The sequence below is a fragment of the Massilia sp. Root351 genome, from assembly GCF_001425045.1.
Lineage (GTDB): Bacteria > Pseudomonadota > Gammaproteobacteria > Burkholderiales > Burkholderiaceae_D > Rugamonas.
Window position 1 is genome coordinate 57,672 of record NZ_LMDJ01000023.1, and the last position, 56,523, is coordinate 114,194.

The 56,523-nt window shown below is 68.5% G+C and carries 45 protein-coding genes and 2 pseudogenes (2 of these 47 running past the window's edge); 27 read left to right on the top strand and 20 right to left on the bottom strand.

Annotated features, from left to right (window positions below; translation table 11 throughout):
* Nucleotides 1-2,091: the 5' portion of a pectate lyase gene (gene pelA, locus ASD15_RS31810; protein WP_157200994.1), read on the bottom strand. 549 nt of this gene lie to the left of the window's left edge; the window shows 2,091 of its 2,640 coding nt (coding positions 1-2,091); the start codon lies at nt 2,089-2,091; the stop codon falls past the left edge of the window.
* Nucleotides 2,092-2,248: 157 nt separating this feature from the next.
* On the opposite strand from pelA, the gene ASD15_RS17500 reads away from it, so the two are divergent.
* A complete protein-coding gene (locus tag ASD15_RS17500; protein WP_200953986.1) occupies nt 2,249-4,633 on the top strand; it encodes a hypothetical protein in 2,385 nt (794 codons plus the stop codon).
* Here the strand turns inward: ASD15_RS17500 and ASD15_RS17505 are convergent.
* The 5 genes from ASD15_RS17505 to ASD15_RS17525 all read right to left on the bottom strand — a co-directional run bounded on the left by ASD15_RS17505 (nt 4,625) and on the right by ASD15_RS17525 (nt 13,819).
* Nucleotides 4,625-6,418, bottom strand: coding sequence for a glycoside hydrolase family 28 protein (locus ASD15_RS17505; protein ID WP_057156275.1), 1,794 nt, complete (start codon nt 6,416-6,418; stop codon nt 4,625-4,627). The two genes, ASD15_RS17500 and ASD15_RS17505, sit on opposite strands and share 9 nt — an antisense overlap.
* A 6-nt stretch (nt 6,419-6,424) precedes the next feature.
* Nucleotides 6,425-10,372 carry a TonB-dependent receptor gene (locus tag ASD15_RS17510; protein WP_229418244.1) on the bottom strand — a complete coding sequence of 1,316 codons (3,948 nt, stop codon included), beginning with the start codon at nt 10,370-10,372 and terminating at the stop codon, nt 6,425-6,427.
* Between the two features lie 123 nt (nt 10,373-10,495).
* Complete coding sequence (locus tag ASD15_RS17515; protein ID WP_057156277.1) at nt 10,496-11,443, bottom strand: FecR domain-containing protein; 948 nt, start codon at nt 11,441-11,443, stop codon at nt 10,496-10,498.
* On the bottom strand, nt 11,430-12,038 hold the full coding sequence (locus ASD15_RS17520) for an RNA polymerase sigma factor (protein WP_229418245.1): 609 nt from the start codon (nt 12,036-12,038) through the stop codon (nt 11,430-11,432). The genes ASD15_RS17515 and ASD15_RS17520 overlap by 14 nt, the downstream gene beginning before the upstream one ends.
* Before the next feature lie 176 nt (nt 12,039-12,214).
* Nucleotides 12,215-13,819 carry an FAD-dependent oxidoreductase gene (locus tag ASD15_RS17525; RefSeq protein ID WP_057156278.1) on the bottom strand — a complete coding sequence of 535 codons (1,605 nt, stop codon included), beginning with the start codon at nt 13,817-13,819 and terminating at the stop codon, nt 12,215-12,217.
* 275 nt (nt 13,820-14,094) lie between these two features.
* On the opposite strand from ASD15_RS17525, the gene ASD15_RS17530 reads away from it, so the two are divergent.
* The 14 genes from ASD15_RS17530 (at nt 14,095) to ASD15_RS17595 (ending at nt 29,611) form a co-directional block, all read left to right on the top strand.
* The gene (locus tag ASD15_RS17530; RefSeq protein ID WP_057156279.1) at nt 14,095-15,918 is read left to right on the top strand and encodes a DUF1302 domain-containing protein; all 1,824 of its coding nucleotides are present in this window, start codon (nt 14,095-14,097) and stop codon (nt 15,916-15,918) included.
* Between the two features lie 20 nt (nt 15,919-15,938).
* The gene (locus ASD15_RS17535; RefSeq protein ID WP_057156280.1) at nt 15,939-17,303 is read left to right on the top strand and encodes a DUF1329 domain-containing protein; all 1,365 of its coding nucleotides are present in this window, start codon (nt 15,939-15,941) and stop codon (nt 17,301-17,303) included.
* A 76-nt stretch (nt 17,304-17,379) separates the two neighbouring features.
* A complete protein-coding gene (locus ASD15_RS17540; protein WP_057156281.1) occupies nt 17,380-18,360 on the top strand; it encodes a YCF48-related protein in 981 nt (326 codons plus the stop codon).
* A gap of 57 nt (nt 18,361-18,417) precedes the next feature.
* Complete coding sequence (locus ASD15_RS17545) at nt 18,418-20,805, top strand: RND family transporter (protein WP_200953987.1); 2,388 nt, start codon at nt 18,418-18,420, stop codon at nt 20,803-20,805.
* A complete protein-coding gene (locus ASD15_RS17550; RefSeq protein WP_057156282.1) occupies nt 20,805-21,023 on the top strand; it encodes a recombinase family protein in 219 nt (72 codons plus the stop codon). The genes ASD15_RS17545 and ASD15_RS17550 overlap by 1 nt, the downstream gene beginning before the upstream one ends.
* A gap of 21 nt (nt 21,024-21,044) precedes the next feature.
* Nucleotides 21,045-22,679 (top strand): 3-(methylthio)propionyl-CoA ligase, encoded by a 1,635-nt coding sequence (locus ASD15_RS17555; protein ID WP_057156734.1) that lies wholly within the window; start codon nt 21,045-21,047, stop codon nt 22,677-22,679.
* Between the two features lie 10 nt (nt 22,680-22,689).
* Nucleotides 22,690-23,256: an alpha/beta hydrolase gene (locus tag ASD15_RS17560; protein WP_057156283.1), complete on the top strand. Its 567-nt coding sequence runs from the start codon at nt 22,690-22,692 to the stop codon at nt 23,254-23,256.
* A 103-nt stretch (nt 23,257-23,359) separates the two neighbouring features.
* A complete protein-coding gene (locus ASD15_RS17565) occupies nt 23,360-24,340 on the top strand; it encodes a quinone oxidoreductase (protein WP_057156284.1) in 981 nt (326 codons plus the stop codon).
* Between the two features lie 9 nt (nt 24,341-24,349).
* Nucleotides 24,350-25,198, top strand: coding sequence for a TauD/TfdA family dioxygenase (locus ASD15_RS17570; RefSeq protein WP_057156285.1), 849 nt, complete (start codon nt 24,350-24,352; stop codon nt 25,196-25,198).
* 27 nt (nt 25,199-25,225) lie between these two features.
* On the top strand, nt 25,226-26,278 hold the full coding sequence (locus tag ASD15_RS17575; protein ID WP_057156286.1) for a 3-keto-5-aminohexanoate cleavage protein: 1,053 nt from the start codon (nt 25,226-25,228) through the stop codon (nt 26,276-26,278).
* A gap of 11 nt (nt 26,279-26,289) precedes the next feature.
* On the top strand, nt 26,290-27,564 hold the full coding sequence (locus tag ASD15_RS17580; protein WP_057156287.1) for an MFS transporter: 1,275 nt from the start codon (nt 26,290-26,292) through the stop codon (nt 27,562-27,564).
* Nucleotides 27,561-28,220 carry a DsbA family protein gene (locus ASD15_RS17585; RefSeq protein WP_057156288.1) on the top strand — a complete coding sequence of 220 codons (660 nt, stop codon included), beginning with the start codon at nt 27,561-27,563 and terminating at the stop codon, nt 28,218-28,220. Before ASD15_RS17580 ends, ASD15_RS17585 begins: the two co-directional genes overlap by 4 nt.
* Complete coding sequence (locus ASD15_RS17590; RefSeq protein WP_057156289.1) at nt 28,217-28,540, top strand: Rieske 2Fe-2S domain-containing protein; 324 nt, start codon at nt 28,217-28,219, stop codon at nt 28,538-28,540. The genes ASD15_RS17585 and ASD15_RS17590 overlap by 4 nt, the downstream gene beginning before the upstream one ends.
* A 39-nt stretch (nt 28,541-28,579) precedes the next feature.
* Nucleotides 28,580-29,611: a YeiH family protein gene (locus tag ASD15_RS17595; RefSeq protein WP_307188284.1), complete on the top strand. Its 1,032-nt coding sequence runs from the start codon at nt 28,580-28,582 to the stop codon at nt 29,609-29,611.
* A gap of 27 nt (nt 29,612-29,638) precedes the next feature.
* On the opposite strand, the gene ASD15_RS33840 is transcribed toward ASD15_RS17595, so the two are convergent.
* Together ASD15_RS33840 and ASD15_RS33845 are read right to left on the bottom strand one after the other, a co-directional pair.
* Nucleotides 29,639-30,022 (bottom strand): helix-turn-helix transcriptional regulator, encoded by a 384-nt coding sequence (locus tag ASD15_RS33840; protein ID WP_373888191.1) that lies wholly within the window; start codon nt 30,020-30,022, stop codon nt 29,639-29,641.
* 33 nt (nt 30,023-30,055) lie between these two features.
* Nucleotides 30,056-30,652: pseudogene (locus ASD15_RS33845) on the bottom strand (AraC family transcriptional regulator); the annotation flags it as partial.
* A gap of 176 nt (nt 30,653-30,828) precedes the next feature.
* On the opposite strand from ASD15_RS33845, the gene ASD15_RS17605 reads away from it, so the two are divergent.
* The 5 genes from ASD15_RS17605 to lnt all read left to right on the top strand — a co-directional run bounded on the left by ASD15_RS17605 (nt 30,829) and on the right by lnt (nt 38,333).
* Nucleotides 30,829-31,599, top strand: a complete 771-nt coding sequence (locus ASD15_RS17605; protein WP_057156291.1) for a ThuA domain-containing protein — start codon at nt 30,829-30,831, stop codon at nt 31,597-31,599.
* Between the two features lie 257 nt (nt 31,600-31,856).
* On the top strand, nt 31,857-33,950 hold the full coding sequence (locus tag ASD15_RS17610; protein WP_162249915.1) for a bifunctional diguanylate cyclase/phosphodiesterase: 2,094 nt from the start codon (nt 31,857-31,859) through the stop codon (nt 33,948-33,950).
* Between the two features lie 209 nt (nt 33,951-34,159).
* Nucleotides 34,160-35,236, top strand: coding sequence for a hypothetical protein (locus ASD15_RS17615; protein ID WP_057156293.1), 1,077 nt, complete (start codon nt 34,160-34,162; stop codon nt 35,234-35,236).
* An 8-nt stretch (nt 35,237-35,244) separates the two neighbouring features.
* Nucleotides 35,245-35,865, top strand: a complete 621-nt coding sequence (locus ASD15_RS17620) for a hypothetical protein (protein ID WP_057156294.1) — start codon at nt 35,245-35,247, stop codon at nt 35,863-35,865.
* Between the two features lie 5 nt (nt 35,866-35,870).
* Nucleotides 35,871-38,333 (top strand): apolipoprotein N-acyltransferase, encoded by a 2,463-nt coding sequence (lnt, locus tag ASD15_RS17625; RefSeq protein WP_057156295.1) that lies wholly within the window; start codon nt 35,871-35,873, stop codon nt 38,331-38,333.
* On the opposite strand, the gene ASD15_RS17630 is transcribed toward lnt, so the two are convergent.
* From ASD15_RS17630 to ASD15_RS17650, 5 genes are all read right to left on the bottom strand, one after another.
* Entirely contained in the window at nt 38,321-38,941 is a 621-nt protein-coding gene (locus ASD15_RS17630) for an NF038129 family PEP-CTERM protein (protein WP_057156296.1), read from the bottom strand. The genes lnt and ASD15_RS17630 overlap by 13 nt on opposite strands.
* Before the next feature lie 10 nt (nt 38,942-38,951).
* The gene (locus ASD15_RS17635; RefSeq protein ID WP_057156297.1) at nt 38,952-42,032 is read right to left on the bottom strand and encodes a putative Ig domain-containing protein; all 3,081 of its coding nucleotides are present in this window, start codon (nt 42,030-42,032) and stop codon (nt 38,952-38,954) included.
* A gap of 232 nt (nt 42,033-42,264) precedes the next feature.
* Nucleotides 42,265-42,738, bottom strand: coding sequence for a response regulator (locus ASD15_RS17640; RefSeq protein WP_057156298.1), 474 nt, complete (start codon nt 42,736-42,738; stop codon nt 42,265-42,267).
* A gap of 3 nt (nt 42,739-42,741) precedes the next feature.
* Entirely contained in the window at nt 42,742-44,634 is a 1,893-nt protein-coding gene (locus ASD15_RS17645; RefSeq protein ID WP_057156299.1) for an ATP-binding protein, read from the bottom strand.
* On the bottom strand, nt 44,634-45,419 hold the full coding sequence (locus ASD15_RS17650) for a LuxR C-terminal-related transcriptional regulator (protein WP_229418246.1): 786 nt from the start codon (nt 45,417-45,419) through the stop codon (nt 44,634-44,636). Before ASD15_RS17650 ends, ASD15_RS17645 begins: the two co-directional genes overlap by 1 nt.
* Before the next feature lie 130 nt (nt 45,420-45,549).
* On the opposite strand from ASD15_RS17650, the gene ASD15_RS17655 reads away from it, so the two are divergent.
* Nucleotides 45,550-46,005, top strand: a complete 456-nt coding sequence (locus tag ASD15_RS17655; protein ID WP_057156300.1) for an SgcJ/EcaC family oxidoreductase — start codon at nt 45,550-45,552, stop codon at nt 46,003-46,005.
* Here ASD15_RS17655 and ASD15_RS32410 read toward each other — a convergent pair.
* On the bottom strand, nt 46,002-46,148 hold the full coding sequence (locus tag ASD15_RS32410) for a hypothetical protein (protein WP_157200996.1): 147 nt from the start codon (nt 46,146-46,148) through the stop codon (nt 46,002-46,004). The genes ASD15_RS17655 and ASD15_RS32410 overlap by 4 nt on opposite strands.
* Nucleotides 46,145-46,723, bottom strand: a pseudogene (locus tag ASD15_RS17660) (hypothetical protein); the annotation flags it as partial. The gene ASD15_RS32410 and the pseudogene ASD15_RS17660, both read right to left, overlap by 4 nt.
* A gap of 182 nt (nt 46,724-46,905) precedes the next feature.
* Between ASD15_RS17660 and ASD15_RS17665 the strand changes: the two are divergent.
* On the top strand, nt 46,906-47,343 hold the full coding sequence (locus tag ASD15_RS17665; protein WP_057156302.1) for a universal stress protein: 438 nt from the start codon (nt 46,906-46,908) through the stop codon (nt 47,341-47,343).
* A gap of 16 nt (nt 47,344-47,359) precedes the next feature.
* Here ASD15_RS17665 and ASD15_RS17670 read toward each other — a convergent pair whose 3' ends face one another.
* From ASD15_RS17670 to ASD15_RS17685, 4 genes are all read right to left on the bottom strand, one after another.
* On the bottom strand, nt 47,360-48,943 hold the full coding sequence (locus tag ASD15_RS17670; protein ID WP_057156303.1) for a murein L,D-transpeptidase: 1,584 nt from the start codon (nt 48,941-48,943) through the stop codon (nt 47,360-47,362).
* 71 nt (nt 48,944-49,014) lie between these two features.
* On the bottom strand, nt 49,015-49,428 hold the full coding sequence (locus tag ASD15_RS17675; RefSeq protein ID WP_157200998.1) for a universal stress protein: 414 nt from the start codon (nt 49,426-49,428) through the stop codon (nt 49,015-49,017).
* 158 nt (nt 49,429-49,586) lie between these two features.
* Entirely contained in the window at nt 49,587-50,369 is a 783-nt protein-coding gene (locus ASD15_RS17680; protein WP_157200999.1) for a Crp/Fnr family transcriptional regulator, read from the bottom strand.
* Nucleotides 50,370-50,449: 80 nt separating this feature from the next.
* Nucleotides 50,450-51,199: a Crp/Fnr family transcriptional regulator gene (locus tag ASD15_RS17685; protein ID WP_057156306.1), complete on the bottom strand. Its 750-nt coding sequence runs from the start codon at nt 51,197-51,199 to the stop codon at nt 50,450-50,452.
* 262 nt (nt 51,200-51,461) lie between these two features.
* On the opposite strand from ASD15_RS17685, the gene ASD15_RS17690 reads away from it, so the two are divergent.
* The 3 genes from ASD15_RS17690 to ASD15_RS17700 are packed head-to-tail and all read left to right on the top strand — an operon-like array spanning nt 51,462 to nt 53,345.
* On the top strand, nt 51,462-51,914 hold the full coding sequence (locus ASD15_RS17690; RefSeq protein WP_057156307.1) for an Hsp20/alpha crystallin family protein: 453 nt from the start codon (nt 51,462-51,464) through the stop codon (nt 51,912-51,914).
* A 10-nt stretch (nt 51,915-51,924) separates the two neighbouring features.
* Nucleotides 51,925-52,974, top strand: coding sequence for a zinc-dependent alcohol dehydrogenase family protein (locus ASD15_RS17695; RefSeq protein ID WP_057156308.1), 1,050 nt, complete (start codon nt 51,925-51,927; stop codon nt 52,972-52,974).
* Nucleotides 52,971-53,345, top strand: a complete 375-nt coding sequence (locus ASD15_RS17700) for a nitroreductase family protein (RefSeq protein WP_157201000.1) — start codon at nt 52,971-52,973, stop codon at nt 53,343-53,345. The genes ASD15_RS17695 and ASD15_RS17700 overlap by 4 nt, the downstream gene beginning before the upstream one ends.
* A 33-nt stretch (nt 53,346-53,378) precedes the next feature.
* Here ASD15_RS17700 and ASD15_RS17705 read toward each other — a convergent pair whose 3' ends face one another.
* Nucleotides 53,379-55,205 carry an alpha/beta hydrolase gene (locus tag ASD15_RS17705; RefSeq protein WP_057156737.1) on the bottom strand — a complete coding sequence of 609 codons (1,827 nt, stop codon included), beginning with the start codon at nt 55,203-55,205 and terminating at the stop codon, nt 53,379-53,381.
* A gap of 197 nt (nt 55,206-55,402) precedes the next feature.
* Between ASD15_RS17705 and ASD15_RS17710 the strand changes: the two genes are divergently transcribed.
* Both ASD15_RS17710 and ASD15_RS17715 read left to right on the top strand, forming a co-directional pair.
* The gene (locus ASD15_RS17710; RefSeq protein WP_057156310.1) at nt 55,403-56,050 is read left to right on the top strand and encodes a BON domain-containing protein; all 648 of its coding nucleotides are present in this window, start codon (nt 55,403-55,405) and stop codon (nt 56,048-56,050) included.
* Nucleotides 56,051-56,086: 36 nt separating this feature from the next.
* On the top strand, nt 56,087-56,523 hold the 5' portion of the coding sequence (locus tag ASD15_RS17715) for a universal stress protein (protein WP_057156311.1). It continues 1 nt past the right edge of the window; the window shows 437 of its 438 coding nt (coding positions 1-437); the start codon lies at nt 56,087-56,089; the stop codon is cut by the window's right edge — 2 of its three bases fall inside, at nt 56,522-56,523.

Below are 56,523 nucleotides of genomic sequence, written 5' to 3' on the forward strand. Positions count from 1 at the left end.
ATATGCCGAGCGCACGGTGGAGTTGCGGATGACGACGTTCTCGGTGGGCCGGTTCACGCGCAGGCCGTCGGCGTCGCGCCCGGCCTTCAGGCACAGCGCGTCGTCATTGGCGTCGATGTCGGCGTTCTCCACCAGCACCGTGTGCGAGGAGTCGATGTCCACGCCGTCGGTGGACGGGCCCTTGCCGTCAATATTGTTGCGCACGGTGATGCCGGAGACTTTCACGTCGTGCGAGTACACTACCTGCACGGTCCAGAAGCCCGAACGCATCAGCTGCAGGGGCGCGCCCTGGGGGCCGTTGCCCAGTTCAACGCGGCTGGAATTGTAGATCTGGATCAGGCGCGGACGCTGCGCATCGTAATCGGCGGCCCAGCGCAGGCCGCGCGCCTCGTAGTCGTAGCGGATCGACTGGAAGCGGTCCCAGAACACCTTGCCGTTGCCGTCGATCGCGCCTTCGCCATAGATCTTCACGTCGGTTTGCTGGTAGACGTTGAGCAGCGCCGATGGCCATGCCAGCTCGATGCCGGCGATGCGGGTCGGCATCACCGGATAGGCCTTGATGCCCTGCGCGCCGGCCAGCTTCACGCCCTTGTCCAGCCGCAGCGCCATGCCGGATTTCAGGAACAGCGAGCCGGTCAGGTAGGTGCCCGGCTTGAGCACCAGCGTGGCCTTGCGCGCCGCCGCGGCGTCGATGGCCTTTTGCAGGGCCGCCGTGTCGTTGCTCACGCCGTCGCCCCTGGCGCCAAATGTTTCGGCGCGTACGATCGCACCGGACAGGCCGCGCGGCGCGGCGATGGCGATATCGGAGGCCGCCTTCGCGTGGACGTCGATGGCCTTCTGCGGCGCCGAGTTGTACCAGGAATAGCCGTTGCGCCGGCCCTTGGAGATATTGTTTACGTCATCCTGGATCGATTTGTCCCAGTCGCCGAAGATCGGCTTGCCGGTCCGGATGTCGTAGTTGCGCGACCAGATCGGGCCCGCGCCCGGCTTGTCCACCAGTTTGCGGCCTTCCTCGTCGCTCACCTTGGTAAAGGCCTTGCCGTAGATGGCGTGCGCCTTCAGCCAGGCGATGCCGGCATCGACCGCAGCCTTGATCTCCGGGGTCTGCTGCGGCTGGCGCATCAGGAACAGCAGCACTTCGCTGCTTTCCGCGCTGGCCAGCGAGCGCATTTCGTAATTGCGGGCCGAAATCGGCCGCAACGTAATGGCGTCCACCTGCTGTGGCCAGACGGTCTTCTTGCCGTCGACTACAACTTGCGCGTCGAGTATGGGCCTGATTGCGCGGGCGCTGGCGGCGCCGGCCTGTTCGCGCAGATCCTTGGCCACGAAGGCAAAATCGGCATGGCCCTCGGCGATATCCTCCAGGATCATGGCCGCTTCGGCCACCGCGTTGTCGTTGAAGGTGATGCCGTCGTGGAAGCCGCCTTCCAGCGGGAAGTTCTGCGGCCAGCCGCCGTTGGGATACTGCGCCATCAGCAGGTAGTTGATGGCCTTGGCGATGCTGGCGCGGTAGGCGTCGCCGTCCTTGCCGGGCAACTGCGCCTGGACCCGGCCCAGGAAGCGCATCTCGGTGGTGGTGGCGCCGTTGTCCAGCGTACCCACGAAGGTCCAGAAGCGGTCGCGCGGTGCGTCGAAACTGCCGGTGTCGAGCTGCATGGTTTCCGCGTCGTTGGCGAAACGCTGGCCGCGCAGGCGCGGCGGCTTGGTGCGGTCCTGGTTCTTGCTCCAGCCGCCGGAAGGCGTCTGGAAGCTGACGATGGTGTCGGCAATGGCGCGGGCTTCGGTGGACCCGTACCAGGCGGCTTCCTTGGTCAGCGGCATCTTGCCGCTGCCTGCCACCGGCGGCGGCGGCGGGGTCTGGCCCGGCTGGAGTTCGGCGGCCAGGCTGTCGCGGTCGAACCGTTCCTGCTTTTGCGAGCGGGCGATGTAGTCGGCCCATACGGCGCGCTGCGCGGCGGGCAGCTCGGCTAGCCGCGCCAGGCCCACTTCGGGGGCCGGGGTGTTGGCGCCGACCACCGCGCTGAACGCCGGTGCGGCGAGCGCAAGGCACATGGCGCCAATGACGCCTGCCCTGTTGTCAAATCTCATCATGTCTCCTTCTTGTTTTGCCGGGCGCATGCTGCCCCGTTACTACTTAAGACTAGCGAACGCGAAGCTTCCTCAAGCAAAACCGCAAACACGCAAAAACATGATTAATTGCGCCGGGCGGGCCTATACAACTTCACTTTCGGTGGTGCCGTATGGTTGAATGACCAGCCCCGAATCGATCATCAAGGCTAGCCACATGCGTCCGATTTCCCTTTCCCGCCGCCGTCTCATGCTCACCGCCGCAGCGGCAGGCGCAGCGCTGGCCCTGCCGGCCGGCGCCGGCGCTGCGGGCCGCCGCGATGATCGGGGGGAGGGCACCGGGCGCATGGGGCGAGTCGAACCCATTGATCGCCAAGCGCTGGTCGGCAGGCACAACCCGGTTCTGACCGGCGTTGACCCGTCCGCGCCGCTCATGCTGGGCAACGGCAGTATCGGTTTCACGGCGGACATCACCGGCCTGCAGACCTTCACCGAGCCATACAGCAAGATCGCGCCGCTGCTGACGCAGGCGCAGTGGGCCTGGCACAGCTTCCCCAACCCGGAGGGCTACACCGTCCGCGACACGCAGGTCGAGATCGAGGTGCGCGGCCGTACGCGCCGCTATGGCTACATCAAGGACTGGGCCGACGCCGCCAAGAACCCGGCGGTGGCATGGATCAGGGAGAATCCGCACCGTTTCTCGCTGGGCCGCGTGGCGCTGGACCTGCGCGCGAAGGACGGTTCGCCGGCGCGCTTCGCCGATATCCGCGATGCGCGCCAGGAGCTGGACATGTGGCGGGGAACGCTGACCAGCCGCTTCGTCTACGACGGTGAAGCGGTCACCGTCGTCACCCGCGTGCTGCCCGGGCAGGACACCGTGATGGCCGATGTGCGTTCCGCGCTGATAGGGCAGGGCCGCCTGGGCGTCGCCGTGCGCTTTCCGGGCGTGTCCAGGAATCTCAATCCGGATCCTTCGGACTGGGCGAATCCAGCCTCCCACACCACAACCGAGCTGCCGCGCGTGGCCGGCGAGGTGCGCCTGCGGCGCCGCATCGACGGCACCGCCTACCACGTCGCCATCGCCGCACCGGGTTCCGGCATCGAAAAGACGGACATCCATGCTTACCGGGTCGGCGCGAAAGGGAACACGCTGGCGGTCATGGTGCAGTTCTCGCCGGAGGCCGGCGCCGCCATGCCCAGCCCAAGGGCGGCGGCGGGGTGGACCACGCGCCACTGGATCAACTACTGGGTTCAAGGCGGCATGGTCGATTTCTCCGGCTCGGCCGATCCGCGCGCGGTGGAGCTGGAGCGCCGCGTAATCCTGTCGCAATACCTGATGAAGGTGAACGCCGCCGGCAGTTTCGCGCCGCAGGAAGAGGGCTTGTTCTCCAACAGCTGGAACGGCAAGTCGCACTTGGAGATGCATCCCTGGCATGCGGCGCACTTTGCACTGTGGGGCAGGCCGCAGCTGCTGGAGAAGAGCCTGGGCTGGTACGTCGGTTTCCTGCCGAAGGCGAAGGCGCGCGCCACGGAACAAGGCCTGCAGGGCGCCTGGTGGCCCAAGATGATAGGCCCGGATGGCGTGGACAGCCCATCGAAGGTATCGCCCTTCATCATGTGGCAGCAGCCGCACCCCATCTACATGAGCGAGTTGCTGTACCGGGCAGGCGGCGCCGGAGAAGGCGGCAAGCGGGTGCTGCAAGCCTACGCCGCGCTGGTGGAGGAAAGCGCTGCGCTGCTGGCGTCCTACGCGCATCTGGATGAGCAAAGCGGCAAGATGCGCCTCGGTCCGCCCGTCATCCCGGTGCAGGAGAACTTCCCGCCGCTGGCAACGTTTGATCCGACGTTCGAACTGGCCTACTACCGTTGGGGCATCGAAACCGCCCAGGCCTGGCGCGAGCGTGCCGGCAAGGCCCGCCGGGACGACTGGGATGCGGTGCTGGCCAAGTGGCCGGAGCTGCCGCAAACGGACGGCCTTTACCTGCCTGTGCGCTCCGAGCCCGGCTTCTGGGAAAAGGCAGCCGGCGCCTGCAAGTCGAATGCGCTGGAAGAGGCATGCCAGAACCGCGACCACATGTCCTTCCTGATGCCGCTGGGCTGGTTGCCCGGCCGCGATGTGGACAAGGCCACCATGCGCCGCACCTTTGACCGCATGAAGCGCGACTGGGATCTGCGCCAGACCTGGGGCTGGGACTACCCGATGATGGCAATGACCGCCGCGCGCCTCGGCGCGCCGGAAGAAGCCATCAATTGGCTATTCTTCGAGGCGAAGAACAACCAGTTCGGCAAGAGCGGCATGACGCCGCGGGTACACCTGGACGCGCATGCCGCCGCCTTCGTGCCGACCGCCACCGGCGCCGGCGCCGAAGCCGATCCGCAGGCAGGGGCCGGACCGGATGGCCCGGGCTACCAGCGCGCCGCGGAGGCCTACTTCCCTTCCAACGGCGGACTGCTGCTGGCGGTTGCGCTGATGGCCGGCGGCTGGGACGGGCAGGCCGGCCCCGCCCCCGGCTTCCCCCAAAACGGCTGGAAGGTCAGGGCCGAAGGCATACTGCCGTCACTTTGACAGGGTTTCGTTGACGGTCTTGCCGTTGATCGTCACGTTCGTCAGGACCACGTTCTGCGCATGGTGCAAAAATACCGGCTGGCCGGCGTGGCGCACCGTTCCAAAGTCGCAGTTGGTGAAGGAAATGTTCGTCACCGGCAGGATCGCGCTCCCCGCCTGTCCGTTGAAACTGGATGCGACCGGGCCGAGTATCACGACTGCCTGGTAGCACGAATAGTCGCCATCGGCCATCTTCACCGTTCCGGCACGCAGGTTCGAAATGTGCACCTCCGACACGCTGGGCGGCCGGATGCGCACGGCATCGTCGCCGGCCGCGTAGTTGCAGTCGATGGTGACGATGGCGCCGCCGCCCGTCGCCAGCCCCTTGAGCGGGTTGGTCGGGTCCTGTTTGCCGCGCCGGTCGCGCGCGTCCACGCCGTTCGGCAGCTGCACATCCCGCACATACAAATGGCGCAGGAAGCCGCCCCGGTTCATATTGGTCTTGAGCCGTATCGCCGTGCCCAGCGGATCGCTGGCCCAGTGCGCGTTGCGGAACTCGATGTTCTGCGCGTACACGTATTCGATCCCGGCAGCCATCTCGCTGCCCAGTGTCACGCCGCCGTGGCCGCTGTTCATGATGCAGTTCTGGATCACCACGTTGCGCGTGGGGCCGAACTGCGTATCCCGGTTCTTGCCGGACTTGATGGCGATGCAGTCGTCGCCCGTGTTGAAAGTGCAGCCGTCCACCAGCACGGTGTCGCACGACTCGGGGTCGAAACCATCGTTGTTCGGTCCCTTGCTCTGCATGTTCACCCTGCTGATGCGGAGGTAGCGGCAGTTCACCGGATGGTGCAGCCAGAACGGCGAAGCGACCGCCTGATAGCCTTCCATCACCACGTCGCTGCAGCCGATGAACTCCACCAGGCAGGGCCGCAAGTGGTGGCCGATACCGAACGTTCGCCGCGCCAGCGGCACCCCGGCCTCGGACAGCGCCGGCAGGTAGCGGGTGTCGCCGTTCCAGCGCGGGTGCTCGCCCTGGATCAGCCTGCGCTGCTCGGCGCTCAGTCCCGGCGCCACTGCCTCCAGCGGTAAATTGAGCGGGTTGACGGTGGCGGCGGACACCTCTTCGCCCTTGCGGTCGACCCAGCCCCACCACGAGCCGCCGCCGGACTCGAACGGTACGCCGGCCTGGCCGTTGAGCACACTGGTCCAGTCGGCGCCGGTCAGTGCAATGTTGTGCTGGTTGTAGGCGTACACCAGCGGCGAATAGTTCAGCACGTCGTTGCCCTGCCAGCGCGAGATCACCAGTTTGCCGCGCTCGCCGCAGTCGATGTCGCCGTACTTGGCGTAGTCGAGCGGATTGGCGCTGAAGTACACCTGCGCGCCGGAAGCGAGGTGCACGTGCACGTTCGAACGCAGCACGATGGGTCCCTTGCAGTACCAGTTCCCGGCCGGGATCAGCACGCGGCCGCCGCCCTTCCGGTGGCAGGCCGCGATGGCGGCCGCGATGGCCGGGTAGCAGTCGGGCGATCCCGGCGCCGGGGTCTGCACGTCCCACTGTTCCTTGCGCCAGGTGGACTTGGCCGCCACCAGCTGGCTGGACCTGGCGCCGTAGGCTGTGATGGGAAAGTCCTGCTTGCGGAAGTCCAGGGGCCTGGCGCAGCGCGCGGCGATATCGGCCGCGCGCTGCCATGGATCGGTGCCGGCGCGCGCCCGCGAGAAAGGGGCGGCGGCGCCGGCGCTGGCCGCCAGGGCGCTGGCTTTGCGCAGGAACAGGCGGCGGTGCGGATGGGTGGCTTGGCTCATGGCGGCTCACATGGTGCGGAAAGTGGCGCCAACCATGATGCGGCGCCCGGAGTAGTTCAGGTCCAGCAGGTTGGGCGTGCCGTCCGCGAACGGGGCGTACTGGCCCTGGCTGTTGGAGGTGGTGTTATTGGTCAGGTTGCGGCCTTCGATGAAGAATTCCACGTTCGGCCGCCAACGGTAGGACAGCTTGGCGTCGATGTAGCGGGTGGCGTCCTTGAAGTTCGGCGAGCCAGGGTTGTAAGGGAAGCCCACCCGCACCGGCGCCGCGTTCGGGTAGTTGTTTACGCCCGCCGCGTTGCACGAGGCGATGCAGGTGAAGGAAGCCGCCACCGCTTGCACGGCCACGCGGGCTGCCAGCTTGCCGTCGTCGTACCAGAGCGCCCAGTTGTAGGTGTACCTGGACTCGCGCGCCGGCGGCAACGGCGTGCCGGTCAGCAGGTCGACGATGTTCTCATTGCTGGCCTTGGAACGCTGCTTGCTGTAGTTGGCGTCCATGCCGGTATAGCGCAGCAGTGAAGGCAGGAAGGTAAAGGCGGTCTTGGTGGTCAGTTCCAGGCCGGTGCGGCTGGTGGCCGCGCCGTTCATCCAGGTGGAATAGTCGAACAGCACGTCGGCCAGCGGTATGCCGGTGGCCGGGTCGACCATGTCGGTGCCGGCGAACAGCGGCACCTGCGATACGCCTTGCGGAATTGCCGGGCCCACCTTGCCGCGCTGCCTGAACACGGATGCGCTGAACATGGTGTCGCGGTTCGGATAGTACTCCAGCGCGAAGTCCTGGTTCAGGTTTTGCTGCGCCTTCAGCAGCGGGTTGCCGATGGTGCCGGAGCAGCGCTGGAACACTTCGTTCTCGTCCTCGCGGCGTTCGTCGAAGGTGCAGGTACCCGACGGCAGCAGGCGCGATACAGGCGGGCGCGCCACGGTCTTGGCGACGTTGTAGCGCGCCACCAGCTTGTCCGGCACCATCCACAGGGCCAGGTTCAGGCTGGGCAGCACGTCGTTGGAGGTGGCGTCGGTGCGCGTGGCTTGCGAAACCCGGGTGGTGACGGTGCCGCCGGGTGCGTCGCGGTTGAACGGGTCGTAGGTGGGCGTCTTGGTGATGGCGACAAAGGTCATCATGCCGGTGCCTTCGACCTGGGTGCGCACGTAGCGTACGCCGGCGTTGCCTTCCAGTTCCCAGCCGAAGGGCAGGGCGCGGTTGGTAAAAGGCACGCGGTCCACGCTGAAGTCGCCCATCAGGTAGAACGCGGAAGTACGCTCCTTGAGCTGCGCGTAGGGCTGGTCGTAGACCTGGCCGTCGCTGGCCTTGCAGCGCTTGACGCAGTCGAAGTTGGCGTTCGGGATGCCGGTCAGCGCGAACACCTTTTCCACGTCGATCTGGGTCCAGTTGTCCATCAGGCCTTCCGGGCGGTCCTTGGCGCCGTGGAAGAACTGGGTGGGCGTTGCCTGCAGCACCATGGTTTGCTTGAGCAGGTCGAGGAACTGCGGCATGGTCATGACGGCCGAGCTGTCGAAGGCCTGGCGCGTGTTGTCCTTCATGATCAGGCCGTACTGGCACTTGTTGCCGCCCGGAGCGAGGGAGCCGGGCGTGTCCTGGCAGCCGTACAGCGTGCTGCGCAGGGTGGGCGAGGGCAGCACCAGCGGCGCCTTGTAGCCGGGCTGGCCGAAGGTGCCCACCGGATCACGCAGGATGTAGCCGCCGTTGTTGATGGTCCAGCTGTCGCTGCCGGTGTCGCGCAGGTTGAAGCCGGACTTCACGCGCTTGAGGAAGGGCACCGACTCCGGTATCGCGTAGCTGACATCGAGCTTGGCCGTGCGCTCACCGCTTTCGCGGATCTGCGGCTCCCACGTGACGTTGGGCGACGAGGTCACGGCCTGCTGCTGCGCCGCCGTGTAGGCCGGGATCGGCTTCGAATTGTAGGGGCCGGGGTTGACCGCCGAGCTGGCGCCGTTCGGATACAGCTGGGCGAAGCGGTCGAAGCTCTGCTCCTTGACCGGGTCCACGCCGGGGAAGGTGTAGCCCCACAAGCCGTTCGACAGCAGCTTGGCGGTGGCCGGGCCGTAGTAGTCGATGAAGGACAGGCGCTTGGCGCCGCGCCGGAAGTCCGAACCCGCATCGCCCACGAAGAACTCTGCGGTCAGCCCGCCGCGCTTGAACGTGCCGCCCAGCTGCAGGTATTTGGCGGTGGTCAGGCCGATGTCGTGCAGCTGGTCGGTGCGGGCCGCGCCGGCCAGGAAGGTGTACTGCGTCACGTGGTGGGCTGCATCGACCGTGACCGAGCCGGGCACCGTGTTCGGCTGGCCGTTGGCCATGGCCAGGTTGCCCAGGCTGTAGGCCAGCTGGTTGATGTCGTTGTGGCGCTTGTTGTAGCTGCCTTTCGCGTACACGGTGAGCTCGTCGTTCACCTTGAAGTCGGCCCGCAGGTCGAGGTTCTTGCGGCGGTCGATCTCGCGCTTGACCAGGTAACGCGGGCCCGACGGCGTGTAGTCGTTCCACTGGTTCAGGCAGGTAGTCAGCTCGTTGTTGCGCTGGTTCTGCGCGGCGGTGCGGGCGGCCGACGCAATGGTGTTCAGCTGGGCGGCGCTCAGTGCCGGGAACGCCGCGGCGCAGTCGGCCTTGGTGCGGGCCGCGGCGGAACGGGTGACGATGTCGATCGGGCTGCCCGAGTTGAAGAAGCCGCCGCCGACCAGCGGCGATTGCAGCAGCGGATTGGTGGCCACGGTGTCGGCCGTGTTGACCGTGCCGGGCTGGAAGGTGAAGGTCTTCTCCGGCGAGTTGTCGAAGTCGTGCAGGCGGAAGTAGCCCTGGTTGCCGTTGCCCGCCGCCTGCGCCGAGTGCCCTTCGTTGAGCAGCGTGGTGGTGGACGCGTTGAGCAGCAGGCCGAGGCGGCCATCCAGGAACTTGTCGGCCAGGATCAGGTTCGCGTCCGGCTCCCACTTCTTGTTCAGCGAATGCTGGGTGGCGCCCAGGCGCAGCGAGGCGTAGGGCTTCTTGAAATCCAGGCCGGTGCGGGTCTTGATGATGATGCTGCCGCCCAACGCGCCTTCCGTCATATCGGCGGTGGAGCCCTTCACCACGTCCACGCTCTTGATCAGGTCGGCCGACAGCTGGCGGAATTCGACCGCGCGGCCGTCGCCGCCGCCGTTCATGTCGGAGCCGCCGGCCGACTGCACGCCCTGGCCGTCCAGCTCCACCCGCGTCAGTTCCGGGCCGTTGCCGCGCACCGCCACGCTCACCCCTTCGCCGAACTCGCCGCGGTCGAGCGCGATGCCGGCCATGCGCGAGATGGCCTCGCCGATGTTGCGGTCCGGGAGCGAGCCCACGTCTTCGGCCACGATGGAGTCGGTGGCGGTGGCGGCGTTCTTCTTGCGCTCGATGCTTGACTGCTGCGATGCCCGCGTGCCCACCACCAGCACCTGCTTGACCTCGTCCTTGGCCGCGCCGGCGGCGGCCGGCGGAAGCTTTGCGGGGTCTGCTGCGGCCTGGGCCTGCGCGTCCGTCAGCGGTGCGCCCATCATCAGCACGGCGGCCGATACGGCGACGCAGGTGGCCTTGCGCTGGCTGGGGGGAGTGTTTTTCGTCATGGTCTGGTCCGATATTTTCGAGTCGCTGGTTAGGTTTCCAGGTGACGCAGGCGAGCGCCTGAGTATCACCACGGTGCCGCTGGAGCCAACCCTGCCTACCAGATCGGTGCACATCAACAGCCTGTCCACCGCCTCGGAAATACCAAACGCGCCCGCCAGTGCGTTGGTGCTCACGCCTTCCAGGATATCGGCCGACGTCAAGATGTTGATGCCGGCCTGCCGCGCGAATTCCGGAATGGAGTCCGTCGCAACGCCGGCCGGAATATTGAACGGCCGGGCCGATTCCTGCGCAGCGGAACTGCCCGCATGAGCTGCCAGACTGACGGCCAGCATGACGCCGGCCGCATTAGCGCAATGGTGCATAGAGAACATGCACATCTCCTCTTTCTGATTGGCGGAACTATGCTGCTCCGTTAATACTAAAGACTGCCGGCGCAGGCGGCTTCCTCAAGCTGCCTGGATGGAAAACCTAAACACTCAGAAATATGATCGGACCTAGCGCGAGCCGGCGTTGTCGGCCTGCCCGATGAGTATCGTGTCCGCAGTGATGGTGATGGGCACGGCCAGCACGGTGCTGACGTCCTTGGCGAACAGCTCCGGCGCGTCCAGCTTGTACTGGCCGAACAGGCGCTTGCCGGCCAGCGCCGCGTCGACGATGACGATGGTCTTCGGGCTGTAGCGGTTGAAGTCGGCGACGGCGTCGCCCAGGGTCTGGTTCTTCAGTATCAAATTGCCCTCTCGCCAGGCCAGTTTCCGGTTCACTTCGGAAGGCTGGCGGGTTATGGAAATGGCGCTGGCCTGCGGCTCGAGAAAAGCGCGTTCCCCAGCCGCCAGCAGGCGCCGTTGCGCGGTGCGGTCCTTGCTCCATACTTCCACCGTGCCTTCCGTCACCAGCACTTCGGTGCCGCGCGCAAAGCGCCGCACGGCGAAAGCGGTGCCGACGGCGCGCACGCGCGCGTCCCCGGCTTCGACGATGAAAGGCTTGGTCTTGTCCTTGGCCACTTCAAACCACGCTTCGCCCTGTTGCAGGTTGATCTTGCGCCGGGTCCGCGTGAACTCCACCTCGATGCGGCTGCTGCCGTTGATGGTGGCAATCGACTTGTCCTGCAGCGGCACTTTGCGGAATTCGCCTTTCGCCGTGGTCAATACGGTGTCTTGCCGGACAGCCGAAAAGCTCAGCGTGCCGACCGCCGCGACCAGGCAGGCCGCAAGCGCAACGCGCTGGAGCAGGCCGCGCCGGGTGCTGGCCGGTTCGGCGGCAAGCGGTTGCGGCGCCGTTGCGAGATTGATCGCGTTGCAGATCGCCATGGCCCGTACATACGCGCCCTGATGCCGCGTATCGGCCGCGTACCACGCGTCGAACTGTGCGCTCTCGGCGTCGCTCAGGCCGCGCGCCATTTTGCGCGCTACCCACTCGAAGGCTTGGTTATCAATCGTTGACATTGCTTTTGACGTTGTTTTCCCTGGCTGCCCGCTTTCTTGCGACGAATCTGGCGTCTCCGGTTTCCTGATGCACGCCATGCCTGGCAATCATTTCCGACATCAAGCGCATACCCTTCATCATTTCGTGTTCCACCACGCCGTCGGTCAGTCCCAGCGTTTCCGCCGTCTCCTGCTGCGACAGGCCGTGTATCCTGCGCGCCCGGAACACGTTCTTGCAGCGGTCCGGCATGTTGGCCACCAGGCCGATTACCCATTTCAGCTCCGAACGCGCGAACACCACGCGCTCGGGGGAGGGCGCGGTGTCGGCAATATCCAGGTCTTCCAGGTTGGCGATGGTCTCTATCTGCACCACCGAGTCGCGCTTGATGCGGTCGAGGACGATGTTCTTGGCGGCCCGGAACACGAACGGCTTGGGGTCGCGCACATGGTCCAGGCTGGCCATCGACAGTATCCGGTAGCAGGTTTCCTGCACCACGTCGTCGATCTCGGCGGGTCCCGTGCACACGCGGCGCAGCATCCTGCGCAATTCGGCCTCGTGAGGCAGGAAATGTATTGTCAGCCAGTCAACTACTTCGGTGTGCATAAGCTCGCTCATTCGTGCCCCCCTATTGCTTAAGACGAGCACGCAAGCTTACTCCTCAACAATTCTTGATTGACCCTCCATTCAATCAACCGGATGAGCGTTTCACGATCCGGCTCGGCACGCGCTGGATCGGTCCGCCACACCGGGCCATGGCGCACCCGGCGTGGCGCGCGCAGCGATGGCGGCGCCTATTTGCGCAGGGTGCCGGAAGCGATGCCGCTGGCGGCGCCGGCGGCTGCGCGCACCGCCGCATCGTCAATCGCCGGCAGCTGCGCGGCCTTTAGCGGCGTGTTGGCCGGACCATGCAGCACCGCGCCGTCGGTGGCGAAGCGCGAGGCGTGGCAGGGGCAATCCCAGGAGCGCTCCACCGAATTCCAGTGCACCTGGCAGCCGAGATGGGTGCACCTCGCCGACACCGCATGCAGGCCGCCTTCGTCATCGCGGTAAACCGCCAGCTTGGCCGCGCCGTCGCGCACGATGGCGCCTTGTCCGGGCGGAATCTCGGCGGCCGATTCGACCTCGCCCCCTTTCATCCAGTCGGCGTACTGGGACACGGTGTTGGCCTGTTCCCTGGCGAATTCGCCCAGTCCGTGCGTGGCCTTGCGGGCCGGATCGTACAGCGCGATCCAGGGATTCGCGCGCCGCATCACCATGTCGCGGATGATCATGGCACCGATAGCCGTGTGCGTCATGCCGTTGCCCGAATCGCCGGTGATGATGTAGACGCTGTCGCTGTCGAGCGGGTTGCGGCCGAGGAAGGCCAGGCCGTCCGCCGGCTCCATCACTTCGCCGGACCAGCGGTATTCCACCGACAGCGCCATCGGGAAGCGGGAGCGCGTCCATTGTTCGAGCTCGGCGAAGCAGTGTTCGGGATGCCAGTCCTGGCCGACCTTGTGGTCCGCACCGCCGACCAGCAGCAGCTCGTGGCTGGGCCGGTGCCACAGGCTGTGCAGGCGGATGTAGTGGTAGGGGCTTCCGGTGTCCCACAGCAAGATGCGCGGCACGCTGCCCGCCGGCACCAGGGCGCCGATCACGTAGCTGCGGTAGCCGGCTTGCTTGGTGTGCATCACCACCCGGTTGTTGAACGGCGTGTTGGTCGCCACCACCACCACGCCGGCCAGGATGCGGCCATGCGGCGTGCTGATGCGCTGGCCGTGGTCGGTCTGTTCGACCTGCAAGGCGGGCGTACGGGCATAAATGCCGGCCCCGTTGCGGGCCAGGCAGCCCGCCAAGCCCACCAGGTATTGCACCGGGTGGAACTGCGCCTGGGCATGATAGCGGACGCAAGGCCCGGTATCGAACGGCAGGCCCGGCACGCGGTCGCCCAGGCCGGCCTGCACGCCGGCGCGCACGGCCGCCTGGACTTCCGCCGCGAGGTCTTTTTCCTTGCCGCCCGGCAGGTTGAACAAATAGCCGTCCAGGCGTTCGAAGCCGCACTCGATGGCTTCGCGGGCAACAATTTCCTCGACCAGCCGGATCGCCCGCCCGTAGCTGTCGGCAACCAGCCTGGACTGCCTGGCGCCGAACTTCTCCTCAATGCCGGCATACCATTCATCGGGCGGGAAAAAGTGGGCGGTGGTCCTGCCGCTTTCGCCCGCGCCCACGCCCAGCGCGTCGATCACGGTAACCCGCTTGCCTTCCTTCATCAGCAGATAGGCCGTGGTCAGGCCGGCAATGCCGGCGCCGATCACGCACACGTCGGTGTCGAGGTCGCCGGGCAGCGGTGGATAGTTGAGCTCGGATGCATCGTCCATCCAGACCGATGACGAGCGCCCATTGGTGGTGAAAGTCATGATGGCTCCTTTCGTTAGTTGACCGGGCCAGCCATCAGTGTGCGCGCACTGCGGAAATCGCGCAGCAAGCCAGCTCCGAATCGAATCATGCTGCGCTGCGGGCCGCAACAAAACACGCCCTGGCACTTCGGCTTGTCGCAAATTGCGAAGTCGCCGTCGTGAATTGGCAATGCCGTTTCTTTCCCCGAGCCCTACTATTCCCTCACGTTGACCGGCCCGCCATGCATGGTCCGGCAGCGCCCACCACATACCAATAACGAGGGGGAGACACAAGCATGACCAAGGCACAACATCCCGTTGCGAAGACCGCGCTGGCTGCGGCCCTGTGCGCCATCGGCGCCATCGGCGGCGTCCGGGCCGGCGAACTGGAGACCGGCAATCCGGATCTGGCGATGCGCTGGGATAACACCGTCAAGTACAACTACGGACACCGTCTGAACAGCCAGGAGGGGGCCATCCTCAAGTCGGCCAACTACGACGACGGCGACCGCAACTTCAACAAGGGCACGGTGTCCAGCCGGGTCGACCTGCTGAGCGAGTTCGACGTGGTCTACCAGCGGCGCATGGGCTTGCGCGTGTCGGCCGCAGGCTGGTACGACCGCGCCTACCGCCGGCTGGACAACACCAACCCCGCCTCGTCCAACCACCTGGAGAACGGCAAACCGGCCGTCGGCCTGTCCCGGTACGCCAGGCGCTACCACGGCGGCGCCTCCGGCGAGGTGCTGGACGCCTTCGTCTTCGCCGGCTTCGACGCAGGCGACATGCCGGTCAACCTGAAGCTGGGCCGCCACACGCTGTTCTGGGGCGAGAGCCTCAGCTCGCCGGTGCACGGCATCAGCTTCGGCCAGTCGCCGGTGGACTTCATCAAGGCCTATTCGGTGCCCGGTTCGGACGCCAAGGAACTGTTCCTGCCGCGCGCGGCCGCCTCGGTACAGATGTCGCCCAGCACGCAACTGAGCCTGGCGGCGCAATACTTCCTGGACTGGAAGCCGGCCCGCATGCCGGAATCGGGCTCCTTCCTGGGCTTCTTCGACTACGCCTTCCAGGGCGCGGAGAGCTTCAATCTCGGCCCGCTCGGTCCGGCCGCGCAGCGCCAGGGCGACAGCGAACCGAAGAAGTCGGGCGACTGGGGCGTGTCGGCGCGCTGGAGCCCGGCCTGGCTGGACGGCACCGTGGGCGTCTACGCGCGCCGCACCTCGGACATGCTGCCACAGGCTAACCTGCGCCTGGCCGGCCTGCCGGCCGCGCTGTTCGGTCCCAGCGGCGCGGCCTTGTGCACCGCCGCCATCCCGGGTGCGGCCGTGGCTGGCGGCAACTGCTTGTTCTACCCGGCGGCGCTGGGCGCCACCAGCCGCTACCAGCTGGAGTATGCGAACGGCATCGGCGTGTACGGCCTGTCGCTGTCCAAGAGCGTGGCCGGCGTGTCGCTGGGCGCCGACCTGTCCTACCGCACCGGCATGCCGCTGTACAGCACCCCGGCGCTGCTGATGCCGGTGGGGACCAGTCCGGCCATCCTGGCCGCGCTGAACGCCAAGGTGGGCGGCGCCGTGGTGGTGGCGGCGGGCGCGCTGCCGCAGCGCGGCGAGGCGAGCGGCGCGCGCGGCAACACCTGGCACGGCGCGCTGAACCTGATCGGCACCATGGCGCAGACGCCGCTGTCGGACGCGCTGACCTGGAACGCCGAAATGGTGTGGAGCCGGCTGGGCAGCATCAGCCAGGGCGCCGCCTTCTACCGCGGCCGCGCCAGCTACACCGGGATCGACAAGCCGGGCAAGGACTACGTGGGCCTGACGGTAAACGTGTCGCCGACCTGGTTCCAGGTGCTGCCGGGCCTGGACCTGAGCATGCCGCTCAGCTATGGGCGCGGCCTGTCGGGCAACTCGCAGGTGCAGGCCGGCGGCAACAAGGACGCCGGCAGCCTGAGCGTGGGCCTGGCCTTCGACTTGCGCCAGAAGTACCGCTTCGACATCAAGTACGTGGACTTCTTCGGCCCGGTCGCCACCGATCCGGCGAGCGGCGCCATCACCTCGAATGCGGGCGTGACGGCGCTGCTGCGCGACCGCGGCTTCCTGGCCGCCACCTTCAAGACCACTTTCTAAAAAAGACAACAGGAGACACTATGAACATGCATCGAACCGCATTGGCGGCAGCGCTGGCTGCGCTGCTGGCCGGAAACGCCGCGCTAGCGGCAGTCACGCCCGAGGAAGCCAGGCAGCTGGGCGCGGCGCTGACCGCCGTGGGGGCCGAGAAGGCCGGCAACAAGGACGGCACCATACCCGAGTACACCGGCGGCCTGGGTGCGCCGCCGGCCGGCTACGTCAAGGGCAGCGGCTTCCGTCCCGACCCGTACGCGGCCGACAAGCCGCGCCTGAGCATCACCGGCAAGGACATGCACGGCATGGAAGACAAGCTGACCGCCGGCGCGCGCGAGCTGCTCAAGCGCTTCCCCGGCTTCCGCGTCGACGTCTATCCGACCCGCCGTCCGGTGACCCTGCCCAAGGCGCTGCTGGAGAACACCGCCAGGAACGCCGTCACGGCGCGCTCGGTGGATGGCGGCGTGGGCGTGGAGGGCGCGCTGGCGGGCGTGCCGTTCCCGATCCCGAAAACCGGCAACGAGGTGATGTGGAACCACCTGCTGCGCTACCAGGGCCAGGCCTTCACCACCAAATTTGAATCGTGGAACGTGGACGCGTCCGGCGTGCCCAGCCTGGCCACCATGGGCGAGATTTCGGAAGAGTTCCCGCTGGCCGACCCGAAGATCACCGAGCCGGCCAAGCAGGGCGACGTGTTCTTCCGCACCCGCCTGGCCTACCTGGCGCCGGCCCGCCGCGCCGGCGAGGCGCTGATGGCCTTCGACGCGGTCAATCCGGCGGTGCAGCCGCGCCGCGTGTGGCAATACCTGCCGGGCCAGCGGCGCGTCAAGCTGGCGCCGGACGTGGCCTACGATACCCCGAACCCGGGTTCGGCCGGCGCCTCCACCTACGACGACGCCTGGGTCTTCAACGGCGCGCTGGACCGCTACGACTTCAAGCTGGTGGGCAAGAAGGAAATGATCGTGCCGTACAACCAGTACAAGCTGTTCGGCCACAAGGAAGTGGGCGAGATCGTCAAGCCGGGCCACCTGAACCCGGACTTCGTGCGCTGGGAACTGCACCGCGTATGGGTGGTGGAAGCAGTGCTCAAGCCGGGCAAGCGCCATATCTACAGCAAGCGCGTGTTCTACATCGACGAGGACAGCTGGGTGGCGCTGGCTTCGGACCAGTACGATGCGCGCGGCCAGCTGTACCGCGCTTCGTTCGACCACATGGTGTACGCCTACGACGTGCAGGCGACCTACACCGGCAACCACGTGATCTACGACTTCATCAGCGGGGCCTACAACCTGACCGGCATGTCCGGACCGCACGGCGGCCTGAAATACATCGATCCGCTCAAGCCGTCGCAATGGTCGGCCGAGTCGCTGTCGGGCGCCGGCGTACGCTGAACCCGGCCGCAGTCCACCGAGACCAGCGCCGTCCCGCGCCAGCGGGGCGGCAGCGCCACTTTTTCGAGATCACACCATGAAACAGATTGCCCGGAACGTCCGCCGCGCGTGCGCCTGCGCCTGCGCCGCCATCCTGCTGCAAGGCGCGCACGCCGCACCGGCCTTTATCGATCCGCTCGACGCGCCGGCCGTGCCCTCGCCGCTGGCGCAGCGCGCTCCCGTCAACGGCCTGGCCGCAGCAGGCCAGCGCCTGGTGGCGGCCGGCCAGCGCGGCCACATCCTGTATTCGGATGACCGCGGCGCCACCTGGCGCCAGGCGCGGGTGCCGGTATCGGCCGACCTGACCGCTATCGCCTTCGTCGGATCGCTGCAGGGCTGGGCCGTGGGCCACGATGGCGTGGTGCTGCACAGCGCCGACGCCGGCGCCAGCTGGACGCGCCAGGCCGACGGCCGCGCGGACCCGCAAGGGCAGGGCCGGCCGCTGCTGGGCGTCTGGTTCGACGATGACCGCAACGGCATGGCGGTGGGCGCCTTCGGCCTGGCGCTGTGCACTGACGACGGCGGCGCGCGGTGGCGCCATTGCGAAGACTTGCTGGACAACCCGAATGGCCTGCACCTGAACGCCGTGCGCCGCGTCGGTGGCGCCGTCTACATCGCCGGCGAACAGGGCCTGCTGCTCAAGCGTGGCGCGGATGGCCGCTTTGCGGCGCTGCCGTCGCCCTACAAAGGCAGTTTCTTCGGCTTGGCGGGCAAGGGCACCACGGTGCTGGCCTTTGGCTTGCGCGGCAATGCCTACGCCAGCGGCGACGGCGGCCAGAACTGGCGCCGCGCGCAGACCGGCGTGCAAACCGGTCTGACGGCGGGCGCCGTGCTAAACGACGGCGCGCTGCTGCTGCTAAGCCAGGCCGGCCACGTGCTGCGCAGCGCCGACGGCGGCGCCACCTTCGCGCCGGTGAGGCAGGATAGGCCGGCGCCGGCGGCCGCGGCGCTGGCGTTGCCGGACGGGCGCGTGCTGGTGGGCGGGCCGCGCGGCCTGCAGGTGCAGGCGGCCCACTAAGAGCCCCGGAAACAACAGCCGGCTGCGCAGCGCGCAAGCCGGCAACTGGAGACAACTATGTATATGGGCAATAGCGGCATCGGCGACATGCCGGTGATCCGCAAGCTGGAAGACTTTAACCCCCGCTCGGGCAGCCTGCTGGAGCGGCTGGTGTTCAACCGGCGCATGGCGATGGTGATACTGTGCGTGCTGGCCACGCTGGTGCTGGGCTGGCTGGCCGCGACGCGGCTCACGCTTAACGCCAGCTTCGAGCGCATGCTGCCGCAAAGCCATCCCTACATCAAGAACTACCTGGACAACAAGCAGGAGCTGCGCGGCCTGGGCAACGCGCTGCGCGTGGTGGTGGAGAATCCGCGCGGCGACATCTTCGACGCGGCCTACCTGGACACGCTGCGCCAGATCAACGACGCGCTCTTCCTCACGCCCGGCGTGGACCGCGCCTGGGTCAAGTCGATGTGGACGCCGTCGGTGCGCTGGAACGAAGTGACCGAGGAGGGCTACGCCGGCGGCTCGGTGATGCCGGATAATTACGACGGCTCGCCGCGCAGCGTCGAACAGTTACGCACCAACATCGCGCGCTCCGGCATCGTCGGCGGCCTGGTGGGCAACAACTACCGGTCCACCATGGTCTTCGTGCCGCTGCTGGACAAGGACCCGGTGAGCGGCAAGGCCATCGACTACGGCCGGCTGACGGCTGCGGTGGATGCGCTGATGCGCAAGTACGAGCAGGGACCGGCTGCGGTGCGCGTCCACGTGATCGGCTTCGCGCGCCTGGTGGGCGAGCTGCTGTCGGGCATGCGCCAGGTGCTGGCCTACTTCGGCATGGCCGCGCTGATTGCCACGGCCGTCATCTACGGCTACACGCGCTGCGTGCGCTCCACCGCGCTGGTGGTGGCCTGCTCGCTGGTGGCCGTGGTGTGGCAGCTGGGACTGGTGGCCGCGCTTGGCTTCGAACTCGATCCCTTCTCCATCCTGGTGCCATTCCTGGTGTTCGCCATCGGCGTGTCGCACGGCGCGCAGAAAATGAACGGCATCATGCAGGACGTGGGGCGCGGCACCCACCTGCAGGTGGCCGCGCGCTACACTTTCCGCCGCCTGTTCCTGGCCGGCCTGACGGCGCTGCTGGCCGACGCCGTCGGTTTCGCCGTGCTGATGGCCATCGACATTCCCGTCATCCGCGACCTGGCGCTGGCCGCATCGATCGGCGTGGCGGTGCTCATCTTCACCAACCTGCTGCTGTTGCCGGTGCTGCTCTCCTGCATCGGCGTGTCGGCCCGCTCGGCCCAGCGCAGCCTGCAGACCGAAGCGGAGGGCGCAGGCGGCCTGTGGGCGGCGCTGGCCAGCTTTACCGGCAAGAAGCGCGCATCCATCGCCGTGGGCGCGGCGGTGGCGCTGGCGGCCGGCGGCCTGGCCGTGTCCAGCCGCCTGCAGGTGGGCGACCTCGATCCGGGCGCGCCGGAGCTGCGCGCCGATTCGCGCTACAACCGCGACAACGCCTACATCACGGCCAATTACTCGCTGTCGTCCGACCAGTTCGCGGTGATGCTGAAAACGCCGAAGGAGAAATGCCTGGACTGGCAGAGTCTGGTCGAGGCCGACCGCCTGGGCTGGACGCTGCAGCAGGTGCCCGGCGTGCAGACCACCGTGTCGCTGGCCGACGCGGTGCGCCAGATCACGGCCGGCGCCTCGGAGGGCAGCCCGAAATGGCTGACGCTGTCGCGCGACCAGAATGTGCTGAACTACGGGGCCCAGCAGGCCTCCACCAGCAATCCCGACCTGTTCAACCGTTCCTGCTCGCTGATGCCGGTGATCGCCTACCTGTCCGACCACAAGGCCGGCACGCTGGAGAAGGTGGTGGCGGCGGCCGACGGCTTCGCCAAGGCGCATTCCACGCCGGAGCGCCAATTCCTGCTGGCGGCCGGCAGCGCCGGCATCGAAGCGGCCACCAACATCGTGGTCAGGGAAGCCAACGCCAAAATGCTGCTGTACGTGTACGCCGCCGTCACCGTGCTGTGCTTCATCACTTTCCGCAGCTGGCGCGCCACCTTGGTGGCGGTGCTGCCGCTGGTGCTGACCTCCATCCTGTGCGAGGCGCTGATGGTGGCGCTGGGCATGGGCGTGAAGGTGGCCACTTTGCCGGTGATCGCGCTGGGCGTGGGCATCGGCATCGATTATGCGCTGTACCTGGTATCGGTGCAGCTGGCGCAGCAGCGGCAGGGCGCCTCCCTGGCCCAGGCCTACCGCCACGCGCTGCAGTTCACCGGCAAGGTGGTGGCGCTGGTGGGCGTGACGCTGGCCGCCGGCGTGGTGTGCTGGGCCTGGTCGCCGATCAAGTTCCAGGCCGACATGGGCATCCTGCTGACGTTCATGTTCGCGCTGAACATGGTGGGTGCCCTGGTGCTGGTCCCGGCGCTGTCGTACTTCCTGCTGAAGCGGGTGAAGTGATGGGCACGCAGCGCGCACGGCCGAGCCGGCTCGCGCAGCTGGAACAGCGCCTGCGCGCCGACATCGATGCCTTGCGTGCGTCCGGCCTGTCCTTCAACGCCATTGCGGCGGTGCTGAACCGGCGCGGTATTCCCGGGCTGCAGGGGGGACGCTGGTACGCCGCCACGGTGCGGCGCGCGCTGAATTCGCCGCCGCAGCCGGCCACGGCTTTCAATTGAGATCAACCGGAGAATATGGATATGCTAGGAAATATGCAACAACAGCCCCTGCTCGTGTCGTCGCTGATCGAGCACGCGGCACGCAACCATCCGCGTGCCGAACTCGTCTCGCGCAGCAGCGAAGGCCCGCTGCATCGCACCAGTTACGGCGCCGTGGCGCAGCGCGCCAGGCAGGCGGCCAATGCGCTGGTGCGCATGGGGATCAAGCCCGGCGACCGCGTCGCCACGCTGGCCTGGAATGGCTATCGCCACATGGAGCTGTACTACGCGGTGGCCGGCATGGGGGCGGTGCTGCACACCGTGAACCCGCGCCTGTTTGCCGAGCAGCTCGAGTACATCGTCAACCACGCGGACGACGAGGTGGTGTTCTTCGACATCGGGTTCGCGCCGCTGCTCGAGCAGCTGGCCCCCAGGCTGCCAAACGTGAAATGCTACGTGGCCATGACGGACCGCCAGCACATGCCTTCCTGCGTGCTGCCCAAGCTGCTGTGCTACGAAGAGTGGATGGGCGCTGAAAGCGCCGACTACGAGTGGCCGATGCTGCCGGAAGACAGCGCCTGCGCGCTGTGCTACACCTCCGGCACCACCGGCAACCCCAAGGGCGTGCTGTATTCGCACCGTTCGACGGTGCTGCACGCCATGGCCGCCTGCACGGTGGACGGCATGGGCCTGGGCGCGGCCGAGACGGCGCTGGTGGTGGTGCCCATGTTCCACGTCAACGCCTGGGGCATGCCGTACGCGGGGGCCATGTGCGGCGCCAAGCTGGTGTTTCCCGGGCCGGCGCTGGACGGCGCCAGCGTGTATGCGCTGCTGCGCGACGAGGGCGTGACCCTGGCGCTGGGCGTGCCCACCGTGTGGCTGGCCCTGTTCCGCCACGTGGAGCAGGAGAAGCTGCGGCCGCGCGCCGAGCTGCTGCTGGGCCGCGTGCTGATCGGCGGCTCGGCCGCGCCGGGCGCCATGATCGCCACCTTTGCCGAAGTGTTCGGGGCCGAGGTGATCCACGCCTGGGGCATGACGGAGCTGTCGCCCTTGGGCGCGGTGTGCCGCCTGCTGCCGCGCCATGCGGCGCTGGGCCCGGCCGGGAAAATGAGGCTGCGCGAGAAGCAGGGCCGCGCCGTGTTCGGCGTGGCCATGAAGATCGTCGACGACGAGGACCGGGAACTGGCGCGCGACGGCAAGGCTTCCGGCCGCCTGCTGGTGCGCGGACCCTGGGTGGCCGCCGGCTACTACCGCGGCGACGGCGGGGAGGTGCTGGACGCGGACGGCTGGTTCGATACCGGCGACGTGGCCACCATCGACCCGGACGGCTATATGCACATCACCGACCGCGCCAAGGACGTGATCAAGTCCGGCGGCGAGTGGATCTCGTCGATCGACCTGGAGAACGCGGCCATGGGCCACCCGGCGGTGGCCGAGGCGGCCGTGATCGGCGTGGCGCACGAGAAGTGGCAGGAACGGCCGCTGCTGGTGGTGGTGCTGAAAGCCGGCGCCCAGGCCAGCGGCGCCGAACTGCGCGCTCACCTGGAGGGCAAGGTGGCCAGCTGGTGGCTGCCGGACGACGTGCAGTTCGTCGAACAGTTGCCGCATACGGCCACCGGCAAGCTGCAGAAGATGAAGCTGCGCGAGATGTTCCGCGACTACCGCCTGCCGGCCTGAGGAGAGGGCGATGACCAAGGAGAAAGCGGTTTTGCTGATCGTTCCAGGCCTGCGCGACCATGTGCGGGAACACTGGCAGAGCTTGCTGCAGCAGCAGGTGGCGGGAGCGCGCTCGGTGCCGCCGCTGACCGAGAACGCGCTCTGCCTGCAGGCCCGGGTGGAGGCGATTTCTGCCCAGCTGGCGCAAATCGATGGCCCGGTGGTGCTGGTGGCGCACAGCGCCGGCGTGCTGATGGTGGTGCACTGGGCTGCGCGGCACGGCAGCGCGGGCGGCAAGGTGCGCGGCGCGCTGCTCGCCACGCCGCCCGACCTGGGGGCGGACTGGCCGGCCAAATATCCCAGCCCGGCCACGCTGGCGGAACAAGGCTGGTCGCCTTTGCCGATGCAGCCGTTGCCTTTCCCCTGCATCGTGGCCGCCAGCAGCAATGATCCGCTGGCCAGGCTGGATGCGGTGCGGGAGATGGCGGCGGCATGGGGCGGCGAGCTGGTGGCGCTGGGCGAGGCCGGGCACCTGAATCCGGCATCGGGCTATGGCCCGTGGCCGCGCGCCAGGGAGCTGGTGGCGCGCCTGTCGTAAAAAGCGAAGCCGCTGTCGCCGCATGCGACGCGCAAGGCTGACCCCGGCGTTATATTGATATCACGGAACCAGACCAAAGCAGAAAGAACCAGAGGAGAGCAGGATGGCAAAGGCAGTAAGGTTTTATTCCCCGGGCGGACCGGAAGTACTCAAGCTGGAACAGCTCGACGTGGGCGATCCCGGCCCCGGCCAGGTGCGGGTGCGCCACGTGGCGGTGGGCCTGAACTACGCGGACACCTACTTCCGCAACGGCACTTATCCGGTGCCGACGCCGAACGGCATCGGCGTGGAAGCGTCCGGCGTGGTGACGGCGCTGGGCGAGGGCGTTACCGGCCTGGCGCCGGGCGACCGCGTCACCTATACCGGTTTCCTGAATACGCTGGGCGCCTACTGCTCCGAGCGTGTCATCGCCGCCGCGCCGCTGATCAAGCTGCCCGACACCATTGCCTTTGAAACGGCGGCCGCCATGACCATGCGCGGCCTGACCTCGGCCTACCTGATGCGCCGCATCTACGACTTCAAGCCTGGCCAAACCATCCTGCTGCACGCGGCGGCCGGCGGCGTGGGGCTGATCGTGGCGCAATGGGCCAGGCTGCTCGGCCTGAACGTGATCGGCACCGTGGGCAGCGCGGCCAAGGCTGAGATCGCGCGGGCCCACGGCTGCGCCCACAGCATCGACTACAGCCGCGAGGACGTGGCCGGCCGTGTGCGCGAGCTGACCAATGGCGAAGGGGTGCACGTGGTGTTCGACTCGGTCGGCAAGGACACCTTCATGGGTTCGGTGGATTCGCTGCGCCGGCGCGGCCTGCTGGTGTGCGTCGGCACCGCTTCCGGCCCGGTGCCGCCGTTCGATCCCATCCTGCTGGCGCAAAAGGGTTCGCTGTTCGTCACGCGCCCGGCGCTGGCCGACTACATCGCCGATCCGCAGGAAAAGGCGGCGCTGGCCGCGGAGGTGTTCGGCCTGGTGGGAGAAGGAAAAATCCGCATCGAGATCAACCAGCGCTATGCTCTGGAAGAGGCGGTGCAGGCGCACCGCGACCTGGAAGCGCGCAAGACCACGGGATCGTCCATCTTCCTCATCTAAGGAGCTGCGATGCAAGTTGAACAACTCACCTGCAGCATCGGCGCCGAACTGACCGGCGTGAGCCTGGTGGACGCGATCCACGACGACGGGCTGTTCGCCGAAATCCGCAGCCAGCTGCTGCGCCACCGCGTGCTGTTCCTGCGCAAGCAGGACTTCACGCGCGCCGAACACGTGGCGTTCGCGCGCCGCTTCGGCGAGCTGGAGGACCACCCGGTGGCCGGCAGCGATCCGGAGCATCCGGGCCTGGTGCGCATCTACAAGTCGCCGCAGCAGCCTGCCGACCGCTATGAAAACGCCTGGCATGCCGACGGCACCTGGCGCAACGCCCCGGCCTTCGGCGCCGTGCTGCGCTGTGTCGAGTGCCCGCCGGTGGGCGGCGACACCATGTGGGCCAACATGGTGCTGGCCTACGAGAGGCTGCCGCAGGACGTGAAGCTGAAGATCGAAGGCCTGCGCGCCCGCCACAGCATCGAGGCCAGCTTCGGCGCGGTGATGCCGATCGAGAAACGCCATGCACTGAAGGCGCAGTTCCCGGACGCCGAGCATCCGGTGGTGCGGATACACCCCGAGACGGGGGAAAAGATCCTGTTCGTGAATGCCTTCGCCACCCATATCAGCAACTACCATACCCCGGAGCGCGTGCGCTACGGCCAGGACGCCAGCCCGGGCGCCGCGCAGCTGCTCAATTACCTGATCAGCCAGGCCTGCATCCCCGAGTACCAGGTGCGCTGGCGCTGGCAGCCGGGCAGCGTGGCGATCTGGGACAACCGCTCGACCCAGCATTACGCGGTGATGGACTACCCGCCGTGCCACCGCAAGATGGAACGGGCGGGCATCATCGGCGACATCCCCTACTAAATACAGAAGAACAACCAGGAGCACAGCATGCAATTTCTCGACGATTCCCTGCACCCCGAGAACCAGGACAAAGTAGTCATCACCACCGCGCCATACGGCCCGGAATGGGCGCCGGAAGACTTCCCCGAAGACATCCCGGTGACGATGGAAGAACAGGTCCAGAAGGCGGTGGACTGCTATAACGCCGGCGCCACCGTGCTGCACCTGCACGTGCGCGAACTGGACGGCAAGGGCAGCAAGCGCCTGTCCAAGTTCAATGAGCTCATCGCCGGCGTGCGCGCCCGCGTGCCCGATATGATTATCCAGGTGGGCGGTTCGATCTCCTTCGCGCCGGAGGACGACGGCCAGGCCGCCAAGTGGCTGAGCGACGACACCCGCCACATGCTGGCCGAGCTCGACCCGAAGCCGGACCAGGTGACGGTGGCCATCAACACCACCCAGATGAACATCATGGAGCTGCTGTATCCGGAGTACCTGGAAGGCACCTCGCTCGCTTCGCCGATGATGCACGCGGCCTACAGCGAAATGACGGTGCCGGCCGGACCGGCCTGGGTGGCCGAGCACCTGAAGCGCCTGCAGGCATCCGGCATCCAGCCGCATTTCCAGCTGACCGGCATGCACGCGCTGGAAACGCTGGACCGCCTGGTGCGCAAGGGCGTCTACACCGGTCCGCTGAACCTGACCTGGATCGGCATCGGCGGCGGCTTCGACGGCCCCAATCCGTTCAACTTCATGGACTTCCTGCGCCGCGCGCCGGACGGCGCCTGCATCACGGCCGAATCCCTGCTGAAGAACGTACTGCCGTTTAACATGATGGCCATGGCCATGGGCTTCCACCCGCGTTGCGGCACCGAAGACACGCTGATCGGCCAGCACGGCCAGCGCATGACGTCGGTGCAGCAGATCGAGCAGTGCGTGCGCGTGGCGCATGAACTGGGGCGCGAGATCGCCTCCGGCAAGGAAGCGCGCGAGATCTACCGCATCGGCGTGCAGTACAAAGATGCGGAGGAAACCCTGCGCATGAACGGCATGGCCCCCAACCGGGCGCGCGGCCAGAAGAACGTGCCGCTGCGCACCTGACTGGAACAGCCATGGCCTACGCCTCTCCATTGCCCGATCTTCAGGCCGACCAAGCGGCACCGCTGCCGCGCGCTTTCGCCTGGACCGTGTTCGCGCTCACCTTCGGACTGCTGATTTCCGACTACATGTCGCGCCAGGTGCTCAACGCCGTGTTCCCGCTGCTGAAGCTGGAATGGCAGCTGAGCGACGCCCGCCTGGGACTGCTCAGCGGCATCGTCGCGCTGATGGTCGGCCTGCTGACATTCCCGCTGTCGCTGCTGGCCGACCGCTGGGGCAGGGTCAAGAGCCTGGTGCTGATGGCGGCGCTGTGGAGCCTGGCCACGCTGGGCTGCGCGCTGGCGCGGGACTATCAGCAGATGTTCGTGGCGCGCTTCCTGGTCGGCGTGGGCGAGGCGGCATACGGCAGCGTCGGCATCGCCGTGGTGCTGTCGGTGTTCCCGCGCAATATGCGGGCCACGCTGTCGGGCGCCTTCATGGCCGGCGGCATGTTCGGCTCGGTACTGGGGATGGCGCTGGGCGGCGCCATCGCGGCCCAGGTAGGCTGGCGCTGGGCCTTTGCCGCCATGGCGCTGTTCGGCCTGGTGCTGGCGGCCGTGTACCCGCTGGTGGTGCGGCCCGCGCGCATGGGGCGCGCCGGGGCGCGGGCGGCGGCCGCCGCCCGGCCGCCGCTGGCGCACCTGTTCCGGGGCCGCGCGCTGCGCGCCGCCTACGTCGGCAGCGGCCTGCAGCTGTTTGCCGGCGGCGCCTGCATCGTCTGGATGCCCAGTTTCCTGAACCGCTATTATGGGCTGGACGCCGGCCGGGCCGGCGCCGGCGCCGCCGTGCTGGTGCTGGCCGCCGGCGCCGGCATGATCCTGTGCGGCATGCTGAGCGACCGCATGGCGCGTGTGCAGCCGGTGCGCAAGGTGTCGCTGGCGGCCGCCTACGGCCTGGCCTCGGCCGTGCTGCTGGGCAGCGGCTTGCTGCTGCCGCCCGGCGTGCTGCAACTGGCGCTGATCGGTTGCGGCATGTTCTTCGCGGCCGGCGCCTCCGGCCCGGCCGGCGCCATGGTGGCCAACCTGACCCCGGACTCGATGCACGGCACGGCCTTCGCCACCCTGACGCTGGCAAACAACCTGATAGGCCTGGCGCCGGGTCCCTTCATCACCGGCGCGCTGGCCGACCGCCTCGGCCTGGGCCACGCCTTCCTTGTGGCCCCGTTGGCCAGCCTGGCGGCGGCCTGTGTGTTCCTGCACGCGCGCCGCTTCTACGAAAGCGAAGCGATAGCGCAGGGAGGTGCGGCATGACGCGGATATTGCGCATCGACGCCTGGTTCGATTTCATCTGCCCGTGGTGCCTGATCGGCAAGCGGCAGCTGGCCAGGGCACTGGAGATGCTGGCCGACGCTGCGCCGGAGGCGCAAGCGCAGGTGCACTGGCACGGCGTGCAGCTGCTGCCGCACATGCCGGCGCAAGGCGTGCCGTTCGCCGCGTTTTACCGGGACCGGCTGGGCAGCGCTGAAGCGGTGCGGGGGCGGCAGGCGCAGGTAATGCAGGCTGCCGGGCTAGCCGGCGTGCGGATCGACTTCGCGCGCATCGCGCTGATGCCCAACACGGCCGACGCGCACCGCCTGTTCCAGCTGGCCTGCCGGGAAGGCTCGGCGGCGCAGGCCGAGATGCTGCTGGAGCGCCTGTATGCCGCGCATTTCGTGCTTGGCGAAAGCCTGTGCGACGGCGCCGGCCTGCTGGCGCACGCGGAAGCGGCAGGCCTGCCGGCGCGCGCCATGCTGCCCGCCATACAGGGCGGCATGCGGCCGTTCCGCAACGAGCCCGGCTTCGGCCCGGCGCCGTCCGGCGTGCCGCACCTGGTGTTCGACCAGTGGCTGCAGGTGGGCGGCGCTCAGCCGGCTGAAGCGCTGCTGGCGGCCATGCAGATGGCGCTGCAGCGCGGCTGCGCGGCATGAGCGGCGTGCGCGTGCTGCTGGAGCCGCCCATGCTGCCGCCTGCGGGCGGGCGCAAGGTGCTCTCGCTGCGGGGCCACAGCATTGCGCTGTTCGAGGCCGGCGGCAGCTACCGCGCCATCGCCGACAGCTGTCCGCACCAGGGCGCGTCCCTGGCCGGCGGCACGGTGCAGGACGGTGCCGTGCAGTGCCCGGCGCACGGCCTGCGCTTCGACCTGGCCACCGGTTGCCTGCGCAATGCGCCGGCGCTGCGGGTGGCCGTTTATCCCATAGAAACAGGCCCGGACGGCGTCCATCTGATCCTGCCGGACCAGGCCTGCTGAACCGCCGCGCCGGTCGCGGCGCGGCTACACGGAGCACCCATGATGAACCAAACTTTGTCTCCCGCGTCCGCCAGCCTGGTCGCGCGCGGCATGGCGCACGCGCGCCATCTCGGCCCCGGCGTGCTGGTCAGCGCCATGGTGGCCGCCGCCGCAGCCTTCCTGTCCGGGCACTACGGCGCGCCGGTGATGCTGTTCGCGCTGCTGCTCGGCATGGCGCTCAATTTCCTCTCGGACGACGGCAAATGCAAGCCCGGCATCGAATTTAGCTCGCGCGAAGTGCTGCGCCTGGGCGTGGCCTTGCTTGGCCTGCGCCTGACGGTGGCGCAGATGGCCGCGCTGGGCTGGAAGCCGGTGGCCATGGTGGTGCTCATCGTGGTGGTGACCATCGCGCTGTCGGTGGCGGCGGCGCGGCTGCTGGGATTCAACAAGCTGTTCGGCCTGCTGACCGGCGGCGCCACCGCGATCTGCGGCGCGTCCGCCGCGCTGGCGCTGGCGGCGGCGCTGCCGGCGCATCCGCAGAAGGAGCGCGCCACGCTGTTTACGGTGATCGGGGTGTCGGCGCTGTCGACGCTGGCGATGATCGCCTACCCGATGATCGCGCGCGTGTTCGGCCTCGAGCCGCAGGCAGCGGGCATCTTCCTGGGCGGCACCATCCACGATGTGGCGCAGGTGGTAGGGGCCGGCTACAGCATGTCGCGCGAGACCGGTGACGCGGCCACCGTGGTCAAGCTGATGCGGGTGGCCATGCTGCTGCCGGTGATCTTGTGCGCAGCCATGGTGGCGCGCGCCCAGGGCGCCCAGCCGGGGCAAGCCCGCCCGCCGCTGCTGCCGTGGTTTGCCGTGGGTTTTTTCGCGCTGGCGTGCCTCAATAGCACCGGCGTGGTGCCGCAGGCGGTGCAGCAGGCCGGCAACGATGCTTCGCGTTGGTGCCTGGTGATCGCCATTAGCGCGCTGGGCATGAAGACCCGCCTGAAGGAGCTGGCCGCGGTCGGCATCAAGCCGGTGGCGCTGATGGTGGGCGAAACCGTGTTCCTGGCCGCGCTGGTGCTGTTGCTGCTGCGCTGGATGTAAAGGCCCAGGCTGCCGCAGCCCGGCAGCCTAGCCGCGGTAAGGCTTGCCGTTGGCCTGGCGCCAGGCCGCCGGCGTGGCGCCGAACTGGGCGGTGAACCAGCGCGTGAAGCTGCTGGCCACGGAGTAGCCGAGCAAGTCCGCAATGCGCGCCAGCGAGTATTGCGGACTTTGCATATAGCGCTGCGCCAGGTCGCGCCGCACGTCGTTGACCAGGTCCGAGAAGCTGATGCCTTCGTCTTCCAGGCGGCGCTGCAGCGTGCGCACGTTCATGCCCTGTGCCAGCGCAATCTGCTCGGCGGTGGCGCGTCCCATCGGCAGCAGCAGATAGACCGCCTTGCGCACTTCGAAGGTGAGCGAGGCGTCGCGCTCCTTTTGCAGGGTGTCGAGATAGCGGCGCGCCAGCTGCGCCATGGCAGGATCGGCCTTCGGGTTGGGCGCGGCCAGCGCCGCCGCCGGGCAGGCGATGCCGTTGAACTCGGCCCCGAACACCACGTCGCAGCCGAACAGCCGGCGGTGCAGCTGCAGGTCGGCCGGCGCGTCATGCATGAAGCTTACCGACACCGGGCGCCAGTGCTGCGCCAGCAGGTTCGCGCACAGGCGCGCCATCACGCCGATCGCCAGCTCGGTGGCCTGGCGGCGCGGCGCCGGCGAGCCGGTCACCACTTCTTCGCGGATCACCGCCAGCCCGCCGGTTTCCTCCACATAGATTGCCAGCGCCCGGTTCATCAGGTGGCGGTATTCGAGCAGCACCTGCAGCGCGTCGCGCAGCGTGGGCTGGTGCGTCAGCAGCAGGCTGACCGCACCCAGGTCGGACAGCTGGCGCGATTCGGCCATGCGCAGCCCGAAGGTCTGGCAGGAACTGGCTTCGGCGGCGTTCTCCAGCAGTTGCACGGCAGCGGCGGCGGGGATGGCGTGCTCGGAATCGAGCAGCATGGATTTGCTCAAGCCGACGCGGACCAGCTCGGCTTGCGGATTGAGACCGAGGTGCTGGGCCACTTCCAGGAAATTGGTCAGGACGCCGGCGCGTACCAGGATAGCCATGCGTTGCTCCTTCAAGGTCGGGTTGCTCGCTGCGCCGCAGCGCGCCCGCTATTGTAGGGTGCCCGCCGTGGGGTGGCAACCGCCGCGAGGGCCGGCGTGCATTCGGCAAATGGACGGTTGACAAGGCGCGGCCGCTCCGTTAGCGTCGGGAATCCACCACTTCCATTCCACATCCGATGAAGCGACTTCTCACGGCCCTCCTGGCCGGCGGCAGCCTGGCGGCTGCGGCCTGCGCCCATGCCGAGCAGTTCAGTGTACTGGTGTTTTCCAAGACCGCCGCCTGGCACCACGATTCCATCCCCGCCGGCGTGGCCGCTGTCCAGAACCTGGGCAAGCTGCACGACTTCAAGGTGTTCTGGACGGAAGACGCGAACCGCGTCTTTAACGACAAGGAGCTGGCCAAGTACCAGGCCGTCATGTTCCTGCTGACCACAGGCGACGTGCTGGACGACAAGCAGCAGGCCGCGTTCGAGCGCTATATCCAGGCCGGCGGCGGCTACGTGGGTGTACACAGCGCTGCGGATACGGAGCACGGCTGGCCGTGGTACACCAGGCTGGTGGGCCGCATGTTCCAGATGCATCCGGCGGTGCAGACCGCGGTGCTGAAAGTGGAGGACCGCAATTTCCCCGGCATGGAGCGCTTTGCCGCGCGTTCGCTCGCCACCGAAGAATGGTATGAATTCGGGCCGCCGCGCACCGAACAGCTCAGGTACCTGCTGACGGTCGATGAAGGCACGTACAAGCCGGAGGCCTCGTGGGGCGACCGGCACAGCAAGGGCATGGGCGGCTTCCACCCGGTCAGCTGGTACCAGAACTACGACCAGGGTCGCTCGTTCTACACCGCGCTCGGCCATCTGCCGGCCACCTATGGCGATCCGGTATTCCTGCACCACCTGTACGGCGGAATCTACTGGGCAGCCACCGGCCGCAGCTTCAAGGCAGAGTAGCCGCGCGGCTTGGCACGGATTCTGCATCCCGGGAGTACGCAAGAGGCAAAACGCACTGTTTACCGGCCCCGGCGCCTCAGCCTGGTGCGGGAAATCCTCGCTTCGGTGCAGGTGATCGGAGGTGCGGCCTTGCCCCCACTCCTTTCAGGGACATTATGGTTAACAATGTTTTACCTCTACGCCCCGCTGTGCCGGCGGATCCGATCGATGAGATAGCCGGACTGGGCCGCTGGTCCATGGTGCGGGCCGGTGCGCACATGAGCCTGTCCACGGTGGCCCTGCGCCTGCTGGGCGCCGACGGTGCGGCGGGCGGGCGCTGGGCCGGCGCGGTGGTGGCGGAAGACATGGCCGGGCTGGCCGCAGTGCTGGCCGACATCGGCGAACACGGCACGGCTGCCGACTGCGAGTTCCGTGTGATTGAGCCGGAGCAGGGCATACGCTGGCTGCGCTTGCAGGCGCTGGCGGCCGAGGGCCGGCCGGTGGCGTGCGGACTGCTGACCGACATCACGGCGGTCAAGCGCGCCGCCATGCGCGAACGGTTCAATTTCGCGCTGACGCGCTACCTGATCGGCACCGACACTTTCGACGAGGCGGTCTACAAGATCATCCACCTGGTGTGCGAGGAACTGGGCTGGGACTGGGGCGCGTTCTGGGCCCGCGAGCGCGGCGGAGGCGTTGAAACGCTGCGCTGCCGGCATGTCTGGCACACGGCGGACCGCGACTATTCCGCGTTTCGCAGCGCGGCGGCGGCGCTGGCGATCAGGCCGGGCGAAGGTCCGGTGGGCCAGACCTGGCTGACCGGCCAGGCGCAGTGGGTGGACACCGGTGCCGCGCAAGCCGGCATGGCGCGGGTGCACGCGGCGCAGCGCTGCGGCCTGCAATCGGGCTTCTTCTTTCCCGTGACCTATGCCGCCGCAGACGGCAGCGTGCACTGCGCCGGCGTGCTGGAGTTTTTCAGCGCAGCGCCGCGCCAGCGCGAGGCGCAATTGCCTGGCCTGGCCGAATCGATCAGCGCGCTCATCGCCCAGACCGCCCAGCGCATGGTGCAGCAGGAGCGGGTGAGGGTGCTGGCGCAGACCGATGAGCTTACCGGCCTGTTCAACCGCGCCCACTTTCATGTGCTGCTGGATGCCGCCTGCGAGGCCGGCGGCGAGTTCGGCCTGCTGTACATAGACCTGGACCAGTTCAAGCCCATCAACGACGGCTTCGGGCATGCCGCCGGCAACGAGGTGCTGCGCCAGTTCGCTGGCCGCCTGCGCCAGCTCGCGCCGGCCGGCGCCGTCGCGGCGCGCCTGGGAGGCGATGAATTCGCGCTGATGGCTCCTGCCGGACTCGGCGAAGCAGCGCTGGATGCGCTGGCCGGCGCCGTACTGGAAGCGGCGCGCACGCGCTTCAGCTACATGGGACACGAGCTGTCGGTATCGGCCAGCATCGGCATCGGCCTGTTCCCGCGCCATGCCAGCGACACCGCCCAGCTGCTGCACGCGGCCGATGCGGCCATGTATGTGAGCAAGCGCAACGGCCGCAACCTGGTCAGCTATTTCAGTCCCGACGGGGATACGCAGCAATGCGCTGCGGCCGCGCAGCTGCTGATGCTGTCGGCGCTGCAGGACGCGCTGCAGCGCGACGAGTTCTTCCTCGAATACCAGCCCATCTGCGACGCGCAGGATGGCAGCGTGGTGGCGCTGGAGGCGCTGATACGGTGGCGCAAGGCCGACGGCAGCGTGGTGCCGCCGGACCAGTTCATCCCGGTCGCCGAGCAAAGCCGGCTGATCGTACTGATCGGGCGCTGGGTGATCGAGCAGGTGTGCCGCGACCTGCCGCTGTTGCGGGCCAGCCTACCGGGCGTGCGGGTGCACGTCAACATGGCCGCGCCGGAGTTCCTCGACAGCGACTTGCCGCGCGAGCTGGTGGCCATCACCTCCGCCGCCGGCATCGATCCGGGCCAGCTCTGCCTGGAACTGACCGAAGGGGTGGTCATGCAGCGCATCGAGAAGGCCGTGCCCATCATGACCGAGCTGGTGCGGCTGGGTTTCGAGATCGGGCTGGACGATTTCGGCATGGGCTATTCCTCGCTGTCGCTGCTGAAAGCCTTGCCGGTCAGCTCGCTGAAGATCGACCGCTACTTCCTGCAGGGCGTGCCGCACCAGCGCGACGACTGCGCGGTGGTGCGCTCGATTATCGACCTGGGACGCAACATGAAGCTGCGGGTGATCGCCGAAGGCGTGGAAACGGACGCGCATCTGGGCTTCCTGCGCCAGTTCGGCTGCGCCCTGATCCAGGGCTACCTGCCCGGACGGCCGATGCCGCTGGCCGGCCTGCTGGCCTGGAATCAGTTGCTAAGCCGCTGATTCCAGAGCCTTTTTTTCGTGAAGTCGCGCGCTTGGTGTGAACGCGGCGCGACAGTGTGGCGGGCCCCGCAGGCCATTGTGGTGACCTGCGGAGCCAAGGCGCGGGGAATGCATTTTGGAATTTGTCGTCTGGTTAAGATGAACTGTTTGCCAGCTCCGTCAAGAAGAGCTGCAAAACCATCTTGACGACCACAGACAGGAGACATTCCATGCATGCTCGCTTTTCCCGTTCCTTGCTCGCCGTTGTACTACTCGCCGCCGGGGCGCAGGCCGCCGCCAGCACCCTGAACCAAAACGTATCCTGGACCATCGACCGGGCCGGCACCACCAGCAAATACCGCGTGGTGGCCTACGGCGACTCGATCTACGCCGGCTACAACGGCTCCACCACCAGCGCGGCCAAGTACTCGGCGCCGACGGTGGACGCGGAATACCTGTCCGCGCAGTGGAACGCCGACATCGAAAGCGTGCGCCGCACCAAGTCCGGCGCCATCGCCGAGGACGTATACAACAACAAGATCGTGGCCGAGCGTTCCTATATGCAGGCCAGCAGCACCCGCGTGGTCACCTTCGAGATGTGCGGCAACGACGGCCTGCAGGCGCGCGCCGCCTACAAGAGCCAGACCGGCACCTGCAACGACGCGGTGCTCACGGCGGCCGAGAACAGCTGCAAGACCTACGTGACGGCGGCCATGGACTATATCAACGCCAACGCCTATTCCGGTGTGAAGCTGAAGGTGATCTCCAACCTGCACTACCCGGGCTACGCGGCGGACAACACGCAGAGTTCCTGCAAGGATCCGAATACCGGCGCCACCGTGAAAATGCAGGACAAATTCCTGCCGTCGCTGGCGCGTATCAACCACATGATGTGCGACGTGGCGCGCCAGAAGGGCTTCATGTGCGCCGATAACTTCGCCCAGTATATGGGCGCGGACCACGACGGCAACGGCGATGGCCAGATCGATTCCGAGGCGCTGCGCTACGTGGCGGGCGAGAGCCAGTCCAGCTACGTCAACCGCATCACCACGGCGCTGCGCGCCACCATCCGCGACGCCAACGCCCACTTCGTGTCCAGCAGTAGCAGCTACGACTATATCCAGTCGGACGACACCCATCCCACCTACACCGGCAGCACCGTGACGGCAGGCCTGTTCGGCGGCAGCACCGGCAGCGGCGCGCCGCGCTACACCTCCTTCACTGGCGGAAAAAACCCGGTCTGGAACCAGTACGGCCATGAGCGCATGGGCTGGGCCGTATCGGTCTTCAACCTGCCTACGCCCTGACGCCAGCCATGCGGCCACGCTCCGGCTACCTGGCCGCCGCGCTGATGCTCGCCGTGGGTGGCATCAGCCTGGCGTTCTTCCTGTGGCTGTGGTCCGGCGACGGGCAAGAGGATGGCGCCGCGGCGCTTGCCGCCGCCGTGGCCCCGGCGCCTTCGCCCGTGCCCGGCGCGCAGCCGGCGCCGGGTGCGCCGCCGGCGCAGGCGCAAAAGCCGGACCCGCGCCTGCCCGAGGGCGACGCGGACCGGTCGCGCGACCTGAAAAGCTACGTCGTGCGCGGAGAGCATCCCAGCATGGGCGAAGTGATCAAACGCCTGCACGAGCGCGGCGTGCATACCGGCCTTGGCGCATTTCCGCCGCCCGGCACCAGTCCGCCGCTGGTGGGACTGGCGGTGCCCGAGAACTTCGCGCTGCCGCCAGGCTACGTGCGCCACCACCAGGCTACCGACGACGGCCAGCGCATCGAGGCCATCCTGATGTTCGCGCCCGATTTCCAGCTGTACGACGCCGCCGGGCAGCCGGTCACGATGCCGAAAGACCGCGTGGTGCCGCCGGAACTGGCCCCGCCCGGGCTGCCGCTGCGGCGCGTCGCCATTCCACCTCCATCCAACCCGGCCGTAATGGGCCGTTGAACGCCATGAAGCAATCTCCCTCTACTAGTTTCACGCTGCGCGCGGCGGCATGCATACTGTCCAGCGCGGCCTTGTCCGCCCTGTATGTCCGTGGCGGCGCCGGCTGGCTGCTCGGGTTTGTATTCCTGGCGCCGTGGCTGCGCGCGCTGGACAGCAGCCGCGCGCTGGCGGGCACGCTGCTGAACGCCTACGCCATGACGGTCGCTTACACGGCCGCCGGCTTCGCCTGGTTCGGCACGTCGCTTGGCCAGTACGCGGGCGTGGGCGGGGCTGCCGGCCTGGCCTTGCTGCTGCTCGCCGCGCCGCTGTTCCAGCCGCAGTTTTTCGCCTTCGCCCTGGTGCGCCGTGCGGCGGCACGCCGCCACGGCGCGGCGCTGACCGCGCTGGCCGCGGCGGCGGCGTGGGTGGCGGCGGAACGGCTGCTTCCGCGCCTGCTTGGCGATACGCTGGGCTACGGGCTGTATCCTTCGCTGCTGCTGCGCCAGGCGGCCGACCTGGGCGGGGCGGCGGGCCTGACGGTGCTGCTGTTGCTGGCCAACGAAGGCGTGGCGGCAGCGCATGCGCGCCGCGCGGACGGCTGGCGCGCTGCGGCCCGCCCGCTGGCGCTGGCGGCGCTGGCGCCACTGCTGCTGGCGGGCTACGGACTGGCTGCGCTGTCCGGCAGCGCGGAACCGGCCGGCAAGCCGCTGCGCATGGGACTGATCCAGGCCAACCTTATCGACTACGAGGGCCAGCGCGAACGGAAGGGTGCGTACGCGGTGGTGCGCGAGGTGCTCGACACGCACTTCGCCATGAGTTACGACGCGGTGGTGCGGCAGCGCGCGGACGCCGTATTGTGGTCGGAGACAGCCTATCCCACCACCTTCGGCCAGCCCAAGAGCGAGGCCGGGGCGGCGTTCGACCGCGAAATCCTCGCCAACGTCAATGCGGCCGGAGTGCCTTTCGTGTTCGGCACCTATGAGCGCGATGGCGCCGGCGAGTACAACGCGGCCGCCTTCGTGCAGCCGGGCACGGGCCTGCTGGGCTACTACCGCAAGACGCGGCTGTTCCCCTTCACCGAATACGTGCCGGCCTGGCTGGACGGACCGGCGCTGCGGCGCCAGCTGCCATGGACCGGCTCCTGGCGGCCCGGAAGCGGCGCGCGCGTGTTCCCGTTGCGCCTGGCCGACGGCCGCGAGGTTCCCGTGCTGCCGCTGATCTGCCTGGACGATACCGACGCCGGGCTCGCCGTCGATGGCGCGCGGCTGGGCGCCCAGGCGATCCTGACCATGTCGAACGACTCCTGGTTCAGCGCCAGCCCGCAAGGCGCGCAGCTGCACCAGGCGGTGGCGGCGTTCCGCAGCATCGAGACCCGGCTGCCGCAGTTCCGCGTCACCAGCAACGGTTACAGCGCGGCGATCGCCGCCGACGGCGGCATCCTCACCGGGACGCGCATGGGCGAGCCGGCGCTGCTGATCGCGGACGTACCGGTGCGCAAGCCGCCCACCACGCTGATGGTTCTGTGGGGCGACTGGGTGGGGGCGGCGGCTTGTGTGTTTCTGCTGCTGATGGGAGCACGGCTGGCCTTGCGTCCCCGGTTCCGGCAGGCCGCGCACGCTTCTGGCACGGTACGGCCCATGGTTTTCCCCACAACGGTTGCGCTGTTGCCGCCCGCAGCGCGCATCGCGGCCGGCACGCTACGCGCCATTGCACGGCTTGGCCTGCTTGGCATGTGTATTGCGCTGCTGTTCGACGAACCGTTGCGGACCAACACGCTGGCGCAAATCCGTATGTTCGCGGCGCTATTTCTGATCCCTGAAACCGTGGCCCGGTGCTTGCTGCGCGCCTTTGCCGCGCAAGTCACGCTGGAGCAGGGCAGGCTGGTGCTGGCGCGCGGCGCGCAGCGCCTCGAATTGTCGCTTCGCGAGATCGGCGCAGTCGAGTTGTGGCGCCTCCCTGTGCCCGGTCCGGGCGCTACGGTGCGGCTGGCCTCCGGCCAGCGCTGGCGCTACGGGCTGGCGCTGGCGTACCCTGTTGCATTGTCTGCCGCCATGGCGGCGGCCGGCGGCCCGCCAGTGGCGGAGCGCCCGCAAGCGGGGCTGGGGGGGTATGCGCAAGCCCGGCTGGCGCTGCGGCGCTGGAAGCTCGACCATCCGCTATGCAAATTCCTGCTGCTGCCGCTGGCGTTGGCCATTCCGGCCTTCCACCTGCATCAGCATATTGCCTTCGGCAGCGCCCTGGGCGAGTACTACACCTTCGGACCGAAGGCTTATCTGAGCGCGTTCGCGCTGTGGTGGGCGGCGTGGGCGATCGGCGTGGTGCTTTGCGCAGCGCTGCTGCGCGCGGGAATTGAAGCGGCCACCTTGCTGGCTGCGCTACTGCGCCCCAGCCAGACCGTACCTGTCCGGCTCCGGCTGGAGCGGGCGGGCCACGCGGCGCTGTATGTCGGCCTGCCCGCGTGGCTACTGCTCAACCTTTATGGCAAGTGAGGGCCGGCCGCCTCGCGGGGCCTGCGCCTGCCGCCAAGCACGGCTAGCGGCATCAGCGCCAGCAGCACCAGCCACAGGGTGGCCGGCTCGGGTATCACCTGGACGCTGCTTAGCGCGCTGTTGCCGGACAGCGCATAGACGCCGCCCGGCGCCGCGCCCGGCTGGATCGACACCGTGCCCAGGTCGCCGTCCGCGCCCAGGTAGCTGACGTCGTTGAACAGCGCCCAGCCGAAGGTGCTGCCGACGTCGCCGCTGCCCATCAGGAAGGTCAGGTCGAACGAGAACACGCCGCCCAGGGTAATGGCTTGCACCAGCTCGCTGCCGCCGTTGGCGTTGCTGAACACCAGCGGGCCGGGCAGGGCGCCGTCCACGGTGCCGCTCACCGCCGGCGTGCCGGCCAGCGCGCCGGACAACTGGCTCACGGTGGCGCTGGCGGGCGTGGCGTCGGCCAATCCCATGAAGTACAGGCCGAGATACGCGGCGCCCCCTCCCAGGCTGGAGGTGTCGATGCGGACGCTGTACATCGGGCCGGCCGCCGCCGCCCCGGCGCTGCACGCCAGGAATACGGCCAGCAGCAGCCTGGCCAGGATGTTGTTCAGAGTGTTCATGGTGGTCCCCTTAATATTTGACGCTGATGAGTTTGCGGACATAGCTGATCGGCGCCTTGGCCGGATTGCTGAAGACCGTGGTGACGGTGGCGGTTTGGCCGGGCGCCAGTCCGGTCGTCGGCAGCGTGATGTAGGGCACGCCGTTCTTCACGCCGCTGGCGTTGTCCAGCGTGACGCCGGCGCTCAGTCCTTGCAGGTGCAGGTGCAGCGGCCCGGTGAGCGTGGTCTGCGTGGTGTTGGTGAAGGCCACCGTGCCGGTGTACTTCTGCGTGAAGCGGTTCACCGCCAGGCCCGATTGCACCATCCGGACGCTGGCACTCACGTCCTCAGGCGCCAGCAGGTCGTAGCGGTTGCCGTGGAAGCGCAACTCGCTGTACGACGAAATGCCGGGGTAGGCCGGATCGGTTGGCGGACCGGGATGGTCCACCCGCACCATGAAGTAGCGGTAGCGTTCATCTTCCAGGCCTTCCACAACGGGAATCACTTCCATCTCGAAGTTGCGGTTGCTGGTGTCGGTGGTTTCGCGGCTGGTCAGCAGCGTCCAGCTCGAATTGTCGCTCGAACCGTACACATTGATACCCTGCGAGCGGTTACCGAACATGAAGCGCGCCTGGATGCCGAAGGCGCCCACCGACACGCGGTAGTTCTCGCCGAAGTCGATGGTGACCACGTTGCGCAGGTCGCCCGAGGTGCTGTTATAGTCGCCATCCACCAGCAGGGCCGCGCGGGAGGCGTCCAGCACCGTGGTGGTGACCATGCTCTTGCTCCAGTCCAGGCTGCCGTCCGAGGCCACGCGCGGGTTCAGCAGCTGCAGCTTGGCCGCCACCGCCTTGACGGCGTTCAGCAGCGCGCCGAACTCGGCGTCCGGCACCGTCAGCATGGACGCCTGCAGCGGCGCCAGTTCGGCCTGGAACGCAGCCAGCGAAGTGGTGGTGTAAATGCTGGCCGGATCGTAGGCCCCCATCGCCGAGGCGAAGGCGGCGGCGCGGTCGGGCTGTACGCTCAGCCTGGTGGTCATGGTGCTGATCGACACGCCGTCGGTGGCGCTGATGATCACGTCGTGCAGGCCCGCCTGCGCCGCCGTCGGGGTCCAGTTGAGCGTGCCGTTGGTGCTGTCCAGCGTGGCCCCAGGGGGCAGGCTGATGGCCTGGTACACCACGCTGTCGCCCGCTTGCGCGTCGGTGGCGGTGTAGGCGGCCTGGTAGGGCACGCCCTGCACGATCAGCTCGGTGGCGGGGAAGGCAGGCATGGCGAAGCGCGGCGGCGTGAGCTGGGTGGGCGCGGCCATGTTGACGAAGTCCACATCCACCGTGGCGCCTTCGGCGCCGGTGAACTTGAAGTAGATGATGTTGTCGCCGAAGCCGCGCCCGGCGCTGGCGGTCCACGACGAATCGGGTACGATGTAGCGCCACTGGCCGCCGGTGTCCGGCACGGTCATCTCGCTCCAGGGCAGGCCGGTGGCGGAGCCGCTGGCGGCCAGCCTGGTCACCGCGTTGGTGCGCACCATCAGGCCCACCGGCGCGTACTTGGCGCGGTCCGCGTAGCGCACGTCGTGGAATACCACGGTGGCGCCGGCCGGCGTGACCCTGGCGTGGCCAAAGGTGCGTTCGGCTTCGGTCTCGGTGCTCCATTCGCCGTCCAGGAAGACCGCCTTGCGCTCGGTCTCCAGCATGCCGGTGTTGGGCGGCAGCGGCACGCCGGTCAGCGGCGGCGGCAGGGTGAGGAAGGCTTCCGCACCCATGTCCTTGTTGGCGGGCGCGGCCGGGCCCCAGGCAGTGACCGGGCCGTCCGCATGGGCGGCGGCGGTGGCCAGGAAGGGCGCCAGCGCGTCCACGTCCACGCCCTGTTCATGCTTGTAGACGTTGTACAGCTCGGGTATGCCGCCCACTTCGTACAGGCGGCCGCGGTAGGCGCCGGAGATGTAGGAGGTGCCGCCGCTCAGGTCCGCCCAGGGCGCGTTGTAGCCCAGCATGTACTGGGCGAAGGCGTTCGCGCCCATCAGCACGCGGTTGCCGCCGAAGTGGTAGACGCTGACCGCGTCGCCGGAAGTCGATGGCACGCCCGTGTGGGGGTCGACCTTGGTGCCTTGGGCGGTGACCATGCGCAGCAGGCCGGTCAGGTTGTCCACGTTGTCGCCGCCGTGGGCCTGGTCGCGTTGCATTTCCTGGATCTGGTAGAAAGGATAGCCGGCCTTGTTGTAGGGATTGTCGCTGTCGACCAGCGGGATCAGCGGCAGGATGGCGCCGTTGATGTCCTGGCGGGTGGAACTGGCGTTGACCGTCATCCATTCCACGGTCTCGTCGTAGCGGGCGCGGTTGTCGGTGAAGATGGCGCCGGCCATGCGGCCGATCAGCGAGTACAGGTGCTGGTTCATGAAGCGCTCCTTGCTGGCGAAGAAGGTGCGCTCCATCGGGTCGATCAGGTTGTCCTTCAGCTTCTGGGTGTCGGTGTCGGTCCAGGCCAGCGGGTAGGCGGTGTAGGCCGGATCGCCCGGCGTATAGCGCATGATCTCGGCGGCGGCCAGCATGCGGAACAGCGGCACGCCGGTGTGGATGTGCGCGTCCGGATAGTAGGCGTAGCCGGCCGGGTTCATATTGCTCCAGGTGCGCAGGATGCGCATGGCGTTGCGGCGGTACTCGTTCTGGCCGGTCATGTAGTACAGGATGGCCTGGGTCAGCGCGCCTTGCGAATCGTTGATGATGCGGGTCTGCGCGGTGTTGCCGTTGAAGTTGGGCGTATTGGGCGTGTCCACCTTGGTGGCGTCGCGGTTGGTGGGCTGCAGGTTGATGTTGGCGTAGTTGCAGCACACCGTGGCCATGATGCTGTAGTAGGTCTTGTACGGTTCGACATCGGCGCGCGTTTGCGCGCGCGCATAATCAAGCTGCTGCAGCGTGAAACCCAGGGCAGGGTGCTTGATGCCGGCCGCGCTGACCACTGGCTGGGCCACCGGGGTGGCAACGAAGTTGAGCGCCTGCGCGGGACTGCCTGCAAGAACCAGTAGCGCCGATGTGACTGATAGCGCTATCATCCCGAGTTTGCCGCAACTGGCGCTTGCGGCGCGCTGCTGCTCCGGTTTGGATTGTTTGTGCATAATTTTTCCTTATAGTTGTGAAATCACGCTCCATTGGTGTATCGGGCATTTGTGTCTCCTTGATGCCTTGTTATCGATACCAGTGTAAATATAGCATGACATTCCAACTGCGGCGCGCACGATTGTTATCGATATCTCAGGTTGTTGTATCCGAAACACCATGCGCGCCCAGGCTGGCCGACCGGAGCGGCCTGCCACATGACCGCATCGCGTATGCGGCGGCGACGCGGGTTCAGCGCCCGCGCGCTGCGGGCGGCCAGGGGGCGATCGGCGGTGCGCTGGGCGACAGCGCTTGCAGGCGCTTGTAGAGTGCCCGCGTCTCAAGCAGGTTCCATACGCGCAGCATGGCTTCTATGGTGTCGAAGGGTTTGGTCAGGAAATCCTTGGCGCCCAGCGACAGCGCGCGGCGCTTGGCTTCGCCGGTGGCGTCGGCGGTGACCACCAGCACCGGGCGAAAGTCGTAAGGGTCGCCGCGCCGCTTCAACTGTTCCAGTACCGCGTAGCCGTCCAGTTCCGGCATCATCAGGTCCAGCACGATCAGGTCCGGGTCGAACGCGGCGTACAGCTCTAGCGCTTTTTGCGCGTCGGTGGTGCCCACCACGTGGGTCAGGCCTTCGCGCGTCAGCAGGTCTTCCAGCAGCCGCAGGTTGGCGGGCTGGTCGTCGATGATCAGCACGCGCGAGGCCAGTAAATCGTCTTCGTTCATGGCTTATCCTTTTATCCTGTCCAGCAGCGCGAAAAATTCCGGCAGATCGAGCGGCTTTTTCAGCTGGCCGTCGGTGCCAGGCGCCGCAGCCATGCCGAGCGCCACCACCGGCACCGCAGCCAGGGCCGGGCCGCCGCGCCAGCGAGCCAGCATGGCGCCCGCCCCGGCCAGCGACATGTCCAGCAGCAGCACCGCCGGCTTGCGCTGCAAGGCCAGCGTCCAACCCACGTCGGCGCTGCGCGCGGTGGACAGGTCCCAGCCTGGCCGTCTCGCCATCAGCGTCTCCATCAGTGCCAGCGTGGAAGCGTCGCCGTCCACGCACAGCACGGCGGGTCTTTGTGCCTGCTGCACCGATATGGCCGGCGGCGGCGGGGCCACGGCCGGCTCGGCCTGCGGCCCCGCAGGCGCTGCGCGCGGCAGGCGGAGGGTGAACACGCTGCCCTTGGCGGGCAGGTTGGCGGCGGCGATGCTGCCGCCCATCGCGTCGGCCAGCGAGCGCGATACCGCCAGGCCCAGTCCTATCCCGTCGGTCTTGCCGCCTTCAGCGCCCAGCCGGTCGAACGGCGTGAACAGGCGCTCCTGCCTATCGGCCGGGATGCCGGCGCCGTCGTCCTCGATGGCGATGGCCACCGAGGCGGGGGCGCCGCCGTTCTGCGCAGCCGGCTGCGCGCTTACCGCGACGCGCACCTGGCCGCCCGCTGCGTTGTACTTGATGGCGTTGGACAGCAGGTTCAGCATTACCTGCATGAGGCGTTGCCGGTCGGCCAGCACGGCAAGCCCGCCGCAGTAGTCCGGCGCCGGCAACTGCACCTGGTACTGCGCTGCCAGCGGCTTGAGCAGGGTCAGCGCCTCCTGCAGCACCGGCGCCAGCGGCACCGGGGCCGATGCCATCGGCAGCTGGCCGGCCTCGATGCGGCCTACGTCCAGCACGTCGTCGATCAGCGACAGCAGGTGCTGCCCCGCGCCGATGATGTGCGCGGCGTGCTGTTTGTTCTGGTGGTTTGCCGCGCCGCTCTCCAAGAGCTGGGCGAATCCCAGTATGGCGTTGAGCGGGGTGCGCAATTCATGGCTGGTGCGGGACAGGAACTCTGTCTTGGCAAGGCTGGCGGCCCGCGCCGCAGTGGCGCGGTTGGCCAGCAACAAGCTGGCCCTGTGCAGGCGCTCGGCCAGGCGGCCAAGCTCATCGTTCGCGGCGCCGGCGGCGATCAGCGGCTGGTCGTTCACCAGGCGTTCCGCGTTTTCGGCCGCCAGCCGCACCCGCCGCACTACGCGGATGGTGAACAGCAGCATGGCAAGCGCGCCGGCCAGTCCCACCCCGACGGTGGCGGCGTTCATCAGGAAGTGGCGCCGCAAGGCTTCCTGCACGGCGGCGGTGCGGGCTTCCACCAGCACGGCTTCGCGCGCGTTCATCACGCCGATACCGTCGCGCAGCTGGTTCAGTATCTGCCTGCCGGCCACCAGGCTGGCGCGCAGGTCGCCGGTCTCGGTGCCGTACTGCTTGCGCAGCGTGTTCAGGCCCGCCAGTTTGTGCCGCACCAGCGGCAGCAGGCGCTGCAGCCGCGCCAGCTGCTCGGGGTCGCGCACGTTTTCCTGCAAGCTGGCCATGGCGGCCGGCAGGCGCGCTTCGGCGATCCGGTACGGCGCCAGGAAGTCATCCACTCCGGTCAGCAGGTAGCCGCGCACGCCGGTGGCGGCTTCGGCGATCAGGGCATGCAGCAGCTGGATATCGCGCTGCACCTTCAGTGTGCGCAGCATTTCGGCGGTGGCGTCGGCGCTCTGGCGCTCCAGCTTGTGGCTGGTGGCCACGGAACCGAGCAGCATGGCCAGCGAGGCGGCGATGACCACGCCGCCCTTGACCGCCAGCGGCCAGTGCTTCCAGTGCAGGCCGGGGCGCATCACCGGCCGTATCCGCAGTCCACCGCGCAGACCGCGGCCTGGGTGCGGTCGCGCAGGTCGAGTTTGTGCAGGATGCGTTCGATATGCACTTTGACAGTGCCGGCCGCTATGCCCAGTTCCGCGGCCATGGCGGCATTGGTCAGTCCGCGCGGCATCAGGGCGAACACTTGCAGCTCGCGGGTGGTCAGCTGCTTGAGCTTGGCGGCCGTCTCCATGCCGGCGATGCGCGCGGCCGGCTTGCTGGCCGACAGGTAGGCGGCGGCCAGCATGGTGGCCAGTACCTGCAGCACGTCCAGGTCGTCGGCACTGGGCGGTGGCGCCTGGCGCGTCGTGATCAGCGCCAGGATGCCGGTACTCCTGCCGTGCAAGCGCATCGGCACCAGCACTTCCACGCCGCCGGCCCTGCTGCGGCCGATCAGCAGGCGGCTCTGCACATTCTGCTGGACCTGTGGCAGAGCGTCCTCCAGCAATGCCGCATGCAGCGTGCCGGTGACGGGCAGGGACGCGCCTACCGGGTAGGCCGCGCCTTGGGCTGCGTGCACTTGCAAGCCGTCCCCATGCCGGAACAGCAGCACGCCGTCTTCCATCGACAGGAAAGCCAGCGCGCGGGCCAGGATCGCGCTCATGGCGGCGGAACTGCCGCCGGCGCCGGCCAGCGCAAGGCCGGCGTCGCTCAACAGGCGCAGGCGCGAGGCGCTGCCTTCGGTGTGGCGGTAGCGGTGGCGGGCGACGCGGGCGGTTCCGGGCGCGGCGGTGGAGGCGAGGGTGGCTGGGTTATTCATCATGCTATTTTGTCGTGTACACAATTATATGCCAACCGGCATATGCAAGATCCGCCGGCCGGCCGATTCCGTGCGGCCCTCGGCTGCCCATACTTTGGATGTCGCTTTTGACGACTACCATACAAAGGAACCCATGCGCTACCTGACCCTGATCCCATTCGCCTGCGCCTTGCTGGCGTCGAACGTCCATGCCGCCACATCCGAGCCTTGCCACGCCGCTTCGGAGAAGGAGATTGCGGGCTTGTTCGACCGCTGGAATGCTTCGCTGCAGACCGGCAACCCTGCCAAGGTGGTGGCCAACTATGCCAGCAAGTCCGTGCTGCTGCCCACGCTGTCGAACAAGCCGCGGCTGACGGCGGACGAAAAGGCCGATTATTTCGTGCATTTCCTGGAAGGCAAACCGGTTGGCAGCATCGACAGCCGCAGCATCGAGGTCGATTGCAACAGCGCGGTCGATGCTGGCCTGTACACCTTCAAGTTCGCCGACGGCAAGCAGGTGAAGGCGCGCTACACCTTTACCTACAAGTGGAGCAAGGGCCAGTGGCTGATCACCAGCCACCATTCGTCGGCCATGCCCGAGAAGGGCTAAGCGGACTGCGATGCGCGGGCCAGCGCGATGCAGCGCCTGGCCACGACCAGGGTGGGGGCGACCAGGTCCACGGCGATGCCGCCTGCGTCGAAGCCGGGCTGCCGGGCCAGCAGTATGTGCAGCTCAGTGCAGCCCGGTATCAATACCCTCGCGCCGCGCGCGGCCGGGTGGGCGATGGCACCAGCAATCCAAATGGCCTTGTCGGGCGCGCAGGCCGGTGCGCCGTGAGTGCAGCCTGCAAATCCGATATGGCCGAAGTGCTCATAGGCTTCGCTGCGGCTAGCAGCGCGGTGTGGTCGCTGCGCCTGCAGATCATCGTAGTGCGTGCCCTGAGGCCGGCCGGCGCCACCGAGGTGGTGTCGGAGGCAGTGGAATCCTGACTGCAGCTGGCATCGTTCTCGCTGTTCGCGGCCGGCTTGCCAATGGCGCGCGCCAGGCGGCGCACCAGCCAGTGCTCGAGGCACCGGGCCGCTGCCAGGCAGGCCAGCACGATCAGCGGCGCGGTCCGAACGGTGTTCCTGGACAAGGCCAGCAACGCCGACAGCGCCATCATGGCGCCGATCAGCGCGCCGTTCCAGGGCTGGCCGGTGGCGAAGTTGACCGCCGCCAGCGCCAGCAGCGGCGACAGCGGGCTGGCCAGCAAGCTCAGGAAGTGGGCTGGCGCGCCGCGCCGGCGGTGCGGCGCCACGGTATTGGGCCCGCAGCTGCGCAGTCGGGCCTGCGCCTCGCGGCGCGGTTGCGCCTGTGCGGTGCGCGGTCTTGGTGCTCATGCGGCGATAGTAAGGTGGCGCGGCGAAAAAAAATCGATGCAGCTCACCTCGGCCGGATTTGATCCAGATCATGGCTGCGCCGCGCTCGACCGGGGCATAGTGGCGGCATTGCAACCAATGAAAGTTTTCCATGTTTAAGCACATCCTGCTTCCCACCGACGGTTCGCCGCTGTCGGCTTCCGCCATTCCGCGGGCCCTGGCCCTGGCCCGCAGCTGCGGCGCGCGCGTGACCGTGGTGCACGTGGTGAGCGACTACCACGTGTTCAGCTGCGGCGCCGAGATCCTGGCCGAGACCCGCGAACAGTACCTGCAGCAGACGGCCACCCATGCGCGCATGCTGCTGGCCGGGATCGGCGAGCAGGCCAAGGAGATGGGTGTGCGCTGCGATACGGTGGCGCTCAGCGCCGAGGAGGCCTACGAGGCCATGCTGCAGACCGCGCGCGAGCAGGGCTGCGACCTGGTCTGCATGGCCGCGCACGGCCGGCACGGCAACAAGGGCCTGCCCCTGGGAAGCGAAACCCTGAAGGTGCTGGCGCACAGCCACATTCCCGTGCTGGTGTTCCGCTGACGCGGGCGGCGCCCTGTCAATGCGGCGCCGCGCCGGTGCGGCGGCGCGCCGCCTGCGCGGCTTGCAGCGCGGCTTCCAGCTCGGCGTCCAGCCCGTAGATGTCGTTGGCGAACAGGGTGCGGCCGTCCTGGCTCGCCAGCGCGGTGGCGTAGAAGATGACCACCGGCAGTGATGCGCGCAGCGGCACGTTGCGGGTCTGGCCCTGCGCCAGCGCCTGCTCCACCGCGTCCGGATTCCAGCCTGCCTGGCCCTCCAGCACAAATGCGGCCAGCGCGGCCGGCTGCTCCACGCGTATGCAGCCGTGGCTGAAGTCGCGCCGCGTGGCCTGGAACAGCTGGCGCGCCGGGGTGGCGTGCAGGTAGATGTCCATGGCGTTGGGCAGGCCGAACTTGAGCGGACCGAGCGCGTTCTGCGCGCCGGGGCGCTGGCGCACGCGCAGGGAGCCTGAGCGCAGCGCGGCCAGCGCGCCGGAGCCGTCGCCGGCGGGGCGCCCCTGGCGGTCCACCAGTTCCATGTCGTGCCGGGGAAGGTAGTCCGGGTCCCTGGCCAGGGCCGGCAGGATTTCGTTGCGGGTGATGCTGGTGGGGACGTTCCAGTACGGGTGGAATTCCACGTAGCGCAGTTGGCCGATGAACAGCGGCGTGGGATGCAGGCCGGCGCGGCCGACGATCACGCGCATCGCCAGCGCCGGCTGCGCCGCCGCGTCCGTGGAGCGGAAGGCCCACAGGCGGTAGGAGGGCAGGTTGATGGCGATGAGGGGACCCTGCAGTTCGGGCAGCCAGCGCAGGCGCTCGAGCGCCAGTTCGATTTGCCGCACGCGCCTGGACAGCGGCACCTGCAGGGCGGCCATGGTCTGGGCGCCCAGCTTGCCGTCGGCGGCCAGGCCGTGCCTGTCCTGGAAGCGCGCCACGGCCTCCGCCAATTCGGGCGCATAGTCCTCGCCGGCGCCGCCGCGGACTCCCGCTTCGAGGTCGCCAAACGCCCGCAGCAGGACGCGCAAGGCTGCGGCGCCACGGTAGCTGTCGCCGGGTCCCAGGGCTTTGCTGGAAGGGAGTGGCGGCAAGGCCTCGAATCGCTGCGCTGCCAGTTCCCGGTAGCGTGCCAGGCTGGCGGTCAGGCGGCTGTAAAGCGGCAGTTGGGGCGCGGCAGCGGCGGACAGTTCGTCCAGTCTGCCAGCGGCCAGCGCCTGGCGCAGCAGGGGGGCTGGATCGAAGGGAGCGACCGGCGCGCCGGCGCCTGCGCTGAGCTTGCGGCTGGTGCGGCCTGCGCGCAGGTCGTGCAGGTAGCGCAGCATGGACAGTGTGAGGGCGGCGTCGGCTTGCGCCGGGGGGGCCGCTTGCGGGGCGATGGCGTAGTCGTCGGGCGATAGCCCGTGTTCACCGGCCCTGGCTAGCAGCGTCTGTGCCCTGGCGGCCAGAGGCGAGCCGGCGCCGCTCCAGGCGGGGGCATAGGCGCGGGGCGCGTAGAAGCTCGCCAGCCAGGCGCTTTCTTCGCGGTGGCTGCCGGTGTCGGCGCGCGCTGGGCTGTGCGGGCCGGCGACCAGCAGGGCTGGCAGCGCCGCGATCATCAAGGCGCGCAGCGACGTAAAGCGCAAGGCCATGCGCGGGGCATGAACCGGGGCTGAAAGCTGGGCACGGTGCAGGGCATGCGGCAGCCCTGGCGCGGGCCGGCTCAAACCGGGGCAGCCAGCGGGATGCCGCACTGGCGCAGGGCGGACAGGCAGGCCGCGTCCGGCGCGTGCTCCATCGCGTCGAGGAAAATCATGTCGCAGTTCTGTTCGCGCGCCGCCGCAATCATCGCAGCGCCGGGCGCGGCGGCGCAGCGCGTGAGCACGATGCAGGGCACGCCGGCGGCCGCGGCAGCCGCTTCAACCTCGCGCAGCGCGTTGCTTGAGTGAACGATGCTGGCCGGGCGCTCGCTTTCGGGCAGGTAGCTGTCGTCCTCCGGCGTGGCCAGATCGTCGCACGGCAGCAAATACATGGCGACGACCGAGGCCGCGTTCGCGCGCGCCAGCCGCATGCAGCGTTCGATGGGCTGCGTGGCGCGCGGGTTGCCGTCGATCGGCAGCAGGATGGAATGGGGCATGCTGGTCTCCTTGGCGGAAATGGCGGTAATAGCGGTATTGACGGTATTGGCGGCCAGGAGGCCGCAACACCATTGTCGGCTGCTGCGGGCGGGGGCGGCTTTGATCTGGATCAATTCCAGCGGGATTCACAGGGCCGGACAAACGCGGCGGCGCCGCGTCAGCGCTGTGCAGTGTGGGCCGCCTCGGGCGCGCCGCTTTCGCCGTCAGCCATGCGTTGCAGGCCGGGCTGGTCGGTCAGCACGATATGGCGCCGCTCCACGCGCAGCACGCCTTCGCGCTGCAGGCGCAGCAGTTGGCGCGTGATGGTGGCGTCGGTCAGTCCCAGGTAGTCGCCGATATCCTGCCGCGTCAGCGGCAGGTCGACGCACACGCGGCCGGCTTCGAGGTGGCGGCTCGACCAAGCCAGCTGCAGCAGGTAGCAGGCGATCTTTTGCTCGGCCCTCGGATAGCTCAGCATCACGGCCAGGCCGTGCTGGCGGGCCAGTTCCTGGCTAAGCATTTGCTCCAGACGCCGTTCCAGCGCCGGAAAGCGGCGCGCCGCCTCCAGCAGGCGCGGATGCGACAGTTCGCACAAGACGCTGTCGGCGGTGGCGCTGGCCGCGCTGGCATGCCTTTCGCAGCCCAGCACGTCCAGTCCCAGCAGCGTCCCGCGTCCGGGCAGGCCGGTGATGCGCTGGTCGCCGTCCGGCGTCAGGCGGTAGCACTTGAAATGGCCGCTGCGCACCGCGTACACGCGCCCGCGCACCGCTTCGTTCATCTGGTACAGCCCTTCGCCGCGCAGCAGGCGGTAGCGCTGCAGCACCAGGCTGTCGATGCGGGCGCATGTCTCGTCGTCCATGCCGGCCGGCAGGCAGGCGGCGCGCGCTTCGCAGCCGAGGCAGGACATGGCGCGGGTGTCCATGCGCAAGGGAATGACGTTGCGGGGAGAACGGGCGCTCATGGCGGACTCCTTTTGCCCGTGGAACAGCGGGCGCAGGAACGATGATAGCGGGCAGCGGCTGCGCGCGGGATTGATCCAGATCAAACCCGCGCCAGTTTGATCACGCGGTCCGGCGATGGGCTGGCCGGCGCCGCCAGCGCCTCCAGGCCGGGCCGGTCCAGCAGCGCCACCTCGTGGCGGCCCGCCGCGACCAGGCCGAGCTGGCTGAAACGCCGCAGCAGCCGGCTCAGGCATTCCGGGCTCAGGTTGAGGAAGGCGGCCAGATCCTGGCGCGCCATCGGCAGCGCGAAGCGCACTTCGGAACAGCCGCGCGCGCCGTGCCACGCCGCCTGGCGCAACAGGAAGGCGGCCAGGCGCTGCTCGGCGGTGGTGCGGCGCTGTTGCAGCAGCACGTCCTGCATATCGCGGATGCTGTGGCTGATGATCCCCTGGAAGAACTGCGGCTGCTCGCGCATGCTGGCGTAGCTCATGTCGCATACCTCGCTATCCTCCAGCGCCACGGCGCTACAGTCGTGGCGCGCCAGGCCGATCGCTTCGAGCGCCAGGAAGTCGCCGCTGCCGGGAAAACCCAGGATCAGGCGGCCGCCGGCGCGGTCGCTGCGGGTGAGCTTGAAGCTGCCGTAGCGCACCGCGTAGACCTGTTCGCCGACCGGTGCGCCGGCGCAGTACAGGGCGGCGCCGCGCGCCACGCGGATGCGGCGCGGCGCGCGGCCGGATGCCTCGCCGGCCTGGGGCAGGCAGAAGTGGCGCCCGCGGCATGTGGCGCAGGCGGAGTTCCGGCCGGGGGCGGCCGGCGCGGTTGAGGCAGCGGTGTCGGGGGCGGTGTGCATGGGGTATGGGCGCGCTCTGGCGGCGCAGCAGGGTCGCCGGTCTGATATTCAGTGTTATCCAGATCGGCGCCCGTGAACAAGGAGCCAGATCAATTTTTTGCGAAATAGGGCGCTGCGCGAGAAATTTTGCGGAAACTTGTCCCAGGTCGGTTTTGCGGCGCGCAGGCGGCCGCGCCCTGCCGCAGAATCGAGCCAGCGACACACGGGCGGGCAGCCGGCGCCCGACGCACTTTCCGGCTCCATCATCGTATAGGAGAGCACCATGGCACACCACCACCTGACCCACTTCGATCCCTTCCGCGACCTGGTCCGCGCCGATCCGCTGCGCAACGTGGAGGACTTCTTCCGCGATATGGGCTTCAAGTCCGCCCTGCGCGAGCTGGCCGCGCCGCCGCAGATCCGGATCGACGTGACCGAGAACGCGCAAGCCTACAGCGTCAAGGCTGAACTGCCGGGCATGAAAAAGGAAGACATCCTGGTGCAGATCGACGGCAGCCAGGTCACCATCGCCGCCGAAGCCAGGCGCGAGCACGAGGAAAAAAAGGGCGAGACGTTGCTGCGCAGCGAGCGCTACGTGGGGCAGCAGCTGCGCAGCTTCTCGCTGGGCCAGGAGGTGGACGAGAGCCAGGCCGTAGCCAAGTACCACGACGGCGTGCTCGAGCTGAGCCTGCCCAAGCGCGCCAACGGCGGCGCCAAGAAGCTGGCCATCGGCTGAGGCGGCGGCCATGCGCGCGATAGTGTATGAGGGGCCGGGGCAGCCGGTGCTGCGGGACAAGCCGGCGCCGCTGCTGCAGGCGCCCGGCGACGCGGTGGTGCGCATGACCCGCACCACCATCTGCGGCACCGACCTGCATATCCTGAAGGGCGACGTGCCGACCTGCCTGCCCGGCACCACGCTGGGGCACGAGGGCGTGGGCGTGATCGAGGCGGTGGGCGGCGCCGTGCGCGGCTTCGCGCCGGGCGACCCGGTGCTCATCTCCTGCATCACATCCTGTGCGCGCTGCCCGTACTGCCGGCGGGGCATGTACTCGCACTGCACCGACGGCGGCTGGGTGCTGGGGCACAGGATCGACGGCACCCAGGCCGAGTACGTGCGCATCCCGCACGCCGACACCAGCTTGTACCGCATCCCGGCCGGGGCCGAGGAGGCCGCGCTGGTCATGTTGAGCGACATCCTGCCGACGGGCTTCGAGTGCGGCGTGCTAAACGGCAAAGTGGCGCCGGGAGGCAGCGTGGCCATCGTCGGCGCCGGTCCTGTCGGACTGGCCGCGCTGCTCACGGCGCAGTTCTACAGCCCGGAGCAGATCATCATGGTCGATATCGATCCGCGCCGGCTCGAACTGAGCCGGCGCTTCGGCGCCACCCACACCGTGCGCGCGGGCGAGCGCGCCGCCGTGAAGGCGGTGCTGGAGCTGACCGGTGGCGTTGGCGTGGACACGGCGATCGAGGCGGTCGGCCTGCCCGCCACGTTCGAGCTGTGCGCCGACATCGTGGCGCCGGGCGGCGCGGTGGCCAATGTCGGGGTGCATGGCTGCAAGGCCGACCTGCACCTGGAGCGCCTGTGGTCGCAGAACATCACCATCACCACGCGCCTGGTCGACACGGCCGCCACGCCGCAGCTGCTGCGCGCGGTGCTGTCCGGGCGGCTGGACGCGGCCGGCCTGGTGAGCCACCGCTTCCGCTTCAGCGACATCCTGCAGGCGTATGCCTGCTTCGGCGACGCCGCCGCCAGCGGGGCGCTCAAGGTGCTGATCTCGGCCGACCACCTGGTTTGACGGCGTGGAGCCAGGCGAACCGGGCCCTGGACGATTTGCGCGCCGGCGCCTTCGACGGGGCCGCCGTGCTGGAGCGCGATTCGGACATCGGCGCGCTGGGCCTGGTGGATATACTCAAGCTGCGCCGTTCCCTGTGCGCCTCCATCTACGTGGCCAACCTGGCGCGCCTGCCGGCCGAGGACCACGCCGGGCGGCTGCCGCACGCGGCCTTCGACGCGGGCCACATCAGCCAGAACGTGTACCTGTTCTGCGCCGCCGGCATGGCCACCGTGGCGCGCGCCCGGTTCGACCACGCCCAGCTGGCCAGCCTGATGGGACTGGGCTCGGGCCAGCGCGTGACGCTGGCGCAGACGGTGGGCTACCCGGCCTGAAGCGGACGCCGCCGGCGGCCGCGCCCGGCGGCGCTAGCGCTGCAGCACGTAGCTGCCGGGCGCAGGCGCCAGCGCCTCGCCCATGGGCGGCGGCGCAATCAGGGCGCCGGCGTGGCGCCGCAGCCAGCGGGACCAGGCCGGCCACCAGGACCCTTGATGGGTGCTGGCGGCGGCCAGCCAGGCGTCGGCGTCGGCATAGGGCGCGCCCGCCTGGCGGTGGGCCAGCTGGTAGCTGGCGCCGGCCCGGCCCGGCGGCGACACCACGCCCGCGTTGTGCCCGCCGCTGGCCAGCAGGAAGGTGGCGTCGGTGTCGGTCAGGTGCAGCAGCTTGTAGACCGAGCGCCACGGCGCCACGTGGTCGGTCACCGTGCCCACCGCGAACACCGGCGTGCGCAGGTCGTTGAGCGACACCGGCTTGCCGCCGCACTGGTACAGATTGCGCGCCAGCTCGTTCTGCAGGAACAGGCGGCGCAGGTATTCCGAATGCATGCGGTAGGGCATGCGCGTGGCGTCAGCGTTCCAGGCCGTCAGGTCGGTCTCCACCGCGGGCTGGTCCAGCAAGTACTGGCGCAGGCGGCGCGACCAGATCAGGTCGTTCGAGCGCAGCAGCTGGAAGGCGCCCGCCATCTGCGCCGTGTCCAGGTAGCCGCGCTGCCACATGGCCGCCTCCAGGAAGCTGACCTGGCTGTCGTCGATGAACAGCGACAGCTCGCCCGGCTCGGTGAAGTCGGCCTGGGCCGCCAGCAGCGTGACGCTGGCCAGGCGCTGGTCGCCGTCGCGCGCCATGGCCGCCGCCGCGATCGCCAGCAGGGTGCCGCCCAGGCAGTAGCCCGCCGCGTTGACCGCCGGCGCGCTGGTGATGGCCACCACCTCGTCCAGCGCCGCCATCACGCCGCGCAGCCGGTAGTCTTCCATCGACAGCTCGCGCTCGGCTTCGCCCGGGTTGACCCAGGAAATCATGAACACCGTGTAGCCCTGTTCCACCAGGTAGCGCACCAGCGAATGCTCGGGCGCCAGGTCGAGGATGTAGTACTTCATGATCCACGCGGGCACGATCAGCAGCGGGCCGGCATGCACCTGGCCGGTGGCCGGCGCGTACTGGATCAGCTCCATCAGCTCGTTGCGGTACACCACGGCGCCGGGCGTGACTGCCACGCCCCGGCCGGGCACGAAGCGCGGATCGGGCGGCGCGGTCGGGCCTTCCAGCATGCGGCGCCAGTCGCTTAGCGCGGCGGCGGCGCCGTTCACCAGGTTGGCGCCGCCGCGCCGCAGGGTCTCCTGCAGCACCTGCGGATTGGTCGCTACGAAATTGGACGGCGCCATCATGTCCAGCAGCTGGCGGGTGGTGAAATTGACCACGTTCTCGTGGTGCGGCGACACCCCGCGCACGCCGGTGGTGGCGCAATGCCACCATTGCTGCTGCAGCAGGAAGCCCTGCACCAGCACCGAGTAGGGCCACTGGCGCCAGGCCGGGTCAGTGAAGCGCTTGTCTTGCGGCAGCGGCGCGATGCAGGCGTGCGGCTGCGGCGCTTCCTCCTGGCTGGCCTGCAGCGCGTGCTGCTGCCAGCGCGCCAGCTGCTGCCAGGCGCGCTGCGCCAGGCGGGAAACGTGGGATGGCGACAGCGCGAGGTGGCCCAGCCAGTCCGCGTAGGCCATGCCCAGTGCCACTGGCGACACGTAGCCGGTCAGCTTGCCCAGGCCGGCGTTCAGCAGCAGGTCCAGCGGCGCCGGCTCGGCCGGGGCGGAGCGGTCCGTTTCGCCCTGCCAGGCGCTGGCGCGGCGTTCGCCGGGGGCGCGGCGGCCGGCGGGGGGCCGGGAGGGGAAGGCCGCCAGGGCCATGCTACTGGGAGAGGTGTTCATGCGGGCGCTCCGGCTGAGGAAGCTGGCAGTGTGGGCCAGGCGCGGCGGGCGCGCCATGACCTGGATCAAATGGCACGGAAATGCGGCACAAGTTGGCCGAATTTGATCTAGATCGGAGAATTGGCGCGCCGGGCGGCGTACAACAACTACAGGCAGCCGCCGGCCGCCGCCATTTTTAACGTCGAGAGGCAGCAATCATGGATACCGACTTTCATTTGAAGCGCCAGGTCGAGAGCGAACTGGCATGGGACCCGGAGATCGGGCACGGCACGATGGCCGTGGCGGTCTCGGACGGCACGGTCATGCTGAGCGGCTTTGCGGCCAGCTACGCCCAGAAGCTGGCCGCCGAGCGGGCCGTCAAGCGGGTGGCGGGCGTGCGCGCGGTGGCTAACGAGCTGGTGGTGCAGCTGGGCACGGGTGAGCGGCCCGACCCCGAGATCGCCGCCGACGCGGTGACCGCGCTGCGCCTGCAGTTGCCATCCGCCGCGACCGAGTTGCGCACGGTGGTCGACCACGGCCACCTCAAGCTGGAGGGCTGCGTGCAATGGCACTACCAGCGCGAGCGGGCAGAGCAGGCAGTGCGCCACCTGATCGGCGTTAAGAGCGTGCTGAACCAGATCCGCGTGGTGCCCCCGGCCCAGCCTGGCCAGGTGCAGCACCAGATACTGGCCGCCTTCCACCGCGACGCCACGCTTGACGCCAAGCGCGTGCACGTGGAGGCGAACGGGCACGAGGTAGTGCTGAGCGGCGCGGTGCGCTCGTGGAGCGAGCGCCAGAGTGCCGAGCGCGCGGCCTGGCAGGCGCCCGGCGTGTCCTCGGTGGACAATCGCATTGCCGTTCTTTGACTGCAGCGTTTCCCCCCAACTGCATAGGAGTACATCATGTTCCAGCACATCCTTCTGCCCACCGACGGCTCTGACATCGCCGCCGCCATGACCGCCAAGACGCTGGCCTTCGCGCGCAGCTGCGGCGCGCGCGTCACAGCCCTGCACGTGGTGCTCGACTTTCACACGCTGACCTATCACACCGACATGCTAGCCGACACCCGCCAGCGCTATGAACAGGAGAGCGCCGCGCACGCGCGCGCGCTGCTCGACGAGGTCTGCAAGGCGGCGCGCGAGCAGGGCGTACCCTGCGAGAGTCTTGTGGTGCAGGCCGCGCAGCCGCACGAGGCGATCGTGCGGACCGCCCGCGACCGGGGCTGCGACCTGATCTGCATTGCCACGCATGGCCGGCATGGCATCAAGGGATTGCTGTTGGGCAGCGAAACCCAGAAAGTGCTAGCCCACAGCGAGATCCCGGTGCTGGTGCTGCGCTG

Excerpts from the sequence above, each read along its gene's own strand:
- lnt (WP_057156295.1), top strand. The coding sequence starts at position 35,871 with ATGAAGCAATCTCCCTCTACTAGTTTCACGCTGCGCGCGGCGGCATGC.
- ASD15_RS17705 (WP_057156737.1), bottom strand. The coding sequence starts at position 55,205 with ATGAACACCTCTCCCAGTAGCATGGCCCTGGCGGCCTTCCCCTCCCGG.
- ASD15_RS17665 (WP_057156302.1), top strand. The coding sequence starts at position 46,906 with ATGTTTAAGCACATCCTGCTTCCCACCGACGGTTCGCCGCTGTCGGCT.
- ASD15_RS17640 (WP_057156298.1), bottom strand. The coding sequence starts at position 42,738 with ATGAACGAAGACGATTTACTGGCCTCGCGCGTGCTGATCATCGACGAC.
- ASD15_RS17510 (WP_229418244.1), bottom strand. The coding sequence starts at position 10,372 with ATGTTCTCTATGCACCATTGCGCTAATGCGGCCGGCGTCATGCTGGCC.
- ASD15_RS17590 (WP_057156289.1), top strand. The coding sequence starts at position 28,217 with ATGAGCGGCGTGCGCGTGCTGCTGGAGCCGCCCATGCTGCCGCCTGCG.
- ASD15_RS17690 (WP_057156307.1), top strand. The coding sequence starts at position 51,462 with ATGGCACACCACCACCTGACCCACTTCGATCCCTTCCGCGACCTGGTC.
- ASD15_RS17650 (WP_229418246.1), bottom strand. The coding sequence starts at position 45,419 with ATGATGAATAACCCAGCCACCCTCGCCTCCACCGCCGCGCCCGGAACC.
- ASD15_RS17515 (WP_057156277.1), bottom strand. The coding sequence starts at position 11,443 with ATGTCAACGATTGATAACCAAGCCTTCGAGTGGGTAGCGCGCAAAATG.
- ASD15_RS17675 (WP_157200998.1), bottom strand. The coding sequence starts at position 49,428 with ATGCCCCATTCCATCCTGCTGCCGATCGACGGCAACCCGCGCGCCACG.
- ASD15_RS17520 (WP_229418245.1), bottom strand. The coding sequence starts at position 12,038 with ATGAGCGAGCTTATGCACACCGAAGTAGTTGACTGGCTGACAATACAT.
- ASD15_RS17580 (WP_057156287.1), top strand. The coding sequence starts at position 26,290 with ATGGCCTACGCCTCTCCATTGCCCGATCTTCAGGCCGACCAAGCGGCA.
- ASD15_RS17645 (WP_057156299.1), bottom strand. The coding sequence starts at position 44,634 with ATGCGCCCCGGCCTGCACTGGAAGCACTGGCCGCTGGCGGTCAAGGGC.
- ASD15_RS17610 (WP_162249915.1), top strand. The coding sequence starts at position 31,857 with ATGAGCCTGTCCACGGTGGCCCTGCGCCTGCTGGGCGCCGACGGTGCG.
- ASD15_RS17620 (WP_057156294.1), top strand. The coding sequence starts at position 35,245 with ATGCGGCCACGCTCCGGCTACCTGGCCGCCGCGCTGATGCTCGCCGTG.
- ASD15_RS17535 (WP_057156280.1), top strand. The coding sequence starts at position 15,939 with ATGAACATGCATCGAACCGCATTGGCGGCAGCGCTGGCTGCGCTGCTG.
- ASD15_RS17670 (WP_057156303.1), bottom strand. The coding sequence starts at position 48,943 with ATGGCCTTGCGCTTTACGTCGCTGCGCGCCTTGATGATCGCGGCGCTG.
- ASD15_RS17575 (WP_057156286.1), top strand. The coding sequence starts at position 25,226 with ATGCAATTTCTCGACGATTCCCTGCACCCCGAGAACCAGGACAAAGTA.
- ASD15_RS17570 (WP_057156285.1), top strand. The coding sequence starts at position 24,350 with ATGCAAGTTGAACAACTCACCTGCAGCATCGGCGCCGAACTGACCGGC.
- ASD15_RS17630 (WP_057156296.1), bottom strand. The coding sequence starts at position 38,941 with ATGAACACTCTGAACAACATCCTGGCCAGGCTGCTGCTGGCCGTATTC.
- ASD15_RS17615 (WP_057156293.1), top strand. The coding sequence starts at position 34,160 with ATGCATGCTCGCTTTTCCCGTTCCTTGCTCGCCGTTGTACTACTCGCC.
- ASD15_RS17585 (WP_057156288.1), top strand. The coding sequence starts at position 27,561 with ATGACGCGGATATTGCGCATCGACGCCTGGTTCGATTTCATCTGCCCG.
- ASD15_RS17530 (WP_057156279.1), top strand. The coding sequence starts at position 14,095 with ATGACCAAGGCACAACATCCCGTTGCGAAGACCGCGCTGGCTGCGGCC.
- ASD15_RS17525 (WP_057156278.1), bottom strand. The coding sequence starts at position 13,819 with ATGACTTTCACCACCAATGGGCGCTCGTCATCGGTCTGGATGGACGAT.
- ASD15_RS17595 (WP_307188284.1), top strand. The coding sequence starts at position 28,580 with ATGATGAACCAAACTTTGTCTCCCGCGTCCGCCAGCCTGGTCGCGCGC.
- ASD15_RS17555 (WP_057156734.1), top strand. The coding sequence starts at position 21,045 with ATGCTAGGAAATATGCAACAACAGCCCCTGCTCGTGTCGTCGCTGATC.
- ASD15_RS17655 (WP_057156300.1), top strand. The coding sequence starts at position 45,550 with ATGCGCTACCTGACCCTGATCCCATTCGCCTGCGCCTTGCTGGCGTCG.
- ASD15_RS17605 (WP_057156291.1), top strand. The coding sequence starts at position 30,829 with ATGAAGCGACTTCTCACGGCCCTCCTGGCCGGCGGCAGCCTGGCGGCT.
- ASD15_RS17540 (WP_057156281.1), top strand. The coding sequence starts at position 17,380 with ATGAAACAGATTGCCCGGAACGTCCGCCGCGCGTGCGCCTGCGCCTGC.
- ASD15_RS17680 (WP_157200999.1), bottom strand. The coding sequence starts at position 50,369 with ATGAGCGCCCGTTCTCCCCGCAACGTCATTCCCTTGCGCATGGACACC.
- ASD15_RS17710 (WP_057156310.1), top strand. The coding sequence starts at position 55,403 with ATGGATACCGACTTTCATTTGAAGCGCCAGGTCGAGAGCGAACTGGCA.
- ASD15_RS17635 (WP_057156297.1), bottom strand. The coding sequence starts at position 42,032 with ATGCACAAACAATCCAAACCGGAGCAGCAGCGCGCCGCAAGCGCCAGT.
- ASD15_RS17500 (WP_200953986.1), top strand. The coding sequence starts at position 2,249 with ATGACCAGCCCCGAATCGATCATCAAGGCTAGCCACATGCGTCCGATT.
- ASD15_RS17550 (WP_057156282.1), top strand. The coding sequence starts at position 20,805 with ATGGGCACGCAGCGCGCACGGCCGAGCCGGCTCGCGCAGCTGGAACAG.
- ASD15_RS17505 (WP_057156275.1), bottom strand. The coding sequence starts at position 6,418 with ATGAGCCAAGCCACCCATCCGCACCGCCGCCTGTTCCTGCGCAAAGCC.
- ASD15_RS33840 (WP_373888191.1), bottom strand. The coding sequence starts at position 30,022 with ATGGCGCAGCTGGCGCGCCGCTATCTCGACACCCTGCAAAAGGAGCGC.
- ASD15_RS17545 (WP_200953987.1), top strand. The coding sequence starts at position 18,418 with ATGTATATGGGCAATAGCGGCATCGGCGACATGCCGGTGATCCGCAAG.
- ASD15_RS17560 (WP_057156283.1), top strand. The coding sequence starts at position 22,690 with ATGACCAAGGAGAAAGCGGTTTTGCTGATCGTTCCAGGCCTGCGCGAC.
- ASD15_RS17695 (WP_057156308.1), top strand. The coding sequence starts at position 51,925 with ATGCGCGCGATAGTGTATGAGGGGCCGGGGCAGCCGGTGCTGCGGGAC.
- ASD15_RS17685 (WP_057156306.1), bottom strand. The coding sequence starts at position 51,199 with ATGCACACCGCCCCCGACACCGCTGCCTCAACCGCGCCGGCCGCCCCC.
- ASD15_RS17565 (WP_057156284.1), top strand. The coding sequence starts at position 23,360 with ATGGCAAAGGCAGTAAGGTTTTATTCCCCGGGCGGACCGGAAGTACTC.